Raw genomic sequence first — 57,671 nt, 5'->3', positions numbered from 1 at the left:
CCCGTCGAGATGGCATTTGCTTCTGTTGTTTATGGTTTTATTTACGGTTTGTGGCCGATTTCGTGGATTATTATCGGTGCCGTTTTTCTATATAAAATTTCAGTAAAAACAGGGCAATTTGATGTCATTCGCTCCAGTATTTTATCAATTACCGAAGATCAACGCTTACAAATGCTACTGGTGGGTTTCGCCTTTGGTACTTTTCTTGAAGGTGCGGCAGGTTTTGGTGCACCTGTAGCGATTACCGCTGCCTTATTAGTCGGACTAGGCTTTAAACCACTTTATGCCGCAGGTCTTTGTCTGATTGTGAATACTGCACCTGTGGCCTTTGGGGCGATGGGGATTCCGATTATTGTGGCAGGGCAGGTATCTGGTGTCGATACCATGGAAATTAGCCAAATGGTGGGTCGCCAGTTGCCGTTTTTAACCATCATCGTGCTGTTCTGGATCATGGCGATCATGGATGGCTGGCGTGGCGTGAAAGAGACGTGGCCTGCGGTACTGGTTGGTGGGAGCGCCTTCGCCATTGCACAATACCTGACCTCGAATTTTCTAGGGCCAGAACTGCCTGATATTACCGCTGCGATTGCGTCACTGGTCAGCCTGACCTTGTTATTCCGTGTCTGGAAACCAAAGCATATTTTCCGTTTTGAGGGCGTAGAACCGCAAAGTGCAGCGTCAGCAGAGTATACGCCACAACGCTATAGCATCGCGCAGATTGCCAAAGCATGGTCACCGTTTATGATTTTAACTGTGATGGTGACCATTTGGAGTGTGCAACCGTTTAAAGCGTTGTTTGCCAAAGAGGGTGCTTTAGCGGACTGGATTTTCAAAATTGAAGTGCCGTATCTGCATAAGCTGGTAGAAAAAATGGCGCCGATTGTGCCTGAAACCACAGCTTATGAAGCGATCTATAAATTTGACTGGTTCTCTGCTACAGGTACGGCTATTTTCATTGCGGCCATCATCACCATCATTTTCCTGAAAATGAAAACGCGTGAGGCGGTCACCACCTTTGGCGAAACATTGAATGAATTAAAAACGCCAATTTATTCGATTGGGATGGTGTTGGCCTTTGCTTTTATTGCCAATTATTCAGGTCTTTCTGCGACTTTGGCTCTAGCATTATCACACACAGGTCATGCTTTTACTTTCTTCTCGCCATTCTTGGGTTGGCTGGGTGTATTCCTGACCGGTTCAGATACGTCATCGAATGCCTTGTTCTCGGCTTTACAAGCGACCACAGCCCAGCAAATTGGGATTCCAGAAGTGTTGTTGGTGGCAGCCAATACCAGTGGTGGCGTGACCGGCAAGATGATTTCACCTCAGTCGATTGCGATTGCCTGTGCCGCGGTGGGATTGGTTGGAAAAGAATCTGACTTGTTCCGTTTCACGGTAAAACATAGCATCATATTTACTGTCTTTGTTGGCATCATCGTCACGGTTCAGGCTTATCTGGTGCCGTGGATGATTCCATAACGCTAATCAAGGAAATGTGATGAGAATCTCCGATCAAGTGGTCATGAAGTTACAGGCACTCATTGAGCAGCGCCAGATGAAAAAAGGTGATCGTTTGCCTGCTGAGCGTCAGCTTGCAACTAGCTTGGGAGTGTCTCGTCCGTCCTTGCGTGAAGCGATCCAGCAGTTGAACAGTCAGGGCGTGCTCAGTAGCCGCCGTGGTGATGGGACGTATATCCAGCAATTGCCTGAACAATGGTCACAACAGTTGATTGTGAATCCAATCAGTAACTTGATTGAAGAAGATCCGCTGTACCGTTTTGATGTACAAGAAGCCCGATTGTTACTGGAAGGTGGAACTGCGTGGTATGCAGCATTGCGTTCTACGCCTGAAGATCGTGCCAAAATCCATCATTATTTTGATGAGATTAGCCGTCATCAAAATGCGGGAGATTCGGCTCAGGCCGCCGTTGCAGATGCAGAATTTCATCTGGCGATTGCAGAAGCCTCACACAATCTTGTGCTGATTCAAATGATGCGCGGCTTGTTTGACTTGTTGCAATACAACGTCTTACTGGGACGCAAGAAAGTTTATAACGATCCTGTCAATGGTGACTTGCTCAGTGAGCAGCATTTTCAGGTGATGGATGCGATTGATCGTAAAGATCCAGAGGCTGCACGCCAAGCGGTGTGTGGTCATATTGAATTTGTGATTAATCATGTACGTGCGCTGGACGAAGACGAAGCTCGCCAGAAACGTGCAACACGTTTAACTAGAGTTGATTCAAAATGATTATTTCTTCTGGCAATGATTATCGTGCTGCGGCACAACGTCGTTTACCGCCATTTTTATTTCACTATATCGACGGTGGAGCGTATTCGGAACATACCTTAAAACGTAATGTGCAGGATCTTTCTGAAATTGCCTTACGTCAGCGGGTACTGAATGACATGTCGGCACTCAGTTTGGAAACCAAACTGTTTAATGAAACCTTGTCGATGCCTGTGGCATTGGCACCTGTAGGGCTAACGGGTATGTATGCGCGTCGCGGTGAAGTTCAGGCGGCAGTGGCAGCGGATCAAAAAGGCATTCCATTCACCTTGTCGACGGTTTCGGTCTGTCCAATCGAAGAAGTTGCACCTGCCATTCAGCGCCCAATGTGGTTCCAGTTGTACGTGTTGCGTGATCGTGGCTTTATGCGTAATGCCTTGGAACGTGCTAAAGCCGCAGGGTGTTCGACACTGGTGTTTACCGTCGATATGCCTGTACCAGGGGCGCGTTATCGAGATGCACATTCAGGTATGAGTGGTCCAAATGCGGCAATGCGCCGTTATCTACAATCGATGTTGCATCCACATTGGGCATGGAATGTTGGGATATGTGGCCGTCCGCATGATTTGGGCAATATCTCGAAATACTTAGGTAAACCGACTGGACTTGAGGATTATATCGGCTGGTTAGGCTCTAACTTTGATCCGTCAATTTCTTGGAAAGATTTGGAGTGGATTCGTGAATTCTGGGATGGCCCGATGGTGATTAAGGGCATTCTGGACCCTGAAGATGCTAAAGATGCTGTGCACTTTGGTGCAGATGGTATCGTGGTATCCAATCATGGTGGGCGTCAGTTGGATGGCGTGATGTCTTCTGCGCATGCTTTGCCTGCGATTGCTGATGCGGTGAAGGGTGATCTGGCGATTTTGGCGGACTCTGGCATTCGTAATGGTCTGGATGTGGTGCGGATGTTGGCACTTGGGGCGGATACGGTGTTATTGGGTCGTGCCTTTGTTTATGCGTTGGCGGCGGCAGGTGGGCAAGGGGTATCAAACTTGCTCGATCTGATTGATAAGGAAATGCGTGTGGCAATGACGTTGACGGGTGCGAAGTCGATTCAGGAGATTAATGCGGATTGTTTGGTACAAGCCATTAAACAAGGTTTTTAAGCATAATTTGCTAAGTGATGTAGTTGTCACTGCCTCATCATTGGGTGACTTGCGTGTTTCTAGTGTAGAGGCGTTTGTCACTTTTGAAGGATCAAAAGTAACCAAAAATCCTCTATTCCGATGACGGTACTTCCCTGCTACCGCATCGGAACAGGCGGCATCCTTGCCGCCGACGTGTAGCCACTTAGGTTAAGAAATTAGTTGCTGGTGCTAAACGTCACTTACAGCCTGCGTGGTGTTAGTAAGATATTGTTTTTGCAATGTAACTTGAAAAATGGATACAGTGAACAGGTTCTGTAAGTGACAATGCCTTTGGTTACTTTGGGCAAAACCAAAGTAACAGAATGACTTACTTTCATCATAACTTATATACCGTAAGACCCTGCCGTGCTGATCTAGTTTTAGCATGCATAAGATATAGCTAGATTTTATATGGATGATCCAAAGGAGCCATCATGCAAACATTTTCTCCCAAAGTGGTGATTGATCGTTTACAGCAGATTGTTGGACGTCAGCATGTACTGAGCGATGATCAAAGTACACGGCAGTATCGTCAAGGTCGTCGTTTTGGTGAAGGCAAAGTATTTGCAGTGGTGATCCCTGGTACCTTGCTGGAACAATGGCAGGTGCTGCAAGCAGCAATTGAAGCGGATTGTATCGTCATCATGCAAGCTGCCAATACGGGACTGACGGGTGGTTCAACGCCCTATGGCGATGATTATGACCGGCCTGTTTTGGTGATGAGTACGCGTCGTTTAAAAGGCATTCAGGTGATTCATGACGGTAAACAAGTGATTTGTTTGCCTGGGGCGACTTTGGATAATCTGGAACAGCTATTGAAAGGCTATGATCGGGAACCACATTCGGTGATTGGTTCTTCCTGCATTGGCGCTTCGGTATTGGGTGGGGTGTGTAATAACTCAGGCGGTGCCTTGGTGCGTCGTGGGCCTGCCTATACCGAACTGGCACTGTATGCGCAGGTCAATGCCCAAGGTCAGTTGGAATTAGTGAATCATCTGGGTGTGAATTTAGGTTCGAGTCCTGAAGAAATCCTGACTCGTTTAGAGCAGCAGCAATATCAAGCGATAGATATTTTAGATGATGTTGAAAAGCAGGCATCTGATCAACGTTATGCGCAAGATGTCATTCAGGTCGATGCCGATAGCCCTGCGCGTTTTAATGCCGATCCCTCTCGTCTGTTTGAAGCCTCGGGTTCGGCAGGGAAAGTCTGTGTGTTTGCGGTGCGTCTGGATACCTATGAAAAGGTGGAGAGCAGTGTATTCTATATTGGCACAAATGATGCCGACGACCTGACCGCGATCCGTCGTTATTTACTGACTTCATTGCAAAGCTTACCGATCGCAGGGGAATACATTCACCGCGATGCTTATCATATTGGTGAAAAATACGGTAAGGATACCTTTCTGTTTATTGAAAAATTTGGCACAGCCAATGTGCCGAAGGCCTTCGCACTGAAGGATAAGGTCGATGGCTTTTTAGAAAAATTTAAAATCAAAGGGCTGACCGATCATATTTTACAAATGATCACCTCCTTGTTACCGAGTCATTTACCGAAACGGATGACCGAATATCGCGATCGTTACGAACATCATCTGATGTTACGCGTTGAAAATAATTGCAAAGCCCAGACCGAGCAATTTTTACAAGATTATTTTGCGGTGCATGCTTCAGGCAATTTCTTTCTCTGTGATGCGGATGAAGGGCGTAAAGCCTTTTTGCATCGTTTTGCTGTGGCAGGTGCAGCGATTCGTTATCGAGATACCCATCGGGATGAGGTTGAAGATATTGTGGCATTGGACATCGCGTTACGTCGCAATGATCGTGAATGGGTAGAGCAATTGCCTGCGGAGATGGAACAGCAAATTATTCATAAGCTTTATTATGGGCACTTTTTCTGTCATGTGTTTCATCAGGATTACATCATTAAAAAAGGCAATGATCCTATAGCGATGGAACATCAAATGTGGCATTTGCTGGATGCCCGCCGTGCTGAATATCCAGCCGAGCATAATGTCGGTCATCTGTATATTGCCAAGCCTGCATTGGCGAATTTCTACCAGAAACTTGATCCAAATAATTGTTTTAATGTCGGGATTGGACAGACCTCTAAATTGAAGTATTGGGGCAAGGCCAAGTCCTGACTTTAAATAAAACAGGCGGCAATAAAACAGGAAATAAAAAAGGCGCTTCAAGCGCCTTTTTTATGCGTGATAACTTAAGCTGTTGCAGCAGATTTTGCTAAAACTTCAGCCACTGCTTTCGCAACTTTGTATACGTTGTTCATGTTGAGGCCTGCAACACAGATACGACCACTGCGTACCAAGTAGATTGCATATTCTTCACGCAATGTATCAACTTGCTCACCCGTTAAACCTGTGTAGCTAAACATGCCTTTTTGGTTCACAAGGTAACTAAAGTCACGCTCAGGAAGTGCTTTGGTCAACTCATCTTTCAAGATGCTACGCATTTTGATAATACGCTCACGCATCTCTTTCACTTCGCCTTGCCATTGTTGATTGAGATCAGCGTCATTTAACACTTGATCAACCAACCATGCACCTGTTGTTGGTGGGCTAGAGTAGATACGACGTACTGTTGCTTTCAACTGACCGAATGTGCATTTTGCTGCTTCAGCATCGTCACACACGAACGTCAAACCGCCAACACGCTCACCGTAAAGTGAGAAGATTTTAGAGAATGAGTTGCTGACAATAAAGTTCAGACCTGCTTGGTCTAAAGCACGAATTGCATAGGCATCCTGTTCCATGCCATCGCCGAAACCTTGATACGCGATGTCGAGGAATGGAATGAGGTTACGTTCTTTTAATACCACAATCACTTGATCCCATTGTGCTGGGTTCAAGTCCGCACCTGTTGGGTTATGGCAGCATGGGTGCAATAACACAATGCTTTGTTCTGGCAATGTTTTTAAAGTAGACAACATCCCGTCAAAATCAACGCCACGTGTTTCAGCATCGAAGTAAGGGTAGAAGTTGCTCTTGATGCCTGCACCATTGAAGATCGCAACGTGGTTATCCCAAGTTGGTTGGCTTACCCAAACTTCTGAATTCGGGAAGTAGGTTTTTAAGAAGTCTGCCCCCACTTTTAATGCACCAGAACCACCAAGCGTTTGAATTGTTGCAACACGACCTTGTTGAATTGCAGGGCTATTTGCACCAAACAATAACGCTTGAATCGCATCACGGTAAGGTTTGAAACCTTCCATTGGTAAATAAAGCTTGGTTTGCGTGTTTTTAGGAGCAATACGTTTTTGTGCTTCGATAATGGTATCAAGCTGAGGAACGATACTGTCTTCGTTATAGTACAAACCAATACTGAGGTTTACCTTTTCAGCGCGTGGATCAGCATTGAACTGTTCCATCAGTGAAAGGATTGGATCGCCTGCATAAGGTGGGATATGTTGAAACATTAACAATGTCCTTTTCTTCAACAAAGTGCATAAATGTCTGGGGAGGTTGGCGCTTCAGGAGCGGAACCTTTGATGCCCAATAATGTATCAATAAAGACTGCATGAAGCACGCTGTTATTTACATTTTGGTGCAGTATTTACTTACAAAATTTGTCGGGATGAATCCATTATAAGGATTGTCTACAATCAAGCTGTCATACCATGGTCGTAGCATTAAAAGTATAAGATGGCTAAATATATGAAAGCTCACTGCTGAATGATAAATAATTATGTATTTAAGCTATTGTTTTATCTGTTTTTATTTTAATTTTTAGGCGGTATTTCCACCGACAGTCGAAGCTTGTCAAGTGAATGGGATTGACAGTATCAGTCGGATTTATTGTCGACAATCCTATTGCATTTTTTCTTTTATCTCGTTATAAAATCATCAAAACCGTAGAGATTGTCGACAATATGCAAGATACACTTGTTCCTCAAGCCCTCAGCACAAGTCAGGGAATGACCCTGACGGAACACGTATTTAAGCAAATTCAATCGGCAATTGTGTTGGGACACATCCCTGCAGGCAGCAAGATTTCAGAACCTGAATTGGCACGGATGTATGGCATTAGTCGTGGTCCCTTACGTGAGGCGATTCATCGTCTAGAAGGGCAGAAACTGGTGGAGCGTACTGCCCATGTCGGCGCCCGTGTGGTGTCATTGTCACTGCAACAGTTTCAAGAACTCTATCAAATTCGCGCTTCTTTAGAAGGCTTGGCTTGCAAGTTGGCCGCTCAGCATATTGATAAAAAACAGATTCTGGCCTTGCGTGATGTATTGCGTATGCATGCCGAAGATGAAAATTTTAAAGCAGGTAAAGGCTACTATCTGCAAGAAGGCCAAGACGATTTCCATTACTGCATTATCAAAAGCAGTGGCAATAAAACCCTAGAAAAAATGTTATGCGATGAGCTCTATCACCTCATCCGTATGTATCGAATCCAGTTTTCAAATACCCCAGATCGCCCGAGCAAAGCTTGGGATGAACATATCCGCATTTTAGATGCGATTGCTGAAGGTGACGGTGAGCTTGCCGAAATGCTGATGCACCGTCACATCAATGCATCCTACAAAATTGTTGAGCAAACATTGCTGCACACTCAAGGAGAACAACAACATGGCTAAACAGTCTGCTGGTCAGCTATTCCGCGACGCGGTCGCAAATGAAAAACCATTACAAGTGGTCGGTGCGATCAATGCCAACCATGCGTTATTGGCAAAACGTGCAGGCTACAAAGCGATCTACTTGTCTGGTGGTGGTGTTGCGGCTGGTTCTTTGGGTTTACCAGATTTAGGCATCAGTAACCTGGATGATGTCTTGACCGATGTACGCCGTATTACGGATGTGTGTGACCTACCTTTATTGGTTGACGTTGATACAGGTTTTGGTGCTTCTGCGTTTAATATCGCGCGGACCACCAAGTCGATGATCAAGTTCGGTGCTGCTGCAATGCATATTGAAGATCAAGTCGGCGCTAAACGTTGTGGTCACCGTCCTAACAAGGCAATCGTGACCCAGCAAGAAATGGTAGACCGTATCAAGGCAGCAGTCGATGCGCGTACCGATGACAGCTTTGTGATCATGGCACGTACCGATGCGCTTGCGGTGGAAGGCTTACAAGCTGCGATTGACCGTGCGGGTGCTTATATCGAAGCAGGTGCAGACATGCTGTTCCCAGAAGCGATCACTGAATTGGCGATGTATAAGCAATTTGCTGATCTGACCAAAGTGCCTGTTTTAGCCAATATAACGGAATTTGGTTCCACCCCATTATTTACCACAGAAGAATTGGCTTCTGCTGATGTCAGCATTGCGCTCTATCCACTTTCTGCATTCCGTGCCATGAACAAGGCAGCAGAAAATGTCTATGAGACTTTGCGTAAAGAAGGCACACAAAAGAATGTGGTTGAGACCATGCAAACCCGTCAAGAATTGTATGAGCGCATTAACTACCATGCGTTTGAACAATATCTTGATGGAACTTTTGCGAAGAGTAAATAATTTTACCCCCTCCTAACCTCCCCCAGAGGGAGAGGGATTTCACGAATTGAAGACTTTCGAGTAGAGATAAAAAGAGTATTTTTATCAGTTTTATGAAAGTCTTAATGATCGTGAAGGCGGCATGGATGCCGCCACGTTGGGCTGCGGTAGCAAGGACGTACCGTCAGGCCAACAAAGGATTTTTGCTTACTTTTGATCCATCAAAAGTAAATCCAGCCGAAGGCTTATCCTCAAATAAGATGAGAGTTCGGTAAGACACCGCTACGAAATTCACCTAAGGATATAAAAAGGACAATCTTATGAGCAGTAATGAAACACCAACAGGCTTCAAACCAAAAAAATCAGTTGCACTCAGCGGACAAGTTGCAGGCAACACCGCACTCTGTACCGTAGGCCGCAGCGGCAATGATTTACACTACCGCGGCTATGACATTCTTGACCTTGCAGTGGGTAGCCAATTTGAAGAAGTGGCACACCTTCTGGTACATGGCAAATTGCCAAACAAAGCCGAACTTAAAGCCTATAAAGCAAAATTAAAAGCACTACGTGGTTTACCAGCAGCATTGAAAACAGCACTTGAGCAACTCCCACCATCTGCACACCCAATGGATGTGATGCGTACGGGTGTATCTGTGCTCGGTTGCTTAACCCCAGAACACGAAGACCACAACGAAGCAGGCGCAAAAGACATTGCTGATAAATTGATGGCAAGCCTAGGCTCAATGTTGTTGTACTGGTACCACTTCAGCAACAACGGTCGTCGTATTGAAGTTGAAACCAATGACGATTCGATTGCTGCGCATTTCTTACATTTACTGCATGGTGAAGCGCCATCGGAAGAATGGATTCAAGCCATGCACACTTCATTGATTCTGTATGCAGAGCATGAGTTTAACGCATCTACATTTACCTCTCGTGTGGTGGCAGGGACAGGTTCAGACATGTACTCAGCAATCACAGGCGGTATTGGTGCGCTGCGTGGGCCTAAACATGGTGGTGCGAACGAAGTGGCGTTCGTGATTCAACAACGTTATGACAATGCAGATGAAGCTGAAGCTGACATTCGTAGCCGTGTTGAGAAGAAAGAAGTGATTATTGGCTTCGGTCATCCTGTTTACACGATCTCTGATCCACGTAATGAAGTGATCAAGAAAGTGGCGCGTGAACTTGGTGAAGCACAAGAAAATACCAAGATGTATTTGATCGCTGAGCGTTTAGAAGCTGTGATGAAAGAAGTGAAGAACATGTTCCCGAATCTCGACTGGTTCAGTGCGGTGAGCTATCACTTGATGGGGGTGCCAACGGCAATGTTTACCCCATTATTTGTGATTGCACGTACTGCGGGCTGGTCTGCACACGTGATTGAACAACGTCAGGACGGCAAGATCATTCGTCCAAGCGCGAACTATACGGGTCCTGAAAATCTTGAATTTAAACCATTGGCGGAGCGTGGTTAATGAACACAAAATATCGTAAACCGCTGGCAGGTACCCAGCTCGAATATTATGACGTGCGTCAAGCCGTTGAAGATATTCAGCCAGGCGCATACGAAAAGCTGCCATACACCTCGAAAGTACTGGCTGAACAGCTGGTGCGTAAAGCTGATGCCGAGAATTTAACAGCCTATTTAACCCAGTTGATCGAACGCCGTCAGGATCTCGATTTTCCATGGTATCCAGCACGTGTAGTCTGTCACGACATCTTGGGTCAAACCGCATTGGTAGATCTTGCTGGTTTGCGTGATGCGATTGCAGACAAAGGCGGTGATCCTTCCAAAGTGAATCCTGTGGTGCCAACTCAGTTGATCGTGGATCACTCTTTGGCAGTTGAATTCGGTGGCTTTGACCCAGACGCGTTTGAGAAAAACCGTGCAATCGAAGACCGCCGCAACGAAGACCGTTTTCACTTTATTGAGTGGACTAAAACCGCTTTTAAAAATGTTGACGTGATCCCTGCGGGTAACGGCATCATGCATCAGATTAACTTGGAGAAAATGTCTCCAGTGATTCAAAACCGTGATGGCTTGGCATTCCCAGATACTTGTGTCGGTACAGACTCACATACGCCACATACTGATGCACTTGGCGTCATTTCAGTCGGTGTGGGTGGTTTAGAAGCTGAAAACGTGATGCTCGGTCGCGCGTCTTGGATGCGTCTTCCGGACATCATTGGTGTTGAATTTGTTGGTCAGCGTCAAGCAGGTATTACTGCAACGGATATCGTCTTGGCATTAACCGAGTTCTTACGTAAAGAGCGTGTCGTCGGTGCATATTTAGAGTTCTTCGGTGAAGGTGCTGACAGCATGTCTGTGGGCGACCGTGCCACCATCTCAAATATGACGCCTGAATATGGCGCAACTGCTGCGATGTTCTATATCGACCAGAACACGATTGATTATTTACGTCTGACAGGTCGTGAAGATGCACAAGTGGCTTTGGTTGAACAATATGCCAAAGAAATCGGTCTTTGGGCATCAGATATGACCCAAGCTGAGTATCCACGTGTACTTCGTTTTGATCTTTCAACGGTGACTCGTAACATCGCAGGCCCATCAAACCCGCATGCACGTGTTTCTACAGCTGATTTGAAAGCAAAAGGTATTGCAGGGAATTTAGAGCTTGCCAAGGCACAAGAAGCAGAAGGTTTAATTCCTGATGGTGCTGTGATTATTGCTGCAATTACCTCATGTACCAATACTTCTAACCCACGTAACACGGTTGCCGCAGGTCTATTGGCACGTAAAGCCAATGAACTCGGCTTGGTACGTAAACCTTGGGTGAAATCATCATTTGCACCAGGTTCTAAGGCGGCTGCGCTGTATCTTGAAGAAGCAGGCGTGTTGGGTGATCTTGAGAAACTTGGTTTTGGTATCGTCGCTTATGCATGTACCACCTGTAACGGGATGTCAGGCGCACTTGATCCTGTGATTCAACAAGAAATCATTGAGCGTGACTTGTATGCGACTGCGGTGCTTTCGGGCAACCGTAACTTCGATGGTCGTATCCATCCCTATGCAAAACAAGCGTTCTTGGCATCTCCACCACTCGTTGTGGCGTATGCGATTGCAGGAACCATCCGTTTTGACATCGAAACAGATTCGCTTGGAAATGACAAAGATGGTAATCCAATTTACCTGAAAGATATCTGGCCTTCGGATGCTGAAATTGATGCACTTGTGAAAGAAGCAGTGAAGCCTGAACAGTTCCGTAAAATCTACATTCCGATGTTTGATTTGGGTGTCAATGAAGAAGCGGCAAGCCCATTGTATGATTGGCGTCCAATGAGTACCTATATTCGCCGTCCACCGTATTGGGAAGGGGCGTTGGCTGCACCGCGTACTTTAGCCAATATGCGTCCGCTTGCGATCTTGGGTGACAACATCACCACTGATCACTTGTCTCCATCGAATGCGATTGTGTTAGACAGTGCTTCTGGCGAATATTTGGCGAAAATGGGTGTGCCTGAGGAAGACTTTAACTCCTATGCAACGCACCGCGGCGATCACTTAACCACGCAACGTGCCACATTTGCGAATCCGAAATTGTTTAATGAAATGGTGGTTCGTTCAGACGGTACCATTAAGCAAGGTTCAAAAGCACGTGTCGAGCCAGAAGGCGAAGTGATGCGGATGTGGGAAGCGATTGAAACCTACATGAACCGTAAGCAACCGTTGATCATTGTGGCGGGTGCGGATTATGGTCAGGGTTCAAGCCGTGACTGGGCTGCTAAAGGTGTACGTCTTGCAGGTGTGGAAGCGATTGTTGCCGAAGGTTTTGAGCGTATTCACCGTACTAACTTAGTGGGTATGGGGGTTTTACCGCTTGAGTTTAAGCCAGGCGTTAACCGTAAGACTTTAAAGCTGGATGGTACTGAGCTGTATAGCGTGATTGGTAATATTGCACCGCGTTCGACTTTAACTTTAGTGATTGAGCGTGCCACAGCGGATGGTAAGGAAGAAATTCTGGAAGTGCCTGTAACCTGTCGTTTAGATACAGAAGAAGAAGTGTCTGTATATGAAGCGGGTGGGGTATTACAGCGTTTTGCACAAGACTTTTTAGAAGGTCAAGTGGCGTAATACTTTGATCTGAAAGTAATTGATTTTGCTTAATAAAAACCCTACATTTATGTGGGGTTTTTTAATTTTTATAAAGATATGGCAAAAAAAAAGATTTTAACAATAGGTTTTTCTCTTTGTGGAGAAGATTCCGAAACTTGTGGTTTTGATTCTGAAACTTCTTTGCTGGATTGGGATGTAATCCTTATACAGCCAGATATTAGTCATTATATTTATAGAACTAGAGAGTATTTCCAAGATAAACCTAGTCTCTCAGATCATGATTCATTTAAACTTAAATCACAAACTGAGCATTGGAAAAGAGAAATAAAATTAGCAATTGATCACGGAAAAATAGTTATTTTTTTCTTGGATAAACTGCAAGAATTATTTATTGAAACAGGTGAAAAGCAATATTCTGGGACTGGAAAAAATAGACAAACAACTAGAATAGTTGCTTCTTATAGTAATTATAATGTTTTACCTGTAAATCTTAAGTTAATAAATTCTAAAGGAAAAGAGATAAAATTAGCTCCTAAGAATTCTGAAGTTATTTCAACATATTGGACAAATTTTTCAGAAAAATCTTCTTATCAGGTAATCATTGAAGGAAGCGTTACGCCATGTTTACAGACAAGACATGGTGAAAAAACAGTAGGTTTTATTGTCAAATCTAACAATTCTAATGGTGCATTAATTGGTTTACCAAACATTGATTTTTCAGATGAGTCATTTTTTGACGATGAAACAGATGATTGGAGTATCGAAGCTCAGCAGTTTTCACATAATTTTATTAAACAAATAATTGGATTAGAAAAAGCTTTAAAGCAAGATGGTAATTTAACTGTAGAGCCTGATTGGGCAAAAAATGATGAATATAAACTCAGCTCAGAAATATCTGCTACTAGTAAATTATTATTATTGGAAGAAAAAATTAACGAATTAAATCAAAATAAAGAATTAATACTAGATGAGGTTAGAACATTAAATAAATTAAGAAATTTATTATTTGAAAAAGGAAAACCATTAGAATATTCAATTTTAGACGCTCTAAAAATTTTAGGGTTCTCCGTAACTCAATATGAAGATGCAGACTCTGAATTTGATGCTGTGTTTGAATCAATTGAAGGGCGTTTAATAGGGGAGGTAGAAGGCAAAGATAATAAAGCTATTAATATTGATAAGTTGAGACAATTATCTTTGAATATACATGAAGACCTACAAAGAGAAGAGGTTTTAGTACCTGCTAAATCTGTACTTTTTGGAAATGCTTACCGTTTACTTCCTTTAGATGAAAGACCTGATCCATTCACTGATAAATGTAGCTCTGCTGCTTTAGTGAGTTCGACTGCATTAGTATTTACCCCTGATCTCTTTTTGGTGGCTAAGTATTTAAAAGATAATAAGAATGCCAGATTTGCAACACAATGTAGAAAATCTATTTTAGAAGCAGTTGGTCGAGTTAAATTTCCTTCTATCCCCGCAAAAAATGGAAATACCCCTTTAAGTAATAAAAGATTAGATAACAATTGATATAAATTTTTACTTAAAACTGTCATTTTAAATAATCATAAAAAAGCCCAGCATCTTGTCGGGCTTTTTTGTATTTGGTTGCTAGATATGACTCCTATCGTATCTCACTATCCAAGTGCATCAACATCTATATAGTTGTTTTGTATTTTGAAATATCCTGTATCTGTATGGCTTCACCTTTCCGCCATCACCACTCGTCGGAAAGGTCAATAAATAATCAAAACTATCACGCTATAGTATATGTACCATTTCTAAAATCTATGGAGAACAAAGATGGTAACTGCTGGCGAAAAACCTGGAACAGGCTTCTATTTTTGTGTTCAATGCGGACACCGCACCTATTTAGAAATTGGTACTGATCGTTTACCTCCGTGTACCAAATGCCTTGGCAATCAATTCAACAGTAAGAATGCCTAAGCCGCAAAATACCAAACAGTTACCCACTGTTTGAATAAAAGCCCTATCCCTTGATAGGGCTTTTTGTTACCTTAAAAATAAGATTTAAATAACAAGACCTGTCATAGGCATAGAAAGGTAATCCGTAATGGAAACAATTTTAGGACTCTGTATTGGCGTTGGACTCAGCGCAGCCTGTGGTTTTCGTGTCTTTGTGCCGCTATTGGCGATGAGTATTGCTACCCTCATGGGATGGTATCAACCTGCCCAAGGCTTTGAATGGCTGGCACTTCCATCGGTGTGTATGGCGCTGGGCTTTGCTACGATCTGTGAAATTGCAGCTTATTATGTGCCATGGGTAGATAACCTATTAGATACCATTGCCACACCTGCGGCTGTGGTGGCAGGCACACTGACCACGATGGCGGTGAGCAGTGGTGAAATGTCCCAGTTTGCGACTTGGGCAGCGGCACTGATTGTCGGTGGTGGAACAGCAGGCGTGGTGCAAATGAGTACCGTAGCAGCACGTGGCGTTTCGACCGCAACCACAGGTGGATTGGGTAATTTTGTGATCTCGACAGGTGAGTTAATTGGCTCGGTCGTGTTATCGATTTTGGCCTTTATCATGCCTGTGGTGATTACAGTCGTAGTGATTATTTTAGTGATTGTTGCAGGGCGTTGGATTCATGCAAAACGCCAAGAGCAAGTCAGCCATTCTTTATAAAACAAATAGCACCCATAACAACCTGAATGATGAAATAAAAAGATGATAAAGACTCGACTTATTGCCGCATTATTATTAGCATTTTCAAGCCTATCTGCACTGCCACAAGTCAGTTTTGCTCAAGAACAACCCACAGCAGAAGAACTGAAACTACGTAAAGATAAAGTCACCTATAAAGCCTATATACCTGCGAAATATCAACTCTTTCAAGCCATTGAAGGCGACCTTAATAAAGATGGTTTAAAGGATGTGGTGCTGATCGTCAAAGCCACTGATCCCAAAGCCTTTGTACATGATGAGTATCGTGGACATTTAGACCGCAACCGCCGTGGTGTAATTGTATTGCTCAATGAAAAAGGCAAATACAAAGCTATTATCAGCAACCTCAATTGTTTTAGCTCAGAAAATGAAGATGGTGGCGTCTATTTCCCACCTGAGTTATGGATGGAAATTAAAAATAATCTATTGAGTGTCTATTATTCGCATGGACGTTATGGTTATTGGAGTTATCTGTTTCGCTTAGACGGTAATGATCTGCGTCTGATTGGCTATGATGATTCAAGCAATCATGGCCCCCTCATTCAAAGCCAAACCAGTATTAACTTTTTAACAAGCAAAAAAGTGATACGGAAAAATATGAGTGAAAATGAAGAAGAGGATCCAAGATTTAAAGAAACATGGAGCAAAATCAATCAGGCACCGATCCATCTATCCAAAGTGAAAGACTTTGATGATTTAAGTTTTTAAGCACTGGCGACTATCGAAAAACCAGTCAGAACAGCGTAAATTAGCTTCACTTTTGATATTGCGTTCAAGCTTATGATGATCACTTGGATTCTGTTCACTCTCATGGCTGCATTTATGCAGGCTTGGCGCAACGCATTTCAAAAACAACTCAGTACGAGCGTGGATGTCTATGGCACCACACTGGCGAGATTTATCTTTTCACCGATCTTTGCTTTTAGCTATTTGGCCTTTCTCTATTGGCATCAGCCTGTCACAACATCGGTGCATTTTTCCGATAAGTTTTGGTTCTATATCGTGATTGCGGGCATTAGTCAGATCTATGCCACTGCTCTAATGGTGAAACTGTTCCAGCAAAAGAACTATGCTATCGGGGTTGGACTGGCTAAAAGTGAAGCGATCTTGGCAGCCTTGGTCGGTGTTCTGTTCTTGCAAGAACATCTCAGCACATGGGGCTGGGTCGGGGTAGTGATTGGGGGACTTGCAGTATTTTTACTGAGTAAAGGCAAGCAGCAGTCCGATCTTTCCCTAAAAACCTTAATGATTGGATTGGGCAGTGGGCTGTGCTTTGCCATCACCTCTTTATTGGTGCGTGAAGCCAGTTTAGAGCTGAGCATGTTGCCATTCCTGCATCGGGCGGCTTGGGTATTATGTAGTCTGATCAGTTTTCAATGTATCGTACTGTTGATCTATCTCGTATTTTTTAGCCGATCGACCCTGTATAAGATGTGGCAACGTGTTGGCTTAACCTTAAGAGTGAGTATCTGTAGCTTTTTGGCCTCAGTCGGTTGGTTTAGTGCCATGAGTATGCAAACCGTTGCGATTGTCAAAACACTGGGTCAGGTGGAAATTCTATTTAGCCTATTGATCTCAGCTTTCTTTTTTAAAGAGAAGCTCGCCAAAACCGATCATTTAGGCCTGTGGCTGGTGATTGTCGCCGCGATTATGGTGATTTGGGCTTAGTTAGAAGAGGATAAAAATGCAAACAAATAGAATTTATTTTAAAGAGAATCCTTGGCCTGAGGGACATCCCATCATTGCATTTAGCTGGTTAGCTAAACAGATTGATGGAAAAGTTTGGTTCGATTTTCATCTAAAATCAGCGGATTATGACAGTGAACGCGAAATCGATACAGAAGAGATCGATTATGATTCTGATTGGGAAGCGCCTAGCGTTTGGCAAAACTACCATGCATGTACGATATCGAGTACCTATTGGGAAAATCCAGGATTTCCTGTGTGTGCTTTAGCTGACTATACACCTTCTTATTTAAATGGTCGGTGTTTTGGTGTTGATTTACAACCAGAGCTGCTAGAGAACTGGGATGAGTTCGCTTTTCATATTTATTTATTAGGGCATGATGCCGTTGCACAACACCAGATTTATTTTGAACAAGTCATCGGTACTACCCTATTTAATATTCAATGGACTGGAAAGATTGCTTTGGCCTATGCTGGACAAGATGAGTTTATGCATGATTTCAGTGTCTATTTTGAAAATGTGCCATTTCCCGTGTTATAGGATGATTGATTTTTCTATTAAATTTACATTAGTGAGAATTTAAGTTGCATTAAAGTTATACAAATGAAAAATATTTCATATTTTTTAATTTATTTTGCAAAATTATTTCATTGATGGCTAGAAATAGCTGTTTTTAGGAAAACAATCCCAGCGCGATCTGCCTAAACTATGTCTCAAGGGTGTGAAAGGGATCGAAAAGAGCAGCATGCACCGATGCTTACAAAGCAAGTGTGTACCAACCCAAAAGGTCTCGATTCGGCTTAGGACGCTATAGATCAAAAGTTTATAGGCAAAGGTTATGACTTACAAAGTCATAGGTGTTGAAGTAAACAACCTCTGTTTTCCCTTGATACCCTAAAAAATTTAACCAAATAGAAAAGAATAATCAGATCGAAAAAATAAAAACTAGATCAAGAAAGTTAAAATTGAATGTGAAATAAATCCTGTAATCTCAATATTTTGAATAGAAATCGATATTTTTATATTAAAAAACAAAATGATATAATTATTTCCATATTTAAAAAATCAAAAAAATTACAGCAATAGGTCAGTACCCGTATGAATGAGTTCGAGCTTAAAATCCGCTATCCGCATCAGATGAATCGAAATGAAATCGATCATATTGGTACATTTGATTTGGCAACGATTTTAAGTAAATTTGACGAGATGGCTTGGCGTCAGCAGCTCATTCGTCAATTACAACTCAATGGTGCGGACACCAGTTTTATTGTCAGTGATCATGGTACAGAGCAGACCATTTCAATTACCCTCGATGCCTATGCCAAATCACAACAACTGGAGTTTAAACTGGACAGTGATATTGCCGTGATCATTCCCAAAAAAGATTTATTTGGTTTGGTGACACGCAAAAGCAAAGACAGCATTTCATTTAAACAGCTCAGCCTTGCTCGGGTAAAAGATTACCTGATTACCTTTCTCAATCGGGATATTGAAAGCTTGGAACTACGCTACAAAGAAACGTTAAGTAAAGCGCTCAAAACCTTATCTTAACTCGTTTAAGGGAATAGGATAAATCAATGTTTGCGAAACTATTTGGGACGCCTATAATCGCTGCTGTTTTTGTCTTTGCTTGATTTGTTTAGCTCTCTATGCCTTTAAATGACAACTTTATTTATGCGCCGCCGCAAGATCCTTTAGACATCGTGTATGAAGATGAGGATTTGCTGGTGATCAATAAGCCTGCAGGTTTATTGTCCGTGATGGGGCGTCTACCTGAGCATCAAGACAGTGCCTATTTAAGGGTACTGGAGCGATATGCTGCGGCCAAAGTCACGCATCGTCTGGATATGGCAACCTCAGGGCTATTGATGTTTGCCAAGCATCGGGAAGCAGAAGTGGCGGTCAGTAAAATGTTTCAGGCACGAACCGTCAAAAAATACTATGAAGCACTGGTACAAGGTGAAATTCAGGCCGAGGGGAGTGTTGACGTTCCACTAATTACCGATTGGGAAAACCGCCCACGTCAGATCGTCCATTTTGAGTTGGGGAAGCAAGCCAAAACCTTGTTTCAATGCATGGCATATGATGCAGTAAGTGATCAAAGCCGCGTGCGTTTGGAACCAGTGACAGGTCGTTCGCATCAACTGCGGGTGCATATGATGCATATTGGCCATCCGATCATGGGCGATAAGCTCTATCATCCTGAACCTGCCAAGTTTCATTTAAAACGTATGGCCTTGCATGCTGCTTATCTGGCATTTCAGCATCCACTCAAGCGGCATGACGTTGAAATTCATTCTGAGGTAAGATTCTAAAAGACTACAATAAACAGGCAAGATCATGTATTCAATTCAACCCGTTCTCTGGAGCACATTGTCACACTTACAACACGCGCAATTAAAGCCACTGTTGTTGGTGGCTGATCCAAGTTGGGTGGAGATCGAAACATATTTATTTAACGCAAAGCTTTTTGTGATGCTGAATGCCCAAGCACAGATCATTGCTCAGCTTTGTTTACTCGAAACGGATGATCAAGCTGAAATTAAGAATTTGACAGTGGCCGAAAGCTATCAAGGACAGGGCTTGGCTAAGGCACTGATTCAGCATGCGATTGAATATGCTAAACAGTTAAATCTGCATCGTTTATGGGTGAAGACGGGTAACTCGAGTCTGGATCAATTGGCGCTCTATCAAAAATGTGGATTTCGTCTGTCGCATATTGAGCGTGATGTCTTTAAAGACTATCCAGAACCCATCTATGAAAATGGAATAGCTTGCCTTGATCAAGTGGTGCTTGGCATTATCTTAAGCTGAAACACAGTGGTCGCAGGACGTTTACTTTGATCATTTTTTGACTACAATATTGCTATTAATTCGTCTAAAAGATGACATAAAAATCGGCTAATCTATAGCCAAATATCAAGTCCAAAACACAACAAAGGATATTTATATGACTCGCGATTATGACCAATTCCCAGACAATGATAATGGCAACGTGCTATGGCAGATGGTTGAAGATGGCAATGAACTCAACGAGCCACATGAAGTCGAATTTTCGATTGTTTTTGAAAAACAAGAACAGGTTGAAAAATGTGCCTTGCATCTTTTACATCAAGAACAAAAAATTTCACTTTTTCAGGAAGAAGTACATTCCGATGGATCAGACCTTTGGGTGTTGAATATTCATGTCAACATGATTTTGGAATATGAAGATATTGCAGATTTAGAAGAATGGATGACCAAGATCGCCAAAGAATTCAATGGTGAATATGATGGCTGGGGGTGTATGAGCTATATTTACGACGAAGATGAATAACTTAATTATGTGAATTGTTATCAAAATAACAATTCACTACATTAATTTAGTGTCTTTTTACGTTTCGGTGGTTGATTTTTGTTTTGTAACTATTTGAATTTTATTTACTTTAATTGTTTGTGTGATTAATTCCGATGTTTTAATTTAATTTGTGTTCTATTTTGTCGTTTTTAAATAGAAGAACTTTCTCGTAATCTGAAATTTTTGAACATTTTGAAACTTTAATTTTCCAACAAAATAATTTAAGCTTCGCTGGAAAATAACAGCAGTGCAAAGATTAGGCACTCACAGGGGGTCGGATGGATGAGCAAACATCCAGTTTAAAAGGATTACCACGGTTACAACCCCGTGGCGGACTGCAAGTCATGTATGCGGCAGTTCGTGCGCTTTTTTTACGCGAGTTGCAAACCCGTTTTGGTCAGTTTCGCCTTGGGTACTTATGGATTCTACTTGAACCTGCATTACATATTGGTGTTTTACTCCTTCTATTTGGTCGAATTAGCCATACCATACCTGGTATGGATTTTGAGGTTTTTCTAGTCAATGGGATTATCCCATTTTTTCTGTTTAGAACCACCGTTATACAATCATTAAGTGCTGTACAAGCCAATAAAGGGCTATTTAGTTATAAGCCCGTAAAGCCGATTGACACACTGATTGCACGATGTTTTCTTGAGTTATTCTTATATTTTGTAGCGTACTTATTTTTTAGCGCTATTTTATTGTGGTTTGGTTTTACTATAAGTTTTGAGGCGATCCCAACACTATTGGGTTATTGGGTATTGTTAAGTCTATTAAGTTTTGGCTTAGGGCTAGTTTTTATGGTGATTGGTGATATTTCCCAAGAACTAAATAAATTCATTCCAATGCTGTTTTTCATTTTGTATTTCTTATCAGCAGTAATCTACACCATTCATTTAGTTCCTGCTGAGTATCAACAATATCTACTATGGAATCCAATTATTCATCTCTTAGAGTTGATGCGCCATACAGTTGCACCGAATTATCCACTAGTTCAAGGTATTTCTTTAACCTATGTGTTGGAATGGATTATCGGTTCTTTATTTCTAGGTTTACTGCTCTATAAGCGTTTTGAACAGCGTATGGTAAAAACAAAATGATTGAGCTACGCAATCTAACAAAATCCTATGTGACACCGAAGGGGCGTCATTATGTATTTAAAGATTTAAATGTCACTTTACCTGAAAACAAAAGTGTAGCGATCTTAGGCAAAAATGGCGCGGGTAAAAGTACCCTGCTTAGAATTATTGGCGGTATCGATTTCGCTGATAGTGGTAAAGTCGTGACCAATAAGACGATTTCTTGGCCGGTAGCATTGTCAGGTGGTTTTCAGGGTAGTTTAACAGCACGGCAAAATGTTCGTTTTGTCGCTCGTCTTTATCTGAGCAATGAAGATGAAGTGAACCAGATTATTGATTTTGTTGAATCCTTTGCCGAAATTGGTAAATACTTTGATATGCCGATTAAAAGCTACTCATCGGGCATGCGTTCAAGAATTGGTTTTGGGATGAGTATGGCCTTTAATTTTGATTATTATCTACTTGATGAAGCCGGAGCGGTAGGTGATGCCAATTTTAGAAAGAAGAGCCAAGCTCTGTTGGATGAATTAAAACAGCAATCCAATATTATTATGGTCTCGCACGATCTCAATGATTTAACCCGCAATTGCGATGTGGCTTTTTTAATGCGGAACGGGCAAGCAGAATTTTTTGAAAATATTGCAGAGGCAATAGAGGTTTATAAAGCGTATGCGGTCAATAACAAATAAAGGTTTGGTGATTAGCTATATTGCAATTGTGATGTTGCCACTATTGCTCATCATTATATATCTCTGTTTTTTTGCTCAAGAGCGCTTCGTATCTCAATCGACGCTGTTAGTTAAACAGGTGGGTGAGGTATCTAACGCATCAGCCACAAATGGGTTGAGTACTTTGCTTGGTGTCAGTAATACCAGTAATGAGGATGCACATATCTTAACCGCCTATATTTCTTCGAGAAATATGGTTGAAAGCTTAGATAAAAAACTTAATTTACGTAAAGCCTTTGTTGTACCTAATGATCCTGTTTTTGGCCTAGACTCTGATGCTTCAGTTGAAGATTTAGTAAAATACTTTAACCAACGAGTACAAGTCAATTTAGATGAAAAAACCATGATGATGACCATCGCATCACAAGGTTTTAGTTCAGAATTTGCTTTACGTCTTAACCAAGAAATTCTAAAAAATAGTGAAGCTTTTATTAATGATCTTTCGCAACAAATTGCTGAAGAGCAACTAAAATTTGCTGAAAAGCAGCTAAATGAAGCAAAAGAACAATTAGATGCTTCACGAGACACTTTGCTGGATTATCAAAATAAAAACCAGATGTTTGACCCACAGGCGCAAGCCCAAGCGGTTGCAACAGTGGTTGCTAGCCTAGAGTCGAACTTGGCACAGTTGCGTACGGAAGAAAGAACATCATTAAGTTATTTAAATGAAACCGCACCGCAGGTGGTAGCAATCCGTAGCCAGATTGAGTCAGTGCAAAAGCAAATAACAGATGAAAAAGCCAAACTCACCTCACCTAGTACGAGTAAGCTGAATAAAAGTGTAGCGGATTTTGAGGCCTTAAAAGCCAATGTCGACTTTGCAACTGATCTCTATAAGCTTTCTTTGGCCTCACTTGAAAAAGCCCGTTTGGAAGCGTCTCGCAAACTTAAAAAATTAGTTGTTATATCTACCCCTGAATTGGCACAAGACGCACTTTACCCACGTACGCTTTATTTGATAGCAACCTATTTTTTAGTTTTAAATATTTTATTTGGTATCACGATGTTGATTTACTCGATTATCCGTGAGCATAAGGAATAAGCACAATGAAAAAAATATTATTGACCAGTATGCTTGCATTGTCTTCTTTTTATAGTTTTGCGGCAGATACACAGTCTCTTTTACCACAAGATTTAGCAAGTAATGTTTTACAAACTAATAATGATGTGGTCGATAATACGATTTTACCAAGTCAATCTGTGGTTGGGCTGTCTCCAAGTAGCGCACAAAAATATCCAACCGCAACCAAAATGTTTGGTGAACAGCTGTTTAAAGGCGCGTTTGCCAGTACCGCAGGTTCAACTTTTAATGACAGCTATGTGCTGAATCCTGGCGATAATATCAATTTACGCCTTTGGGGTGCTTATCAGTTTGCGGGTACTTTAACCGTGGACCCACAAGGTAATATTTTTATTCCCAATGTAGGCCCTGTCAAAGTTGCGGGCACCACCAATGGTCGTTTACAGTCTTTGATTGAAGGCTATGTCCGTAAGACTTATGTCGCCAATGTTGGCGTCTATGCAGCTCTGGTACAGTCACAACCCGTGAAAGTCATGGTGACGGGCTTTGTGAATCAACCTGGTGCTTATGGTGGTGTCGCCAATGATAGCGTACTCGCATATCTTGACCGTGCTGGTGGGGTCGATGCACAACGGGGTAGCTATGTCGATATCCGTATCATGCGTAATGGGCAGCTCAAGCAATATGTCAATCTGTATGACTTTTTAATTGCCGGCAAACTACAGCCTTATAGCTTCCGTGATGGCGATGTGATTGTGGTAGCACCACGTAGCCATACTTTCTCGGTGTCGGGTGAAGTGTTTAATGCCTATGACTTTGAATTTAACGTTCCTGAAGTCACCGTTGCTCAGGCGTTATCGGTAGCAAAACTGAAACCAGGGGCAACCAATGTAAGTATTATGCGTCGTCAGGGTACTGAATACCGCAGTGAATATTATCCACTCTCTGCTGCAAACAATGTGGTGATTGAAGATGGTGATATTTTAACCGTGACGGCTGATCGTTATGCCGGAACGATTCAGGTACGGATTGAGGGTGCGCATAATGGTGCGCATGCTGTGGTGTTACCATATGGTTCTAAACTATCCGAAGTGATGAAGCAGATTCAGCCGAACACCTTGTCAGAAGTGAATGCCTTACAGCTTTTCCGACCATCGGTTGCTAAGCGGCAAAAGGAAATGTTAAACGTTTCTTTAGATAAACTTGAAGAAGCAACACTTTCTGTACGCTCAACCACGCAGGAAGAGGCTAATCTACGCGTAAAAGATGCCGAGTTGGTCAAACAGTTTATTGCCAAAGCACGTACGATTCAACCTAAAGGCCAAGTGGTCTTGAATCCTAAAGATTTTGATGACGTGATTTTGGAAAATGGCGATATTTTAAATATCCCAGAAAAAACCTCAGTGGTTATGATCCACGGTGAAGTGACTTTCCCGAATGGTGTGGTATGGCAACCGAATATGACGGCACAGTCTTATATTGATCAGGTCGGTGGCTTTACTCAGAAGTCGAATAAATCAAAACTGGTGGTAATTCATCAAAATGGTGAGTCTGAACTGGTCAGTAAACGCTATAAGATTCAACAGGGGGATGAAATTTTAGTCCTTCCTAAAGTACAAACCAAAGTTGTGGAATTAACACGAGGGATTACTCAAGTATTGTTCCAAATTGCGGTTGCAGCCAAGGTGGCATTGGATTTATAGGGATAATTTGATTGTTGAATGTATAGGGCATAATTCTCTGACGCATAAATAGCTCAGGGTTAAAACAAACATGTTGATAGAATATGGTGTTGAAACAATAATTTTTTAAATAAATTATTGAATAATTTGGTGAAAGTATGAAAGTGTTAGTTGTGTTTGGAACAAGACCTGAGGCGATTAAAATGGCGCCTTTGGTAAAACTATTAAGTGCAGATCCATTTTTTGAAACAAAAGTCTGTATCACAGCTCAGCATCGACAAATGCTGGATTCCGTTTTATCTGTATTTGATATCCAACCTGACTATGACCTCAATATCATGAAAGCAGGTCAAAGCTTGACTGAACTGAATGCCAGAATGATGTTGGCGTTGGAAGAAGTTTTAGTGGATTGCAAACCAGACTTAGTACTGGTACATGGTGATACCTCTACTACACTGAGCACAGCAATGGCAGCCTTCTATCAAAAGATTGATGTGGGCCATGTTGAAGCAGGCTTACGTACTTATGATATTTACTCGCCATGGCCAGAAGAAGCAAATCGTCAATTGACCAGTGTGATTGCCAAATGGCATTTCTGCCCGACCGAGACCTCAGCTAACCATTTACTCCAAGAACATGTCGACAAAAGTAAAATCTGTATTACCGGTAATACGGTAATTGATGCGCTATTTTATGTGAAAGATCAGCTCAATAATAATGAAGCGCTACAGCAAGAAATGCGTGCGCATTTTCATATGCTGGATCTCAACAAAAAGCGTGTTTTGATTACAGGCCACCGTCGTGAAAACTTTGGTGAGGGTTTTGAGAATATCTGTAAAGCGATTAAAGCACTTGCAGAAAACTTTCCAGAGGTTGAATTTGTATATCCTGTACATATGAACCCGAATGTGATGCAACCTGTTTATCAATATCTTGATGGTGTTGAAAATATTAAATTGATTGAACCGCAAGAATACGTCCAGTTTATTTGGTTAATGCAACATAGCCATATCATTTTAACTGACTCTGGTGGTATTCAAGAAGAAGCACCATCTTTGGGTATTCCTGTTCTGGTGATGCGTGATACCACAGAACGTCAAGAAGCGGTTGAAGCAGGCACGGTAAAACTGGTGGGCACTTCAAAAGAATTAATTATTCAGCAGACCTCTGCTTTGTTAGATGACCAAGCACTGCATCAGCAAATGAGCCTTGCGCATAATCCTTATGGTGATGGACTGTCATGTAAAAGAATTATTGAGCATTTAAAACAATTTGCTTAATCGCAAAGTGTGAATGAATAGTAGAAGCATATTTTAAATATTGTAGAGAATCTCCATGTCAGAGTTAAAAATTTCAGTCAGTGGTTTGGGTTATATTGGTTTGCCAACAGCAACCATGTTTGCAAATGCTGGGGCACAAGTGATCGGACTTGATGTCAATCAATATGCGATTGATACCATTAATGAAGGTAAGATTCATATCGTAGAGCCTGGTTTAGAAGAAATTGTAAAAAAAGTAGTGTCTTCTGGACATTTAAAAGCATCGTTACAAGCAGAAAAAGCCGATGCTTTTCTGATTGCAGTACCGACACCATTTAAAGGTGAAGATTACACACCAGACCTTTCGTATATCGAAGCTGCAGTAAATACCATTGCACCTGTATTAGAGAAAGGCAATATCATCATTTTAGAGTCAACTTCGCCAGTCGGGGCGACAGAACAGATGGTCGAGTGGTTATCTGTCCTACGTCCTGATTTGAAATTTGCGAAGCATGAAACAGACACCGAAGTGGATGTACATATTGCTTATTGCCCTGAACGTGTTTTACCTGGTCATGTGATTCGTGAATTGGTTGAAAATAACCGTACCATTGGTGGTATGACAGCAGCATGTACCCAAAAAGCAAAAGATGTTTATCGTATCTTTGTTAAAGGTGAGTTGTTAGAGACCAATGCACGTACTGCAGAAATGACCAAGCTGACAGAAAATGCTTTCCGTGATGTCAACATTGCTTTTGCCAATGAGCTTTCTTTAATCTGTGACAGTCTCGATATTGATGTATGGGAGTTAATTAAACTGGCTAATCATCATCCGCGTGTCAATATCTTGAGACCGGGTGCGGGTGTCGGTGGACACTGTATCGCTGTAGATCCATGGTTTATTGTCAACAAAACTCCTGAGTTGGCAAAAATGGTGCGTTCAGCGCGTGAAGTGAATGATTACAAACCAAAATGGGTTATTCAGCAAATTGAAAATGAGATTGAAAAACTCGGTGCTTTAGGACGTAAACCAAAAGTGGCTTTATTGGGACTAGCTTTTAAACCTGATATTGATGATTTACGTGAAAGCCCAGCGGTTGAAATTGCGAAAGAATTTGGCTTGAAGCATGATGTGGAGCTATTTTTGGTTGAACCGAATATTCATAAATTACCAGCCGAAATCACAAATGGTCGTTTAGTTGACTTAAATGAAGCTTTAGAGCAAGCAGATGTACGTGCAGTTTTAGTGAAGCATACCGAGTTTATTCAGTTGCCAGCTGATTCTGTAATGAGCTTCGTGGGATAATTAGGTAAAATAATGAAAGAACTAAAATCGGTCAATGAAATTGAAAACTATATTCATGATTTAGAGAAAAAGGTTTTTCAATTACAGAATACTCATGCTTTCCGTGTTGGAATGGCGATTATGAAATTCTATGATAGACCTAATTCTATAAAAATTTTAGAGTTAAATAAGTTTATAAAAGAACTTCTAGCTGCGACAAAAAAAGCTAATGTGAAAAATACATTGCTTAATGAGAGTAGGGTAATACTCAAACAGGAAGTAGCAATTAATTATTCCCAAGTTAGAGTTAATAATGAAGAACCAAGTCCTCAGTTTTATTTTTTACCAATTTTAAAAGATAGAAAGCAGGTCTTAACGTTTAGTAATGAGCTAGCAAAACAAAATGGTTGGACATTGCTTACTCCTAATAATTTTAGAGAGTTATTACTCCATGGTAATTTTGATGAGATAGAGTTGAATCTATCTCATATAATTGATAATCCATTGTGGAGCTACTTTGGAACTTATGATGATATTCCTAAAACAAATCAATTTTTAGACTTATTGTTAAAAAATAATAGAATTAATAAGGTGCTAGTTCATAAAGATGATTTGGCTCTGTTTCCTATTATTTTAGATAGATTGTCTTTGTTTAATAATGTGTTGTTTGATGAGAGTGTTTAAGAATGATTGTAAATAAAAAAAATGTTGCTATATTTGGTGATATATCAACAAATGGTATAGATGGCTCATCTATCTGGTTACAATCAATATCATCAATTTTTCCTAAAGATAAATTCAATGTCTATTTGATTTTAAGAGATAAAATCAATTCTCGTATCCTGTTGGATGAGATTCCTCATGTAAATATTGTTGATCTTTTTAATAATCCTTATATAAATAAGGGCAATGAGAATCCATGTTCTAGTTATGAACTGTTTACTATTTTAAATGGATTAGACAAAAAAATTCATTTAGATCATATAATATTGAGAGCACCACGATATTTAAAGGAATTGGTAAATAAGGCTGAAAATCCATCTTATAAGAAAATTTTATCTAAAGTTGATACATATTTTGCTAAGTTAAATATTTATGAAGATGATTACGAGCAAGATATCATAAAAAAAGCACTGCCTTATATTTCTCGAGTGATATTGCAAACTGAAGAAATGCGGTCATACTTCGATTACAAATATCCAGATTTTATAGGAAAAGTTATTGTTTTAAATCCAATTGTCCCAGATTTTAAAAAGTCTATGGTGAAAACAATACAGAAGAAAATTAAAAACCCTATATTAATATATGCGGGAAAATTAGATAAACAGTATTATGTAGAAGATTTTTTAGATTTACTGTTGATTGATGGATTTAATAAATATCAACTTATGTATGTTGGTTCGAAGATCAACTCATCAAAACTTGATAAAAGTTTTGTAGGAAGAATTAAGGATAAGTTATTAAATTCAGAAACTTGCTCAAATTTTACTTGGATCAAACAATTAGATCGTAAAGGTACTATTCAAAAAGTATCTCAAGCTTCATTTATGCTTTCTTTAAGACAAGATGTTTATGATACAAGTAATGAGATTTCAACAAAGCTTTTAGAAGCAATGTCCGTTGGTACATTGCCTTTATTAAAGAAAACTGCTGCAAATATTAGACTAGTTGGAAATGATTATCCAGGGTTTGTTAATACAATAGAAGAAATTCCTGCAGTAGTTGATAGTTTTGTAAACTACCCTAAACTTTATGTTTATTGGTCGAAAAAATTGCAGGAAGTTGCTAAAGAGTATAGTTTTTCTAATACTTATAAAGTGCGATTGGCTCCTTTTTACGAGCAGGAAAAAATAGTCGTTAGGCCTATTTTGAAAGAAAAAAAGAAAGTATTGATTGCATCTCATGATAATAAGTTCTTTACCAGAATCATCGATGAAATACTAAAAGATAATAATCTAGACGTTAGATTTGATAATTGGAGTACTACACTCCGTCATGATGCAAAGAAATCAAGAGAGTTATTAGAGTGGGCCGATATTATTTTATGTGAATGGGCTGTTGGAGCAGCTGTTTACTATAGTCAAAATAAATTATCTCATCAGAAGTTATTAGTTCGCTTACATCGTTTTGAAATTACGACTAGTCAACCAGATTTAATAAAATTTGATAATGTGGAAAAAATGATAGTTGTAAGTGATTACATAAAAGATCACTGCATTAAAAATTATGGATGGTTAGAAGAAAAAATATCTACTATTCCTCAATATGCAGATATAGATTTATTTGACAGACCGAAAGCAAAATCATATCAATATACTTTAGGTTTATTGGGTATGGTTCCAACTTTAAAAAGATTGGATCGTGCTTTAGATACTTTAGAATATTTACGTAATTTAGATTCTCGATATACACTACGTATAAAGTCTAAACAACCATGGGATATTCCTTTTGTATGGGTGAAAGAAGATGAGAAAAAATATTTCTTAGAACAATATCAACGAATTGAGAATAGCCCTATTTTAAAAGGTGGAGTGATTTTTGATGATTATGGAGCTGATGTTGCAGCTTGGTTCCGAAAAATTGGTTGGATGCTTTCGACTAGTGATATTGAAGGGTGTCATACTGCTGTTGCAGAAGGAATGGCATCAGGTGCCAAACCAGTAATTTTTGATTGGCCCGGTGCAGAGAGTGTTTATAGAGAAGCACCTATTTTTAATGATGTAAAATTGGCAGCTGAATATATATTTAATAATGATGTTTTTTCTGAAGCTGAAATCAATAAAGTAAAAAAATATGCAAAAGATAATTTTGATTTAAATATTACAATCAAAGCATATTTAGACTTTATATATGCGAGCGTGAGGTAAAATATGGAAAAAATCTATTTAGTTACTGGTGCTGCTGGCTTTATTGGCTCTCATATCTGTGAAGAGTTGTTAAAAGAACCTTCAAATATTGTAATTGGTGTTGATAATTTTTATTCAGGAAAGCAATCTAATATTGATTTATTGAAAGATATATCAAGTAAATTTATTTTCTATAAAACTGATATTTGTAATCATGAAGAGATATGTCAAATCTTTAAGAAGCATAATGTCCAATATGTTTTTCATGAAGCAGCTATAGCATCTGTCCAAACATCAATAGAAAACCCATTACTCACGAATGAGGTTAATATTAAAGGTTCTCTAAATATTCTTGAAGCTTCAAGAAAAAATGCTGTAAAGCGTTTCTTTTTTGCAAGTAGTGCGGCTATTTACGGAGATGAGCCAACATTACCTAAAGATGAAAAATCTATTACTAGACCAATCTCACCTTATGGTTTAGAGAAGTTTGTCACAGAACAATATATGAAACTTTACGCTTCACAATATGGATTAGAATGTATTGCATTAAGATATTTTAATGTTTATGGACCTCGACAAGATCCGCATAGTGAGTATAGTGGAGTAATTTCTATATTTGATAATCGTATTAGGCAAAAACTTCCAATAACGATTTATGGTGATGGTGAACAATACCGTGATTTCATCTATGTTAAAGATGTAGCGAAAGCTAATATAAAGTTGATGGATTATAATCTAAATGACAATAACTTCTTAGTGGTTTGTACTGGGTCTGGTAAGAGTACTACTATTAATCGATTAGTAGAGGTTATAAAAAATAGATATGATTCAAATGATATTCAACCTAGTTACAAAGAATCGCGCATGGGAGATATAAAGAAATCTGTTTCAAATAATAATCTCTTAAGTTCTATTATTGGGGAAGATTTTCAAGAAATTGAAAATTGTATTAACTTTCTTTAAGGGTAGGAAAATGAGTTTTGAGTTTGAGAAAGTTACATTTACAGAGCCAAAATTTACAGTACATGTAAAGAAAAATTTTGGCTCAGATTTTGCGTTTTATATCTTATCTGGAAACAAAAGGATTGCTGCAAAATCCTATATTAAGAAAACTTATTCAGAATTAGAGGTCAAACTTGAAAAGAATAAAGTTTATTGTTTAAAATTATTCAATAGACCTGAATGTGAAAATACTGTTTTAGAAAGTGATAAATTAATCATTAAAAGATTTTTTTATTTAGACAAGTATGGGCGTGTATTTGTTGTTAATGAAGAAGTTTTATATGAAGAGGAAAGATTAAAGATCACAGAATTTAATCAAGAGTCAAATATAACATTTGTAACATTTAATTCTGCGCAAACAGATAAAACGACTTCTCCTTTTGGAGCAGAATTTATTTTGTCTAATGGTTGGAATCTAATTGCATTACACAAGCATGATAAGAACCAGTATCAGGATTTAAGTTTAGAGCTATTTGAGAAAGTAATTAAAGATAAAACTATTGGGAAAAAAGTTTTTGTATATGGGACTAGTTTAGGAGGATATTGTGCCTGCTATTTCGGTGGTATTTTAGATGCAACTATTATTGCTGGCGCTCCTATGTTACCAGTTCATCCAATTATGAGCCATCCAGATTATCAGGATGTCGAATATAAACATGTTCCGATCAGTAATGTACCTAAAACATCAAAACCAGTTTTTATTATTTATGATCCATTAGAATCTGGAGATATAAGGTTTATGAAAGAAACGATATTAACAGCCTATCCATTACCATATTTCATACCAGTTAAAGGTGGTTCACACCTTGTTATGCAGACTTTGTTAATTAATGGTTTATTAAAAGCTACAGTTTTGGATTTAATGAATTATAACTATATAGATGTCATAAATCGAATAATGAATCATAAAGAGTGGGTTAAAATTTAATCTTTCTTTAAGATATGATATATATTTTTATAGAGCAATCCAAAGAATTTGTTAAATATATCCTATGGCACTAGGAAGTAAAGTATATGATTTTTAAAAGATTTGTTCTAATTCTAATTGCATGTCAATTTTCACAAGCATATGCTTTAGAGATATTAAATGCAGATGGTTGCTCGGAAAAAATTGGTAATGGAGGAAATTATATCTCTGAAAGTAATGGGCGGCTTTCAGGAAAGTGTCAAGGTAATGCTATTGCTCCAAAATTAGAAAGAGATGCTGTTGTTTTTGCAGTACCAGCTGAAAAACCCCTAGTTGGAAAATTCAGTAATACAAGAAAAGCTATGATGAACTCTGCGTCGGTTGCTGATAATAAACAAGTCAATGATAGGGTTGAGTTAACATTTGCAAATCCTAAGATTAAGTTTGGGAAATCTTATGAGATTAATTTTAAGCTAAAAGTTTTTCCAGATTCAGATATAACGAATGAGTCCTTTTATCTATTACAAATATGGCAAGCTCCTCAATATTCACCAATTTTTGGATTGAGAATGAAAAGAGGTAGTAGTGACCAAGCTGCATTTATGATCAGGAATCCTCAAAATAGTATTGCTGGAAAGAATTTGGTGAATGTTAAACTTAGTCCGCAATGGAAAAAATTTAAAGTAAATTTTCAAATTACTTCGGATATGCAAGGGAAAATTATAATTTTTGAAAATAATAAGGAAATTTTGAATTGGACAGGAGCTATGGGTTATCCAGAAAATAGTAACGCTGAGCCTAATTTTAGGTTAAAGTTTGGTGTATATAAATATCAGGAACCATCAAAAAATTTTCGTATTGCTTATAAGGATATAAACTTTAAGGAAATAACTAGTTCATTTGATTGATTTATTACCATTAACGAAAATATTTAATAACTTAATTTCATCAATGGTAATTGCTATGGTAATTATTTAAGTACTGATAAAAAAGCATTATGAATATAAATTCCTCTTCCATCCCACTTCCTAATTCCAACTTTAATTTCTTTACAATCTGATGGGATTTCAATATTAAAAACTTTTTCTACCCTTTTATTAGGTTGTCCAGAGAAATATTTGTAATATCCAATATCTGGATTTTCTGATTTAATCAATGAAACTTTTGTTTTGATGTCAAAGTAATCAATTGCATATAATGCAGGTGTTTTTGTATTTTCTAAATGCTCAAAGTCTATAACTAGTTTGATTTTTGTTTGGCTATTTATATTGGAAATAGTTTCACTCCATATAGTATTTTTCTCCAACATGCCAGAACAATTGAATTTAAGAATCTCTAAATTTTTTTTACTATTCGGAATAAGTTGGTCTTTCAAAAAATAAAAAAGCTTTTGTGCAAAAAAGACAGACCCTTCGGGTAAGAAATGTAATTTATCATAAAAGAAATGTGAATTGATTTGAAATTCTTCTTCTAGATCTAAGAATGGTATTTTATTGATATTGCAGTATTCTCGTGCAATATTATTCATAGTTTTCAGATGAGGGGCATCAGTTGTATAACAAATTGAAGTAAAAAGTAACTTTAAATTCAGTTGATTACAGATTGCTGTTATAAGACCTAAATTTCTTTTATAAATCTCTATATTTATTTCATTATTTCTTTTAACTTTTTTTTCTGTGGCTGGTAAAATTGTAGCATGATAAATATGTGGTGAAAAATAATCTTCTTCGTAAAGTAAAGGACCTTCATCATTTGATGGGAGAGCTATTATTACAGTAGAATTTGTTTTATTAATTAATTTATTTGTTAATAAATTAATAATATTTAGAGTTTGAGAGCCTGAAGTTCCTAAGTTTTTTATTTCATAGTCATATCCATTTTTTAGCAAAATTTCTTCTAATACTGTATGTGCTTTTTTACTATTTCGGATATACATACATTCTATAGAAGAATCTCCAATCATAAAGATTTTATTATTTGATTCATTTCCAAAAACAGTTGGTTGATTGCCTTCATTATCTGTTGTTATTTCATATACTTCATTTTTATTAAGTCGGGGGCAGTTTTCTAAATATTCTAGAGTCGGTGCATATATTTTGTTGATATTAGTACCAAGTTCTTTAAGTCGAATATTACGTTTTTGCATTAGTTCCAGTTTAATATGCTTGCTTATTTTTTTAATTTTATCATAATTTTCATATTTCAAAATAGTGTTGTAGAACTTTAAACAAACTTTATCAATTCATATAATTATTTTCTCAACTTATACCCTTGAATCTCAGCCCAAAGTGCAGAATATTCAGGGCGCTTAATTTTCTGCTGAGCTAACAACTGAAAGAAAGTTTTTAACAGATAAGGTGGGGTGGTATCAGTTACTGTCGCTTCTGCATTTATCTGTTGTTTGAGTTTCATTTCAAAGCGTTGCTGGTTGACTTGCCGCTGTTGGTGATAGAGACTCTTTTTATCTTTCTCATGATGGATATGTAAAAAATATTGTTTTTGAAAGAGTTGCTCCAGTTGGTTCTCTGCCAAAATGGCTCGGAAACCTGTTGCCATCATTGGTGCCATATAAGTTTCATCAAGCAATAATGCAGGTTGATACTCAATTAAGCCTTTATACTGAAACAAGCGCAGCATGAAGTCAAAATCTTCATAACCATGTCCAATAAATTGCTCATCAAAACCTTCGATTGTTTGTACAGACTTTAGGTCAGTAATGATGATGGACGATGGAAAAGCCAGATGTAAAATCAGATCTCGCCTAAAATCGTAATAGGCCTGTTTAAATGCTGTTAAAGTCAGTTGGTTGACTTGTTTGCTACCCTTTTTACTCAAATACAAACATGGGTACATACACAATTGCGCAGGATGCTGTTGTACCTCGTTAAATGCGTTGTGGATTTGCTGAAGATTGATATGAATATCGATATCAAGAAGCATGACATAGCGTGTTTGTACTTGGGCCAATGCAATATTTCTTAAACGAGAAAGATGCCCGCTAGCACTCTGGTCAATCACCAGCGTGATTTGTTGGCAGTCTGCAATGATCTTTTTCAGTTGTTGTACTTGGCGTTCTGGTTGTGCATTACAGCCTAAAATAAAACGAATGGATTGGTCTTGTGCGATCGTGACCAGACGCTTGATCCGTCCTAAAATATCACTGCTACGATAGCTTAAGTCGATCGGAATGACGATTGATACATCAACCGCACCATAATCAGGTCTTTTCTTTTTCGAGAAAAAAAATTTAAGCATATAAGTAGGGGTGATCGATTTGGCAACTGTTGAGGATATCTTTTAACCATTGTTTCACCGTATAGTGGATGAATACATGATCACAAGCATAACGTATTTTTTCGTTTTGTTGATGACTCAGTCCATAACTGAGTTGGGCAAATAATTCATTAGCCTGTTCTTGTGTTTCAACCACTTCGCACAGCTCAGGAAATAAATTCTGTAGGGCAAGACTTGGATTACTAATTACCAAACGACCACAGGCCATTCCTTCCACCACTCTTCTGGAGAGCATAGTTGGGGAAGTGGTAACAGAGTTGACGTTAATGATTTGTTGAAATTTACGCATAATATGTCCCGTCTCACGATAAGGGACCGAGTGTAAATATTCAGCCTTTAGTGTTGCGGGGAACTTATAATTTTTATCTTTTTTGTCATCGTGCCGGTTGATGATGCATAGGCCATGCGGTGCCGCAGCTTCAAATAAGATATCTTGCCATTTACGACGTTCTGGGAACATATGATGCATGTAGCTGCCCATAAATAAGCTAGAACGAGAAACTGTTTGGTTGATTGGGGCCGGATAGTGAATTTTGGGCTGGAATGGGAAATTCAAATAATTTATTTTCGAGTCTGGACACAAGCTTTGATAATTGGGGATGGATGCTCGGTCTGTGGTAAAAATAAAGTCAAATAATCTTGCAGAATCAATGAATTGGTCAAAATGATACGGATCTTCCTTATTCCAGAAAATCGTTGGAATTTGATGTTTTTTCGCCCATTGAATCAATGCTTTGACTTTGTCATTGTTACGTTTTGGATGTTCTGGGTAGTCTGCAATATGGTATTGCCACTTTTGTTTCTGGCCTAACCATGCAGATTCAACTAAAACAAAGTCAATTTTTCCAGGGAAAAAATGATAGAACCAATGCTGGTATGAAATTAAATTTACATTTGCTTCTAAATCAAGCGCGGTAAAGGTAAAGTCATCCAAGACAGCTAAGATATTAATTGATTTTTCCATTAAAAAAACTTAATTTGAATTAGTGGTTTAGTTTCAAATTTCCCCTGCTATAGGTTAGAAAAAATTTTGAAAAGAATATGTGATATAATAGTAAATGAACTGCACCAACATTGTAAATGTTCATATGTTAGATTACATTCCTTTTGGGATTAAGAAAATATATTTTTTTAAAAACAATGATTTATATGATTCATTGACTCAAGAGATCAAAAAACGCACAAACACGAAAAATAATAAAATATTTTGGGGTTGGGGGCGTAAAAACAGTTTTAAAAAAGCACAAACATTGGCTTTTGAGCAGCATGGTATCGCCATGTGTGCAGAAGATGGCTTTATTCGTTCTATGGGGCTAGGCAAAGCGGGCTTTCAGCCACTTTCCATCGTTTTAGATCAGTCTGGTATCTATTTTGATGCGACACAATCCTCAGATTTAGAAAAAATAATCTTAGCGTTATCACTTTCAAAAGATGAAGTATTACATGCACAAGCACTCATTCAAAAGATTTTGAATGCAGGTGTTACCAAATACAATTTACGTTACCAATCACTTGAATCAAGTAAATTTCATAATCAAAAAAATATCCTTGTGGTTGATCAAACCTTAGGTGATCAATCTATTCAGTATGCAATGGCATCGGCAGAAAGTTTTGATACGATGTTGCAACAAGCTGTACTTGATCATCCTGATGCACAGATCTGGGTAAAAATACATCCCGATGTATTGGCAGGCAAAGCCAAGAGCCATTTTTCGCTTGAACACTACAAAGCGCCAAATATAAATTTACTGGCAGAAAATTATAATCCGATCGATTTATGCAAACAGATGTCGGAAGTCTATGTGGTGAGTTCACAATTGGGTTTTGAAGCGTTAATGTTAGGCAAACCTGTACATTGTTTTGGCATTCCCTGGTATGCAGGTTGGGGGCTGACCAAGGATCATCAAAAAATACCTAAAGCGATTCAAGACCGAAGAAATGTTTCACGTACGATAGAACAATTGTTCGTTGCGGCATATTTGCGGTACGCAAAGTATATTTCACCTGTTTCACAGCAACAGTGTGAGTTACAGGAAATCGTAGATCTATTTATTCCGAATATTCAGTTCCAAAAACAATTATCTGCTTCGTCTATTGTGGCTTACGGTTTTAGCCGCTGGAAAAAGAGTTTTATCAAAGACTTCTTGGATTTTCCTCAAGTTGAACTCAGTTTTAAGCATTGGCTTAAACCTCGTAAAGATCAGACCATCGTGGCTTGGGGCAAAAAAGCTGCTGTATTAAAGCAACAAGGCTTTCAAAAAGTATGGACAGTGGAGGATGGTTTTCTGCGCTCTTTAGGACTAGGTGCTAAACTGATTAGGCCTTTTTCTTTGGTGTTTGATGATGTCGGAATCTACTACGATGCAACTCGTCCATCGCGCTTGGAACAGCTCCTCAATCAGGTCAAACTTAACCCAGAGCAACAGCAGCGTATTCAACTGTTGGTACAACAGATCATTCAAAATAAACTGACTAAATATAATGTTGGTCATCAACCTGTCGATAGTATTCAAGAAATTGATAAGCAAAAGAAAATAATATTGGTTGTAGGGCAGGTGGAAGATGATTTGTCGATCCAGTTGGGAGGAATCGATATCAAAACCAATCTTGCCTTAATTGAAGAAGTTCGTCGAAATAATCCTCATGCATATATCATTTATAAGCCCCATCCAGATGTCGAAGAAGGGCTCAGAAAAGGCAAAATTGTATGGGATGAGATGAAGCATCTTGTCGATCGTCTTGAAAAAAACGTATCAATTATCACACTATTCGAATATATTGATGAGCTGCACACAATCACTTCTTTATCAGGGTTTGAAGCCCTGTTAAGAAATATTAAAGTCTACTGCTATGGCATGCCTTTTTATGCAGGTTGGGGTGTTACAGTTGATCGACATCAATGTGTGAGAAGACAGCGTAAGCTCACGGTCGATGAATTGGCGTTTAGCGTATTGGTGGAATATCCAGTTTATAATTTACCGGATACCCGTGAGTTACAGGTTCCTTTAGTCACACCAGAACATGTGATGCAACAGATATGTAAGTTACAGCAAACAGCAGAGAAATCTCCATCAAGTGTTTGGTCATGGATGTTTACACGCTTGCGTGAATTGAAAATAAAGTTTTAGGATTAGAGATTGTCTATATATTTAGATGAGCTATTGGCTGCCAAGAAAGTTGTTTTATTACAAGGACCGATAGGATCATTCTTTACAGATTTGTCCGACTGGCTTACAAGCAAGCAAATTGAATGTTTTAAAGTTAACTTTAATGCAGGTGATTGGCGTTACTACCATGCTCGTCCGAATATTTGGCATTATCGAAAAAAGTCGGCAGATTTTGGGCTTTGGTTATCTAGTAAAATCCAGGAAAATCAGATTGATGCAATTGTTTGTTTTGGTGACTGTCGTTTTTACCATCAACAGGCACATGAAATTGCACAACAACTCAATGTTAAATTCTTTGTGTTTGAAGAAGGCTATATTCGACCTGACTATCTGACTTTTGAGGCAGATGGAGTCAACGATTTTTCGAATTTTAAGCAACGTTTTTTAGCAGAAAAACAGCCTCAAACCGTAGAGCTTCACCGTGAATCGAGTGACAACCACTATCATCTGATGATTTGGAGCGGTTTTCAATACTATCTGTGTTGGGCCTTATTGTTATGGCTTTATCCATTTTATCGACATCATCGTGGTTATAATCCAATACAAGAATTCGGCTATTGGTTTATGGCATTAATACGCCGATTCAAAAATTATCTGCTTGAACCTAAACGTTTTGACACCTTTATTCGCCTGTACAATAAGAATTATTTTATTGTTACTTTGCAGGTACATAATGACTCTCAAGTTCGTGTACATAGTCATTATGCAGATGTACAAGAGTGTATCGTCGAGATCATGACTTCTTTTGCTCAGCATGCCGAGCAGAAACATCATTTGGTACTCAAGCATCATCCGATGGATCGTGGTTATCGGCACTATGGTCAATTGATTCAGGATCTAGCAAAAAAACTAGGGATTGAGGGGCGTGTTCATTATTTCTGTGACATCCATTTACCTACGTTATTGAAACATGGTTTAGGCTTAGTCACGATTAACAGTACGACGGGAATCCAAGCCCTGTATCACCATATCCCAGTGAAAACATTGGGCCGCTCTCTCTATGATCTGCCAGGATTAACGGTACAAAGTGACTTGGATCATTTTTGGTGTAATGCTACTCCACCAGATGAAGCCTACTTTCATCTATTCAGAGAAAAGTTGATTGAACTAACTCAGTTAAATGGTGCTTATTACGGTAAAAACTTTTGGATGAAATAATAAAAAGCCCTTCAATCTGGGCTTTTTTGTTATGAAGTATCTGATTGTTATACGCCCATATCTAAATATAAAGACTCTTTGACTTCTTCCATCACGATATAGCTATGTGAAGAGGCAGAGGCAGGCAGTTTTTTTAATAAATCGCCTAATAAGCGTCGATAGGCACTCATTTCTTTTAAACGCGCTTTCACCAGATAATCAAATTCACCTGAAATCAGATGGCATTCCAACACTTCAGGAATATCCACCAAATCGCGCGCCACTTGATCAAATACATCGCCAGATTTTGCGGAAAGTTTGATTTCGAGGAACACCAACAGGCTACGGTCGACATAAGCGGGGTTGAGTCGGGCATAGTAGCCCACTATGATGCCTTCACGTTCCAAGCGCTTCACTCGTTCTGAGCAAGGAGTGGTAGATAAGTTCACACGCGATGCCAGTTCACTGATCGCAATTCGACCTTCACGTTGCAAAATATCTAAAATCAGGCGATCAATCCGGTCTAATTTACGCATAGAAGATTCCCTTTTATTTTAATTTTTTCGCGATAAAAATATTAAATTACCTAGATTATAGTCATAAAATCAGTGAAAAAAACTATTGATCCAAAAATATACTAGTTAAATAACCTAGTGTGTGCGTGAGGGATCTATTATGCGCGTAATCGTTTTAGGAAGTGGCGTCATTGGTGTGGCAAGTGCCTATTATCTTGCACAACAAGGTGCGCAAGTGACGGTGCTTGACCGTCAGTCAGGACCTGCAAAAGAAACCAGTTTTGGTAACGCAGGCCAAATCTCCCCAGGATATTCAACACCGTGGGCAGCACCCGGTATTCCTTTTAAAGCCGTAAAATGGATGTTCCAGCATCATGCACCCTTAGCCATTAACGTTGATGGCAGTATGTGGCAGTTGCAGTGGATGGCGCAGATGTTGAAAAACTGTAATCCACAAAGCTATGCGGTAAATAAAGAACGCATGATGCGTGTTGCAGAATACAGCCGTGACTGCCTACGTGATTTAAGAGCGCAAACAGGGATCAACTACGAAAATCGTGCCAAGGGAACGCTACAAGTGTTCCGTAGTGAAGCACAACTTGAAGCCGTGCAGCGTGATATTCAAGTACTCAAAGAATGTGGTGTTGCTTTTGATTTGTTGAATGCTCAGGAGCTAGGTGCTGTAGAACCTGCATTAGCACACACTGATAAATTAGTGGGTGGTTTACACCTGCCGAATGATGAAACAGGCGATTGTTATTTGTTTACCAATGCTTTGGCAAAACTTGCTCAAGACTTGGGTGTGGAGTTCAAGTTTGATCAAAATGTTGAAAAGTTGATTGTTGAAGGCGATGAAATCAAAGGTGTTATGGTCAATGGTGCGATTTTAACAGCTGACCGTTTTGTACTGGCATTTGGTAGTTATTCACGTGATTTCCTTAAACCACTGGAATTGAATTTGCCTGTTTACCCAGTGAAAGGCTATTCACTCACGATTCCAATTGTGGAACCAAAATTTGCACCGCAATCAACGGTATTGGATGAAACTTACAAAGTTGCGATTACCCGTTTTGATCAGCGTATTCGTGTTGGCGGTATGGCAGAGCTCAGTGGATTTAATCTTGGATTGAATCAGGACCGTCGTGCGACTTTGGAAATGGTGACTCAAGATTTATTCCCGGGTGGCGATCTTGCACAAGCATCGTTCTGGACAGGTTTACGTCCGATGACCCCAGACAGCACACCGATTATTGGTGCAACGCAATACAAGAACCTGTTCCTGAATACAGGACATGGCACTTTAGGTTGGACCATGGCCTGTGGTTCTGGCAAGTTGATCAGTGATTTGGTCATGAATCACCGTCCGGACATCAGCACCGATGGTTTATCCATTCAGCGTTATTCACACGCCGCATAATCACGGTTTACAAGGAAGTTTAGTATGCCTCGTCCGATTACTGCGGTGATCCATGCCCAAGCCTTACGTCAAAATCTAGCGGTCGTCAGGCAGTCGGTGCCCAACAGTAAAGTGTTTGCTGTGGTCAAAGCCAATGCTTACGGGCATGGGATTGAACGTGTCTATGAATCTTTTAAAAGTGCAGATGGTTTTGCCTTACTCGATATCGATGAGGCAAAACGTTTACGTGCTTTAGGTTGGACTGGGCCTATTCTGCTGCTTGAAGGGATTTTTTCAGCGCAGGACCTGTTTGACTGTGCGCAATATCAATTCAGTTTTACTGTGCACAATCAGCAACAACTGCAATGGATACAACAATATGGCTATCCAGCGCAGTTTGATGTTTTTCTGAAAATGAACAGTGGTATGAACCGCTTAGGTTTTAAACCACAGCAATACCGTGACATTTGGCAGCAATTGAACCAATTGGAACAGATCTCCAGTATTACCCATATGATGCATTTCTCTGATGCCGATGGTGATCGTTTTGGCCAGACTGGAATTGACTATCAACTCAAAGCGTTTGAAGCCACCATTCAGGGCTTGCCAGGGGAACGATCGGTCAGTAACAGTGCTGCAATTTTAAGATATCAAACACAGTTGCAATCGGATTATGTGCGTGGCGGCATCATGCTGTACGGCAGTTCTCCCGATTATCCTAAACATCGTATTCAGGACTGGGGCCTTGCGCCAAGTATGAGCTTGCGCAGTGAAATCATTGCTGTGCAAGAACTCAATGCCCATGAAAGTGTTGGCTACGGTTCCAGCTATGTGGCTGAGCAGCCAATCAGAATCGGTATCGTAGCGTGTGGCTATGCCGATGGTTATCAACGAATTTCAGCCACGGGCACACCTGTTCTGGTGAATGGAATTCGAACCCAAACCATTGGGCGGGTCAGCATGGACATGTTGGCTGTAGACCTCAGCCCGATCCATGATGCTGAAGTCGGCAGTGAAGTGGTGCTATGGGGCAAATCAAGTACAGGAACAATTTTACCTATTGACGATGTCGCAGCAACCTCAGGCACCATTGGTTATGAACTGATGTGTGGCGTGACTGCGCGCGTTTCATTTATGACTCAGGAATAAGGATTCATTATGTCAAATTCGGATATTCAAAAGATTAATACTAACGAAGTGATGAGCGCTGTAACGGTATTCAATAAGGTGGTGTATTTATCAGGTCAGGTGCCTAAAAATGCGGATCTTGATATTGAAGGGCAAACCCGTGAAATACTTGCAACCATCGAACAACTGCTTGCTTCAGCAGGGACGGATAAATCTCGCCTACTTTCAGCACAATTATTTTTAAAAGATCTTTCAGACTTCCCTGTGGTCAACACCATTTGGATTGATTGGTTGAAAGGTCATGTTGCACCTTCACGTGCCACCATTCAGGCCGATTTAGTCAATCCGAAATGGTTGATCGAAATTGCAGTTGTTGCAGCACAAAAATAAAGCGATCCGCTTTATTTTTGTTTAAAAAATATAAAAAAAGAAGAAAAGTAACGTATTTGCAGTAGATAAAACGTAGTCAGATACGTATTTTCTTGCAATCGAAGATGAGTCAGCAGTCTTAAAAGGACAGCTAGGGTATGGCAGATAAATCAAGGCTGACTCATTGAGGAAAGAGTAAAAGGAACTTAAGATGACGGTTACACAGCATCAGTCAGAAGGCGAACAATCGCCCCAAGACTTACAAAGAAAACTTTCAAATCGCCACTTGCAATTGATTGCAATTGGTGGCGCTATTGGTACTGGCCTCTTTATGGGCTCAGGCAAAACCATCTCCTTGGCAGGCCCATCGATTCTGTTTATTTACATGATTATTGGTGGGATGTTTTTCTTCTTAATGCGAGCACTCGGTGAGCTGTTGCTGGCAAATTTACACTACAAATCTTTTGTTGATATGGCGCATGACCTGATTGGGCCATGGGCTGGCTACTACATGGGCTGGACCTATTGGTTAGGCTGGGTGCTGGTCGGTATTGCCGATCTGGCTGCTGTCATTAACTACCTCACTTTTTGGCTGCCTGAAGGCACCATGTTTACCCCAATTGGTCAGGCAGCGATTAGTGCGGGTTGTGTACTATTCGTGCTGTTCTTAAACCTGCTTACGGTACGTCTGTTTGGTGAAATTGAGTTCTGGTTTGCCCTGATCAAGATTTTAGCGATTATTGGTCTGATTGGCGTTGGCGGTTATATGATCTTTAGCCATTTTCAAGCACCTCATGGTGTTGTGGCATCGCTCAGTAATGTCTGGTCACATGGAGGTATGTTTCCAAAAGGTCTGGATGGTTTCTTGGCAGGTTTCCAAATCGCCGTGTTCGCCTTCGTTGGCGTGGAACTGATTGGAACCACTGCTGCTGAGACCAAAGATCCACACAAGAATCTGCCAAAAGCCATCAATGCGATTCCGATTCGTATCATCTTATTCTATGTGTTGGCCTTATTGGTGGTAATGTCGGTCACGCCATGGAATATTATTCGTGCGGACAAGAGTCCATTTGTGGAATTGTTCATGAATGCAGGGATTGTAACATCGGCCATCATTATGAATTTGGTGGTACTGTCTTCAGTGATGTCTTCCATGAACAGTGGGGTCTTCTCAACCAGCCGTATGTTGTTTGGTTTATCTAAAGATGGTCAGGCACCAAATGCTTTTGGTCGTTTATCGAAAAGTGCAGTACCTGCCAATGGTCTGATTTTCTCGTGTGTGTTCATCATGGGTGGGGCAGTGCTGCAATACTTTGTACCGAATACTCTTGAAGCTTTCACTTTGGCGAGTGCGCTTTGTGTGATTCTATTCATTAGTGTCTGGAGTCTGATCATGGTGTGCTATATCCGCTACCGTAAATTACGTCCAGAACTGCATGCTCAATCCAAGTTCAAAATGCCAGGTGGCGTGTTTATGTCGTATATCGTTATTGCTTTCTTGTTGTTTGCTTTGGTGATCTTGGCACTAGAGCCAGATACCTTAAAAGCACTTTATGTCAGCCCATTGTGGTTAATCATTTTGGCCGTGACCTATCAGCTGATGTATAAACCCCGCATGAAAAAATTGGGGCGTGAATTGGCGTAATAGCCTATGTCGATATGAGTAAAAAACCGATCTAGATTGATCGGTTTTTTATGGGATAGTCATTCTGTTTAATCCACCAATAAATGCTGATATTGATCGGCCTGTTTGCGTAAATAGTCCCAGACCAACTTGATACGAGGTTCATGCTGCAAATCGACAAAGGTCAGCATCCAGAAGGTATGGGTGTAGCGCACCTGTTGTTCTAATACCGTTTCAAGTTCAGGTTTATCATCGGCGAGAAACTTGGGCAAAATGGCCAATCCTGCACCTGAACTGACCGCAATTTGCTGCGCCAAAATACTGCTGCTACGAAAATTAGCATTGAGTTTTAAAGGCAAGCGCTCCAGACAGTACAGCTCAGGGCTATATACCAGATCATCAATATAATTGACGAATCGATGCGGGGTGAGATCCTGTAAATCACGGATGGGTGGGTTGAGTGCCAGATATTTTTTGCTGCCATAAATTTTTAAACAATAATCTGACAGCCGCGTAATGATATAAGGACCTGAGGTGGGGCGTTCAATGGAGACCACAATATCGGCTTCGCGATGCGACAGCTTGATCATTTTCGGTACTGGAATCAGGTCAATGGTGAGCGAGGGGTATTGTATGGAAAACTCCGCTAACAAGCGTGCCAAAAATGCAGTACCAAAGCCTTCAGGTGTGCCAATTCGCACACGACCTTGCAAAGGTTGATGAGGTTTTTCAATTTGCAGGAAAGCATATTCCATTTGCTCAACCCGAGGAACCAGTGCCAAACCTTCCATCGTCAGCTCATAGCCAGAGGCTTCGCGTTTAAACAGGGTAATTCCTAAAGTTTGTTCTAAAGCCTGAATCCGTCGCGCCACGGTACTATGTTCCACGCCAATAATACGGGCGGCATTGGTTAAAGTTTTGGTCCGCGCCAACACTAAAAAAAACTGTAGATGATCCCAATCCACTTTCATTATTATGATCTTCCTTGTGCATATTTGCACAATGATCGTGCATTAATTTGCGTTGGTGGTCAAAGCTTTCTTTGTTAGTCTCGAATAAAACCTGAATAAAGAAAATACGACGATCGATATTTTCTGAACACTGAACACAATAAAAATACGGCCTATGGAGAGGTTATGAACACAATCCAAAATATTCAATTGGAAACAGCCAAGTTACTCATTAATGGCAGTTTTATCGAATCAGAAACCCAACAATGGCAAGACATTATTAATCCTGCAACGCAGGAGGTGATTGGTCGTGTGCCATTTGCTACAGCTCAGGAAGTGGATGCGGCAATTGAGGCAGCGCAAGCGGCATTTGCTGCTTGGCGTCAAACTCCGATTCAGGCACGTATGCGCATCATGCTGAAGCTGCAAGATCTGATTCGCGCCAATATGAAGGAGATTGCACAGGTACTGACTGCGGAACAAGGTAAAACGCTTGCCGATGCGGAAGGTGACATTCAACGTGGTTTAGAGGTGGTTGAACATGCCTGTTCAGTTGGCACCTTGCAAATGGGTGAGTATGTTGAAGGTGTGGCACGTGGTGTCGATACTTATACCTTGCAGCAACCGTTGGGTGTGTGTGCAGGCATTACGCCATTTAATTTCCCTGCCATGATCCCGTTGTGGATGTTTCCAATGGCGATTGTATGTGGCAATACCTTTGTTTTAAAGCCATCTGAACAAGATCCGCTGTCAACCATGATGCTGGTGGAACTGGCGATTCAGGCTGGTATTCCTGCTGGTGTACTCAATGTTGTGCACGGTGGCAAAGAGGTGGTGGATCGCCTATGTACCCATACTGATATTAAAGCCATTTCATTTGTTGGTTCTACTGCGGTTGGCACACATGTCTATAACCTTGCAGGGCAACATGGCAAACGTGTGCAGTCGATGATGGGTGCCAAAAATCACGTCGCCGTGATGCCAGATGCCAATAAGGAACAAACGCTGAATGCCTTGGTCGGTGCGGCTTTTGGTGCAGCAGGGCAACGCTGTATGGCGTTATCGGTGGCGGTCATGGTTGGTGACAGTAAGCACTGGATTGCAGAATTGGTTGAAAAAGCCAAGACTTTAAAAGTGAATGCAGGGCATGAGCCATATACTGATATCGGCCCAGTCATTTCAAAACGCGCTAAAGCACGGGTGTTGGACTTAATTGATAGCGGTATTGAGCAAGGTGCAGAACTGTTGCTCGATGGACGCAATGTTCAGGTGCAAGGCTATGAAGCAGGCAACTTTGTCGGCGCGACGATTTTTAGTGGCGTAAATACCGACATGCGCATTTATAAGGAAGAAATCTTTGGTCCCGTGCTGTCGATTATTTGTGTCGATACACTCGAAGAAGCAATTGCGCTGATCAATGCCAATCCATTTGGTAACGGTGTGGGATTATTCACGCAAAGTGGTGCGATTGCGCGTACTTTCCAAAACCTGATTGATATTGGTCAGGTCGGGATCAACATTCCAATTCCAGTGCCTGTACCATTCTTTAGCTTTACAGGTTCCCGTGGTTCAAAACTTGGTGATTTAGGACCTTATGGCAAACAGGCGGTACAGTTCTATACCCAAACCAAAACCATTACCAGTCGCTGGTTTGAAGACAGCCACGAAGTAGGCGGTGTAAATACCACCATCAGTTTACGTTAAGAAGGGGATCACGGATGAATATCGCCTTTATCGGTCTAGGTAACATGGGCGGCAGAATGGCCCAAAATCTGCTCAAAGCCGGACTCACCGTATATGGTTATGACCTTAGCGAAGTGGCGATTCAGCACTTTGCCGAGGCAGGTGGTGTGGTTTGCGACAGTCCGCAGGCAGCGGCGAAACAAGCTGACGTGGTGATTAGCATGTTACCTGCGGCAAAACATGTCAAAGAGGTGTATCTGGGCGAAGATGGTGTGTTGGAAGTGCTGAAAGCAGGCAGCTTATGCATTGATAGCAGTACCATTGACCCACAAACCATTAAAGACATTGCAGCGGTTGCCCAAAGTAAAAATATTCATATTTGCGATGCGCCTGTTTCAGGCGGCACCATTGGCGCACAAGCGGGTACGTTGACCTTTATGGTCGGTGCCAATGCTGAGACCTTTGATGAAGTGAAGCCTATACTCAGTCATATGGGCAAGAACGTGGTGCATTGTGGTGATGTGGGCGCAGGTCAAATTGCCAAAATCTGCAATAACCTGATCCTTGGGATTTCCATGGCTGCGGTGGCCGAAGGGATGGCACTGGGTGCGAAACTTGGCATTGATCCGCAGGCATTAGCAGGCGTGATCAACACTTCAAGCGGTCGTTGTTGGAGTTCTGAAGTCTGTAACCCATGGCCGCATATTAATGAAAATGCACCTGCCTCTCGTGGCTATCAGGATGGCTTTGCCACGCAGTTGATGCTGAAAGATTTAGGTCTTGCAGTTGAAGCCGCAGGGCAGGTCAAGCAGCCAGTGGTCTTGGGGGGTATGGTGCAGCAGCTGTATCAGCAAATGTGCATGCGTGGTAATGCACACCTTGATTTTTCTAGCATTATTCAGCAATACCTGCCGCCAGAACTATAAAAGCTAAAGCCAAAGGATGGCTTTGATTAAGAAATTAAACCCTGTCATGAATAACAATCAATCCAGACTGAGGGAACACAGATGTTGAATTATAAAGAGACGGTTCAGGCTTTCGATCTGGAAAGCACTGCAAAACAAATGCTATCCGGTTCAATGGATGCACTGAATGCCTGTTATGAATGTTGTGATCGCCATGCGCAAGGCGACAAAATTGCCTTGTATTGGCAAGGCAAAGATGGTCGTAAGGCGCAATATACTTTTCGCCAGTTGCAGCAATGGTCGAGTCAATTTGCCAACTTTTTAAAGTCGCAAGGTGTGAAAGCAGGCGACCGTATTTCAGGTCTATTGCCGAGAACGCCTGAGCTGCTGGTGACAATTTTCGCGGCTTGGCGTATTGGCGCTGTCTATCAGCCTTTATTTACCGCATTTGGTCCCAAGGCAATTGAGCATCGTCTGCAATTGGCACAAAGTAAGCTGGTGGTGACCGATGTGGCGAACCGCAGCAAACTCGATGAGATTGAACACTGCCCCGCAATTGTCACGGTTGCTGATCCACAAGGCATCTCGCTTAAGTCAGGTGACTTTAATTTTTGGGATGAGGTGAAACAGCAGTCTGACCAATGTGAATTGGTGATGCGAAACATCCAAGATCCTTTTTTACTGATGTTTACTTCTGGCACTACAGGACCTGCCAAACCCTTGGAAGTGCCGCTAAAAGCCTTGCTGGCTTTTGGTCGTTATATGCAAGATGCCATTGGTTTGAGAGAAGAAGATTCATTCTGGAATATTGCCGATCCCGGTTGGGCGTATGGCTTGTACTATGCCATTACTGGGCCATTATTCTTAGGTCATGCCACCTTATTCTATGAAGGGGGCTTTAGTACCGATAGCCTGTGTCAGATCGTAAAGGATTATCAGATTACCAATCTGGCGGGGGCACCAACGGCATATCGAATGATGATGGCCGCTGATCCTACGCAAATGACGCCGTTAAAAGGCCAGTTCCGTGTGGTCAGCAGTGCGGGCGAACCACTGAATCCAGAAGTGATTCGCTGGTTTAAGCAAGTTTTGGATGCCCCGATTTATGATCATTATGGACAGACTGAAGTTGGCATGGTGGTGTGTAATCATCATGGTTTAAGTCATGACATCCGTGTAGGTTCAGCCGGTTTTGCGAGTGCAGGTTATCGTGTTGCGGTGGTCAATGAACAAGGCGAGGAGCTTCCAGCAGATACCCCCGGAATTTTAGCCGTGGATATTCATCAATCACCGATGATGTGGTTTGGTGGCTATAAAGAAAGCCGTAAATCCCCTTTTGTCGGGCACTATTATTTGACAGGTGATACTGCCGAGTTACATGCCGATGGCAGCATGAGTTTTGTCGGGCGCAGTGATGACGTGATCACCACATCGGGTTATCGGATTGGACCTTTCGATGTGGAAAGTGCGTTGCTTGAACATGATGCTGTGGTAGAGGCAGCCGTGGTGGGTGTGCCTGATCCAGACCGTACTGAAGTGGTGAAGGCTTTCGTGATTTTGGCTGCGGGTATTCAACCTTTGGAACAGTTGGCGGAAGAGTTGAGCCAATTTGTGAAAAAACGCTTATCTGCCCATGCTTACCCACGGCTAGTCGAGTTCGTGACTGAACTCCCAAAAACACCAAGTGGCAAGATTCAGCGCTTTTTATTACGTAATCAGGAAATTGCGAAACAGCAAGCAAAGGCAGGGTAAGGAACACAAGATGCAATTGACCGAAGAACAAGTCTTAATTCGTGATATGGCGAAAAGTTTCGCCCAAGAACAGATTAAACCCAATGCCAGTGATTGGGATCGACATGGCACATTTCCAAAAGCAGCATTGGCACAAATGGGGCAGCTCGGTTTTATGGGCATGCTGATCCCAGAGCAATGGGGCGGTTCCGACACGGGTAATTTGGCCTATGTATTGGCGCTTGAAGAAGTCGCTGCGGCAGATGGTGCGACCTCAACCATTATGAGTGTACATAACTCGGTGGGCTGTGTACCGATTTTAAAATTTGGTACCGATGAACAGAAAGAGCATTTTTTAAAACCGTTGGCACAGGGTGAAATGATCGGTGCTTTTGCCTTGACTGAACCACATACAGGTTCAGATGCGGCAGCCATTAAAACCCGCGCGGTGAAAGATGGCGATGACTACATTCTCAATGGTGCCAAGCAATTTATTACCTCAGGTGATAATGCGGGCGTGATTATCGTATTTGCCGTGACTGATCCAAGTGCGGGTAAAAAGGGCATTAGTGCCTTCCTCGTGCCACGTGAGACACCGGGTTATGACGTGATTCGGGTCGAAGAAAAACTCGGTTTGCATGCTTCGGATACCTGCCAGATTGCCCTGACGGATGTTCGTCTGCATAAAAGTTTGATGCTGGGTAAAGAGGGTGAAGGTTTAAAAATTGCGCTTGCCAATTTGGAAGGAGGGCGTATCGGTATTGCGGCACAGGCAGTGGGTCTGGCGCGTGCTGCACTGGAAGAAGCTACGCGCTATGCCAAAGAGCGGCTGACCTTTGGTAAACCAATCTTTGAGCATCAGGCGCTGGCTTTTCGTCTTGCCAGTATGGCAACCGAGATCGAAGCGGCTCGACAACTGGTTCACTATGCTGCACGTCTTAAAGAAGCAGGCCAACCCTGTCTCAATGAAGCTTCAATGGCCAAGCTATTTGCCTCGGAAATGACAGAACGTGTCTGTTCAAGCGCCTTACAGGTATTTGGGGGCTATGGCTATCTGAAAGATTTCCCGATTGAACGGATCTATCGCGATGCGCGTATTTGTCAGATTTATGAAGGTACTAGCGATATTCAGCGTTTAGTGATCGCACGTAGTCTATAAAAGCAAAGCAAGGAATTTGATGATGCAGTGGAACAGTATTTTATTAGAAAAGCGTAATGGCGTTGGATTGATTACCCTCAATCGTCCGCAAGCCTTGAATGCGCTGAATAGTGAATTGATTAGTGAAGTGAATCAGGCGTTGGATGCGTTAGAGAAAGATCGCGAGATTGGCTGTATGGTGTTGGCAGGCTCGGAAAAAGCCTTTGCTGCAGGTGCAGACATCAAGGAAATGGTTGATCTCCATTTTCCTGATATTTACTTTGATGATTTTTTTCATCTTGCTGACCAGATTGCGCAACGTCGGAAACCGTTGATTGCTGCCGTCAGTGGCTATGCGCTTGGTGGTGGCTGTGAATTGGCCTTGATGTGTGACTTTATCTACTGTGCAGACAATGCCAAGTTTGGTTTACCTGAAGTGACTTTAGGTGTGATTCCAGGCATTGGTGGCACGCAGCGTTTAACTCACGCAATTGGCAAAGCCAAAGCCATGGAAATGTGTCTCACTGCACGGCACATGGGTGCAGTAGAGGCAGAACAAAGTGGTTTGGTAGCGCGTGTGTTTGGCAAAGAAGAATTACTGGAACAGACCCTACAAGCTGCAGAAAAAATTGCAGCGCGATCTTTAACTGCCAATATGATGCTAAAAGAAACCATCAATCGTGCCTTTGAAGTCAATCTTACAGAGGGGTTGCGTTTTGAGCGCCGTATGTTCCATTCGATTTTTGCGACATCGGATCAAAAAGAAGGTATGCAGGCCTTTGTTGAAAAACGTCAGGCCAAATTTAATCATCGATAAGAGACCAATAAAATGAATATCGAAAATCAGTTAATGATTGAGCAGAGAGGTGCATTGGGGCTGATCAGCTTGGATCGAGTGAAGCATTTAAATGCACTGTCTCTCGATATGATTGAGGGCATTTGTAGTCAATTGGAACTGTGGCGTTATGATGCTGCCATTCAAGCGGTCTTAATCAAATCGAACAGTCCCAAAGCCTTTTGTGCAGGTGGAGATATTCGCTATCTCTATGACAGTTATAAAAATGATACTGCTGATTATAAAGGTTATTTTAGTGCCGAATATAAAATGCTAAACCTACTGCGCGAATATGAAAAGCCTGTCGTTGTGATGCTGGATGGCTATGTGCTGGGTGGTGGTTTTGGCTTGGCACAGGCCTGTCACATTGTGGTGAGTAGCGAAAAGTCCAGATTTGCCATGCCTGAAACTGCGATTGGCTTTTTCCCAGATGTCGGTGCGACTCATTTCCTGTCTCGACTCGATGATATCGGGGTTTATCTGGCAATCACTGGCGAGCAGATCAGCAGTAGTGATGCACTGTATTTAGATTTAATCGACTATCACGTACCAAGTGACAAGCTGCAAGCCCTGCAAGACGTTTTGACTAATGAACCTCACCTGAATAAACAGAATATTGAACATATTGTCAGCTGTTTTATTACCCGTCCTGCTGAAAGTGAACTTCAGCAATTGGCCGAAGGCATTCGTAAACATTTTGGTTTTCAGCATTTGGATGAAATTGAGCAGAGTCTTGAACATGAACAAGATGATCAGTTCAAAGCATGGGCGGACAAGATGCTTGGCATTTTGCAGCAACGTTCGTTTATTGCCAAACAAACCAGCTTGAAACTCCAGCATTTAGGTCGTGGTCTTTCCTTGCCGCAATGTATGCAACTGGAGCGTGACTTGCAAGATATCTGGTTTGAACATGGTGACTTTATTGAAGGTGTACGCGCCTTAATTGTTGATAAAGACAAACAACCCCAATGGCAGCAACGGAATGTTGAACTCGAGCAAATTCTAGAAAAACTCAGTTAAATCAAAACATCTATCACCATGAATTAAAGGAGTATCAGATAGTCAGAAATGCTGATGGTCAGGATTGATGATCAGCCAAAAATATAAAACAAGAAAATCCAAGAAAGGAACAGAATGATGCAAACAATACATGGAAACGGTTCATCTCCTAAAAAGTCATCCCATCGATTGGCAGGTATCTCCAGTATGGTGGGGACCACCATTGAGTGGTATGACTTTTTTATCTACGGTGCAGCAGCAGCTTTAATTTTCAATAAATTATTTTTTCCTAATTTAGATCCACTGACCGGTGTGCTTGCTGCATTTGCCACCTATGCGGTGGGATTTATTGGGCGACCACTTGGTGGACTGGTATTCGGACATTTTGGTGACAAGATTGGCCGAAAATCGATGTTATTGCTGACCCTGATGTTGATGGGGATTCCAACAGTCCTGATCGGCCTGTTGCCTACCTATGAATCGATTGGTTACTGGGCAGCAATTGGTTTGGTGATCCTACGATTTATTCAAGGGATGGCAATGGGTGGTGAGTGGGGTGGTGCAGTGCTGATGGCGGTAGAACATGCGCCAGAAGGTAAAAAAGGATTTTGGGGCAGTCTGCCTCAAGCCAGTACGGGCGGCGGTTTGATGCTGGCCTCAATCGCACTCGGACTGGTCTCTTTATTGCCAGAACAGGCTTTATTTAGTTGGGGTTGGCGGATTCCCTTTTTAGCGAGCATCATTTTACTGGCAGTCGGTTGGTACATTCGGGTGAAAGTCCCAGAGTCGCCAGACTTTGAAAAAGTGAAACAACAAGCTGAAGAAGTTAAAGTTCCAGCCTTACAAGTATTCAAGCAGCATCCTAAGCAGCTCATCTCCATTATTGTCGCGCGTGCGGCAGAGAATGCATGGTTTTATATTGCCTCGACTTTTACCTTGGCCTATACCACTACACAATTGGGCATTGCCAGACAAGAGATTCTATTTGCCACGATTTGCGGGGCAGCTGTGATTTTATTTATGACCCCGTTATGTGGACATTTGTCCGATAAAGTCGGGCAGCGCAATATGTTTATGTTTGGCTTATGTGTGCTGGCACTGTATAGCTATCCTTTCTTTAGCATGCTGAATACTAAAGATCCAGTTTTGGTCTGGACTGCAATTGTGTTGGCGATTGGCGTGGTTTTCCCGATTATGTATGCACCACAGGCTCAATTGTTTGCACGCCAGTTCCCAGCAGAAATTCGCTATAGCGGTATTTCTATTTCGGTGCAGTTGGCTGGGGTATTGGGTGGAGGTATCGCACCGTTGATCGCGACAAAATTACTCAGTGTCGGGGGAGGCAATCCGTATTTGATTATGCTGTACATTGGTTCAATGGCTATAGTTGCGATTATTGCAACCACATTTATGCCACGAGATCAAAGACAACGATCGGATGAAGCTTATGCCAAGAAGCAGAGGATAAATTTGAAAACAAAGCTGACAGATTAGTTTTCAGTTCAAGCCATGTAATGCACGGTGAGAAAAGATGTTTCTGAGCGATTGGAAACATCTTTTTTATTTTTAAAGATATGATGATGAATGTTAAGAAAACGAAGTATAGGGGATGCTTCCATAAATATTGAGTTGTTATGTTCCACGTGGAGCATAATGATTTGCAAAGAAAAAAGCCCTAATCTTTCGACTAGGGCTTTTTTGAATCTGGAGCGGGAAAGGAGACTCGAACTCCCGACCCCAACCTTGGCAAGGTTATGCTCTACCAACTGAGCTATTCCCGCTAATTGAGCAGTTTTTACTAAAACTTACACTAAAAAATTTGAGCGGGAAAGGAGACTCGAACTCCCGACCCCAACCTTGGCAAGGTTATGCTCTACCAACTGAGCTATTCCCGCATGCCGTGTATAATACATTATGCAAAAATAGGGTCAATAATTTTATGCAAAGAAATTGATTATTTGCATAAAATTAAAGCACTTCAGGCTAAAAAAGCATGGGGAAGCAAATTTTTGTACAAAAGTTTCCCTCAGATTCCGCTCATGTATACTAATGAGCTATCTCAATCTGACCTTACAGAGTGACTGATGAACTTAGAACAACAGTTGATTGAACGTTTAAACACGCTAGCACCTACCCATCTTGAAGTGATCAATGAGTCGGCAGGGCATGGTGGATATTTTCCAGGTAAAGAGTCACATTTTAAAGTCATCGTGGTAAGTGATGAATTTCAAGGACTGCGTTTAGTACAACGTCATCAAAAAATTTATGCTGTTGCAGCAGAGCTGATGAGCCCTGGTCGCATCCATGCGCTTGCGATTCATGCCTATGTACCGAGTGAATGGCAAGGTGAAGCACCTGCGAGCCCTGAATGTGCACATGCGCCAAAAAGCTAAGGATCAATGATGGACTTACATTTACTCACTAAAATTGTGCATATGTCAGCAGTGAGCTTACTGATTATTGCTTTTGTATTACGTGGTTCAACGCTATTCGTGGGTGTACACGATCAGCAACCGAATCCAAAAGCACGTAAAGGCCTTGTTGGTTTACAACATCTATCTTTGACCTTAATTATTGTGACAGGTGCTGTTTTACTCAGTATGAACAACTTTGATGTGCAGCCTTGGTTTTATGCCAAAGTGATTCTGTTCTTTGTGTTGTGGTCTTCTTTGATCAAAACCTATAAAAAGGACAGCAGCATTTTATTGGAACAACGCCGTGCAGGGTTACTCATCGGTACAGTGGCTATGGTGGGGATTCTCGGCTTAGTGATGATTAAGCCAGTTTTTGCCTGATTGTTTGACACATTGTTTGAGTATTTGTTTTGGCACTAGGTTAAACTGCGTGCAGTTTACAAAAATATTATAGAGGGAAATCATGTTAACGCGTGTGGTGTTTAACCAAAAAGGTGGTGTGGGGAAATCAAGTATTACTGTCAATCTCGCTGCGATTAGCGCGAAACAGGGATTCAGAACCTTGGTGATTGATCTTGATCCACAAGCGAATTCAAGCCAATACCTTTTGGGTGAAGATGCAACCTATTCTGCTGACAAGGCAGCATTAGAGCCAAACATTGAAAATTTCTTTGATGATATTTTAGGGACTACGCAGCAAAAGGGTCTGATCGGAAATGCCATTGGTTCAATCCTGAAAGCACCACGTGGCAAAGGGTTGGACAGTTATGTGCACCGTTCTTCTTTTGACAATCTTGATGTGATTCCTGCAAGTCCAAGCCTTGGTGCATTGGAGCATGCACTGGAAAGTAAACACAAAATTTATAAATTGCGTGATTCGATTCAATCTCTCACTGCACGTTATGACCGTATTTTTATTGATACGCCACCAGCGTTTAACTTCTTTACTTTATCTGCATTAATTTCAGCAGATCGGGTACTGATTCCATTCGATTGTGATGTTTTTTCAAAACGTGCGTTACAAACTTTGATTGAAAATGTGCTCGAAACCCAAGATGATCATAATGATCGCTTGGAGATTGAGGGAATTGTGGTCAATCAGTTCCAATCTCAAGCAAAATTACCTCGTGAAGTGGTTCAACAGTTAAAAGATGAAGGCCTGCCTGTGCTCGATAGCATGTTGCCCCCATCGATCTTGATGAAAGAATCACATCAAAAGAATTTACCCTTGATTCATTTGGCATCTGACCACAAATTGACCGTCGCTTATGTGACCCTGTTCAATGAGATTGAATCAAAGAAATAAGAGAATCTTATGAAACGCTTATATTGGATGCCTGTTTTGGCAGCGAGCATGTTATTGGGTGCATGTGCATCAACGGTTAAGCCTACCTATGTGTCGCCTACACAATATCAAGCACTCGGCTGCCAGCAGTTGCAAGCAGAGTACAACCGTATTCAGCAATACGTCGAAAATGGTGTACAAACGCCAAAACGTACTGGTGTCGGGGTTGGTCTTGGCCTTGGTGGTGGCTGGGGTAGAGGCGGTTGGGGCTTTGGTCCATCGATCTCGGTCAATATGGGACAGTCGATGAATACCAAAAATACTGAACTAGCCAATGTACTCGGGCAACAAGACGCCATTGTACAAGCCGCAAAATTCAAAGGTTGCCCAATCATCGTGAAGCAACGTCCAAAATCATAAATCTTGAAAACTGATCGTCATGCTTCGCGATTACGGTCAGCAACTAAATTATAGCAAAATGTTTCAAAATATAATGATAAAAATTAAATACTTGAAATATAAACACCCCATAACTCATTGATTTTTCTCGCTCACCCACACTGTTAAAATTTGTGTTTTTGCCCTAAATTCGTTTAAGGTGGCGCCCATGTATAGTCGTTCGGTATGTGTA

53 protein-coding genes and 2 tRNA genes (2 of these 55 cut by a window edge) are annotated in these 57,671 nt (G+C 41.0%); 47 read left to right on the top strand and 8 right to left on the bottom strand.

Annotated features, from left to right (window positions below; genetic code table 11):
* From lldP to dld, 4 genes are all read left to right on the top strand, one after another.
* Window positions 1-1,479, top strand: the 3' portion of a protein-coding gene (gene lldP, locus MMO42_RS15300) for an L-lactate permease (protein WP_241321171.1). Its footprint begins 189 nt before the window's first position; the window shows 1,479 of its 1,668 coding nt (coding positions 190-1,668); the start codon falls outside the window, past its left edge; the stop codon is at window positions 1,477-1,479.
* Window positions 1,480-1,498: 19 nt separating this feature from the next.
* Window positions 1,499-2,251: a transcriptional regulator LldR gene (lldR, locus tag MMO42_RS15295; protein WP_277603356.1), complete on the top strand. Its 753-nt coding sequence runs from the start codon at window positions 1,499-1,501 to the stop codon at window positions 2,249-2,251.
* Entirely contained in the window at window positions 2,248-3,399 is a 1,152-nt protein-coding gene (gene lldD, locus MMO42_RS15290) for an FMN-dependent L-lactate dehydrogenase LldD (RefSeq protein WP_241321170.1), read from the top strand. The genes lldR and lldD overlap by 4 nt, the downstream gene beginning before the upstream one ends.
* Before the next feature lie 455 nt (window positions 3,400-3,854).
* Window positions 3,855-5,561 carry a D-lactate dehydrogenase gene (gene dld, locus MMO42_RS15285; protein ID WP_241321169.1) on the top strand — a complete coding sequence of 569 codons (1,707 nt, stop codon included), beginning with the start codon at window positions 3,855-3,857 and terminating at the stop codon, window positions 5,559-5,561.
* 74 nt (window positions 5,562-5,635) lie between these two features.
* Here dld and MMO42_RS15280 read toward each other — a convergent pair whose 3' ends face one another.
* Window positions 5,636-6,850, bottom strand: a complete 1,215-nt coding sequence (locus MMO42_RS15280; protein WP_005290875.1) for an amino acid aminotransferase — start codon at window positions 6,848-6,850, stop codon at window positions 5,636-5,638.
* A 453-nt stretch (window positions 6,851-7,303) separates the two neighbouring features.
* Here MMO42_RS15280 and MMO42_RS15275 point away from each other — a divergent pair, with 453 nt between their 5' ends.
* The 25 genes from MMO42_RS15275 (at window position 7,304) to MMO42_RS15155 (ending at window position 33,378) form a co-directional block, all read left to right on the top strand.
* A complete protein-coding gene (locus MMO42_RS15275) occupies window positions 7,304-8,014 on the top strand; it encodes a GntR family transcriptional regulator (protein WP_005154320.1) in 711 nt (236 codons plus the stop codon).
* Window positions 8,007-8,891, top strand: coding sequence for a methylisocitrate lyase (gene prpB / locus MMO42_RS15270; RefSeq protein WP_241321168.1), 885 nt, complete (start codon window positions 8,007-8,009; stop codon window positions 8,889-8,891). The genes MMO42_RS15275 and prpB overlap by 8 nt, the downstream gene beginning before the upstream one ends.
* A gap of 299 nt (window positions 8,892-9,190) precedes the next feature.
* Entirely contained in the window at window positions 9,191-10,348 is a 1,158-nt protein-coding gene (gene prpC / locus MMO42_RS15265) for a 2-methylcitrate synthase (RefSeq protein WP_005154324.1), read from the top strand.
* Window positions 10,348-12,966, top strand: a complete 2,619-nt coding sequence (gene acnD / locus MMO42_RS15260; protein ID WP_241321167.1) for a Fe/S-dependent 2-methylisocitrate dehydratase AcnD — start codon at window positions 10,348-10,350, stop codon at window positions 12,964-12,966. Before prpC ends, acnD begins: the two co-directional genes overlap by 1 nt.
* Before the next feature lie 78 nt (window positions 12,967-13,044).
* Window positions 13,045-14,478: a hypothetical protein gene (locus tag MMO42_RS15255; protein WP_241321166.1), complete on the top strand. Its 1,434-nt coding sequence runs from the start codon at window positions 13,045-13,047 to the stop codon at window positions 14,476-14,478.
* A gap of 273 nt (window positions 14,479-14,751) precedes the next feature.
* Window positions 14,752-14,895: a zinc ribbon-containing protein gene (locus MMO42_RS15250; RefSeq protein ID WP_004637424.1), complete on the top strand. Its 144-nt coding sequence runs from the start codon at window positions 14,752-14,754 to the stop codon at window positions 14,893-14,895.
* 127 nt (window positions 14,896-15,022) lie between these two features.
* Complete coding sequence (locus MMO42_RS15245; RefSeq protein WP_241321165.1) at window positions 15,023-15,598, top strand: DUF4126 domain-containing protein; 576 nt, start codon at window positions 15,023-15,025, stop codon at window positions 15,596-15,598.
* Between the two features lie 42 nt (window positions 15,599-15,640).
* On the top strand, window positions 15,641-16,345 hold the full coding sequence (locus MMO42_RS15240) for a hypothetical protein (RefSeq protein ID WP_241321164.1): 705 nt from the start codon (window positions 15,641-15,643) through the stop codon (window positions 16,343-16,345).
* 72 nt (window positions 16,346-16,417) lie between these two features.
* On the top strand, window positions 16,418-17,305 hold the full coding sequence (locus MMO42_RS15235) for a DMT family transporter (protein WP_241321163.1): 888 nt from the start codon (window positions 16,418-16,420) through the stop codon (window positions 17,303-17,305).
* Window positions 17,306-17,321: 16 nt separating this feature from the next.
* A complete protein-coding gene (locus MMO42_RS15230; protein ID WP_241321162.1) occupies window positions 17,322-17,864 on the top strand; it encodes a hypothetical protein in 543 nt (180 codons plus the stop codon).
* A gap of 558 nt (window positions 17,865-18,422) precedes the next feature.
* Window positions 18,423-18,875 (top strand): alkaline phosphatase family protein, encoded by a 453-nt coding sequence (locus MMO42_RS15225; protein WP_241321161.1) that lies wholly within the window; start codon window positions 18,423-18,425, stop codon window positions 18,873-18,875.
* A gap of 98 nt (window positions 18,876-18,973) precedes the next feature.
* A complete protein-coding gene (locus MMO42_RS15220) occupies window positions 18,974-19,639 on the top strand; it encodes a pseudouridine synthase (protein ID WP_241321160.1) in 666 nt (221 codons plus the stop codon).
* Between the two features lie 25 nt (window positions 19,640-19,664).
* The gene (locus tag MMO42_RS15215) at window positions 19,665-20,138 is read left to right on the top strand and encodes a GNAT family N-acetyltransferase (protein ID WP_241321159.1); all 474 of its coding nucleotides are present in this window, start codon (window positions 19,665-19,667) and stop codon (window positions 20,136-20,138) included.
* A gap of 136 nt (window positions 20,139-20,274) precedes the next feature.
* Window positions 20,275-20,640, top strand: a complete 366-nt coding sequence (locus MMO42_RS15210) for a ribonuclease E inhibitor RraB (RefSeq protein ID WP_005290906.1) — start codon at window positions 20,275-20,277, stop codon at window positions 20,638-20,640.
* Window positions 20,641-20,939: 299 nt separating this feature from the next.
* Complete coding sequence (locus tag MMO42_RS15205) at window positions 20,940-21,761, top strand: ABC transporter permease (RefSeq protein ID WP_241321158.1); 822 nt, start codon at window positions 20,940-20,942, stop codon at window positions 21,759-21,761.
* Window positions 21,758-22,429 (top strand): ABC transporter ATP-binding protein, encoded by a 672-nt coding sequence (locus MMO42_RS15200; RefSeq protein ID WP_241321157.1) that lies wholly within the window; start codon window positions 21,758-21,760, stop codon window positions 22,427-22,429. Before MMO42_RS15205 ends, MMO42_RS15200 begins: the two co-directional genes overlap by 4 nt.
* The gene (locus MMO42_RS15195) at window positions 22,410-23,510 is read left to right on the top strand and encodes a capsule biosynthesis protein (protein WP_241321156.1); all 1,101 of its coding nucleotides are present in this window, start codon (window positions 22,410-22,412) and stop codon (window positions 23,508-23,510) included. The genes MMO42_RS15200 and MMO42_RS15195 overlap by 20 nt, the downstream gene beginning before the upstream one ends.
* A gap of 5 nt (window positions 23,511-23,515) precedes the next feature.
* Window positions 23,516-25,192, top strand: a complete 1,677-nt coding sequence (locus MMO42_RS15190; RefSeq protein WP_241321155.1) for a polysaccharide biosynthesis/export family protein — start codon at window positions 23,516-23,518, stop codon at window positions 25,190-25,192.
* A 137-nt stretch (window positions 25,193-25,329) separates the two neighbouring features.
* Window positions 25,330-26,451: a UDP-N-acetylglucosamine 2-epimerase (non-hydrolyzing) gene (wecB, locus tag MMO42_RS15185; RefSeq protein ID WP_241321154.1), complete on the top strand. Its 1,122-nt coding sequence runs from the start codon at window positions 25,330-25,332 to the stop codon at window positions 26,449-26,451.
* A 55-nt stretch (window positions 26,452-26,506) separates the two neighbouring features.
* The gene (wecC, locus tag MMO42_RS15180) at window positions 26,507-27,736 is read left to right on the top strand and encodes a UDP-N-acetyl-D-mannosamine dehydrogenase (protein WP_241321153.1); all 1,230 of its coding nucleotides are present in this window, start codon (window positions 26,507-26,509) and stop codon (window positions 27,734-27,736) included.
* A gap of 12 nt (window positions 27,737-27,748) precedes the next feature.
* The gene (locus MMO42_RS15175) at window positions 27,749-28,399 is read left to right on the top strand and encodes a hypothetical protein (protein ID WP_241321152.1); all 651 of its coding nucleotides are present in this window, start codon (window positions 27,749-27,751) and stop codon (window positions 28,397-28,399) included.
* A 2-nt stretch (window positions 28,400-28,401) separates the two neighbouring features.
* The gene (locus tag MMO42_RS15170) at window positions 28,402-30,582 is read left to right on the top strand and encodes a hypothetical protein (RefSeq protein ID WP_241321151.1); all 2,181 of its coding nucleotides are present in this window, start codon (window positions 28,402-28,404) and stop codon (window positions 30,580-30,582) included.
* 3 nt (window positions 30,583-30,585) lie between these two features.
* The gene (locus MMO42_RS15165) at window positions 30,586-31,524 is read left to right on the top strand and encodes an SDR family NAD(P)-dependent oxidoreductase (protein WP_241321150.1); all 939 of its coding nucleotides are present in this window, start codon (window positions 30,586-30,588) and stop codon (window positions 31,522-31,524) included.
* A 10-nt stretch (window positions 31,525-31,534) separates the two neighbouring features.
* On the top strand, window positions 31,535-32,491 hold the full coding sequence (locus MMO42_RS15160; protein WP_241321149.1) for a hypothetical protein: 957 nt from the start codon (window positions 31,535-31,537) through the stop codon (window positions 32,489-32,491).
* An 86-nt stretch (window positions 32,492-32,577) separates the two neighbouring features.
* Window positions 32,578-33,378, top strand: a complete 801-nt coding sequence (locus tag MMO42_RS15155; protein WP_241321148.1) for a heparin lyase I family protein — start codon at window positions 32,578-32,580, stop codon at window positions 33,376-33,378.
* Between the two features lie 62 nt (window positions 33,379-33,440).
* Here MMO42_RS15155 and MMO42_RS15150 read toward each other — a convergent pair whose 3' ends face one another.
* The 3 genes from MMO42_RS15150 to MMO42_RS15140 all read right to left on the bottom strand — a co-directional run bounded on the left by MMO42_RS15150 (window position 33,441) and on the right by MMO42_RS15140 (window position 36,728).
* Window positions 33,441-34,616, bottom strand: a complete 1,176-nt coding sequence (locus MMO42_RS15150; protein WP_241321147.1) for an SGNH/GDSL hydrolase family protein — start codon at window positions 34,614-34,616, stop codon at window positions 33,441-33,443.
* 104 nt (window positions 34,617-34,720) lie between these two features.
* Window positions 34,721-35,725 (bottom strand): galactosyltransferase-related protein, encoded by a 1,005-nt coding sequence (locus MMO42_RS15145; protein WP_241321146.1) that lies wholly within the window; start codon window positions 35,723-35,725, stop codon window positions 34,721-34,723.
* Window positions 35,718-36,728, bottom strand: coding sequence for a glycosyltransferase (locus MMO42_RS15140; protein WP_241321145.1), 1,011 nt, complete (start codon window positions 36,726-36,728; stop codon window positions 35,718-35,720). Before MMO42_RS15140 ends, MMO42_RS15145 begins: the two co-directional genes overlap by 8 nt.
* A 94-nt stretch (window positions 36,729-36,822) precedes the next feature.
* On the opposite strand from MMO42_RS15140, the gene MMO42_RS15135 reads away from it, so the two are divergent.
* The gene (locus MMO42_RS15135) at window positions 36,823-38,892 is read left to right on the top strand and encodes a capsular polysaccharide biosynthesis protein (protein ID WP_277603355.1); all 2,070 of its coding nucleotides are present in this window, start codon (window positions 36,823-36,825) and stop codon (window positions 38,890-38,892) included.
* Between the two features lie 9 nt (window positions 38,893-38,901).
* Window positions 38,902-40,089: a capsular biosynthesis protein gene (locus MMO42_RS15130; protein ID WP_241321143.1), complete on the top strand. Its 1,188-nt coding sequence runs from the start codon at window positions 38,902-38,904 to the stop codon at window positions 40,087-40,089.
* Between the two features lie 47 nt (window positions 40,090-40,136).
* On the opposite strand, the gene MMO42_RS15125 is transcribed toward MMO42_RS15130, so the two are convergent.
* Complete coding sequence (locus MMO42_RS15125) at window positions 40,137-40,604, bottom strand: Lrp/AsnC ligand binding domain-containing protein (RefSeq protein ID WP_005154359.1); 468 nt, start codon at window positions 40,602-40,604, stop codon at window positions 40,137-40,139.
* A 139-nt stretch (window positions 40,605-40,743) separates the two neighbouring features.
* On the opposite strand from MMO42_RS15125, the gene MMO42_RS15120 reads away from it, so the two are divergent.
* The 4 genes from MMO42_RS15120 (at window position 40,744) to MMO42_RS15105 (ending at window position 45,121) form a co-directional block, all read left to right on the top strand.
* Entirely contained in the window at window positions 40,744-42,000 is a 1,257-nt protein-coding gene (locus tag MMO42_RS15120) for a D-amino acid dehydrogenase (RefSeq protein ID WP_241321142.1), read from the top strand.
* Window positions 42,001-42,024: 24 nt separating this feature from the next.
* Window positions 42,025-43,128, top strand: a complete 1,104-nt coding sequence (gene alr, locus MMO42_RS15115) for an alanine racemase (RefSeq protein ID WP_241321141.1) — start codon at window positions 42,025-42,027, stop codon at window positions 43,126-43,128.
* 9 nt (window positions 43,129-43,137) lie between these two features.
* Window positions 43,138-43,497 carry a RidA family protein gene (locus tag MMO42_RS15110; protein WP_005290913.1) on the top strand — a complete coding sequence of 120 codons (360 nt, stop codon included), beginning with the start codon at window positions 43,138-43,140 and terminating at the stop codon, window positions 43,495-43,497.
* 190 nt (window positions 43,498-43,687) lie between these two features.
* Window positions 43,688-45,121, top strand: a complete 1,434-nt coding sequence (locus MMO42_RS15105) for an amino acid permease (protein ID WP_005290916.1) — start codon at window positions 43,688-43,690, stop codon at window positions 45,119-45,121.
* A gap of 68 nt (window positions 45,122-45,189) precedes the next feature.
* On the opposite strand, the gene MMO42_RS15100 is transcribed toward MMO42_RS15105, so the two are convergent.
* Window positions 45,190-46,071, bottom strand: a complete 882-nt coding sequence (locus MMO42_RS15100; RefSeq protein WP_241321140.1) for a LysR family transcriptional regulator — start codon at window positions 46,069-46,071, stop codon at window positions 45,190-45,192.
* Window positions 46,072-46,236: 165 nt separating this feature from the next.
* Between MMO42_RS15100 and MMO42_RS15095 the strand changes: the two genes are divergently transcribed.
* The 7 genes from MMO42_RS15095 (at window position 46,237) to MMO42_RS15065 (ending at window position 54,835) form a co-directional block, all read left to right on the top strand.
* A complete protein-coding gene (locus MMO42_RS15095; RefSeq protein WP_241321139.1) occupies window positions 46,237-47,754 on the top strand; it encodes a CoA-acylating methylmalonate-semialdehyde dehydrogenase in 1,518 nt (505 codons plus the stop codon).
* A 14-nt stretch (window positions 47,755-47,768) separates the two neighbouring features.
* Entirely contained in the window at window positions 47,769-48,659 is an 891-nt protein-coding gene (mmsB, locus tag MMO42_RS15090; protein ID WP_241321138.1) for a 3-hydroxyisobutyrate dehydrogenase, read from the top strand.
* An 81-nt stretch (window positions 48,660-48,740) separates the two neighbouring features.
* Window positions 48,741-50,390, top strand: a complete 1,650-nt coding sequence (locus MMO42_RS15085) for an AMP-binding protein (protein ID WP_241321137.1) — start codon at window positions 48,741-48,743, stop codon at window positions 50,388-50,390.
* Window positions 50,391-50,400: 10 nt separating this feature from the next.
* On the top strand, window positions 50,401-51,528 hold the full coding sequence (locus MMO42_RS15080; protein WP_241321136.1) for an acyl-CoA dehydrogenase family protein: 1,128 nt from the start codon (window positions 50,401-50,403) through the stop codon (window positions 51,526-51,528).
* 22 nt (window positions 51,529-51,550) lie between these two features.
* Window positions 51,551-52,324, top strand: coding sequence for an enoyl-CoA hydratase (locus tag MMO42_RS15075; RefSeq protein WP_241321212.1), 774 nt, complete (start codon window positions 51,551-51,553; stop codon window positions 52,322-52,324).
* Window positions 52,325-52,336: 12 nt separating this feature from the next.
* Entirely contained in the window at window positions 52,337-53,362 is a 1,026-nt protein-coding gene (locus tag MMO42_RS15070; protein ID WP_241321135.1) for an enoyl-CoA hydratase/isomerase family protein, read from the top strand.
* Between the two features lie 117 nt (window positions 53,363-53,479).
* Complete coding sequence (locus tag MMO42_RS15065) at window positions 53,480-54,835, top strand: MFS transporter (RefSeq protein ID WP_241321211.1); 1,356 nt, start codon at window positions 53,480-53,482, stop codon at window positions 54,833-54,835.
* A 211-nt stretch (window positions 54,836-55,046) separates the two neighbouring features.
* Here the strand turns inward: MMO42_RS15065 and MMO42_RS15060 are convergent.
* Together MMO42_RS15060 and MMO42_RS15055 are read right to left on the bottom strand one after the other, a co-directional pair.
* Window positions 55,047-55,122: transfer RNA gene (locus tag MMO42_RS15060), tRNA-Gly, on the bottom strand.
* A gap of 41 nt (window positions 55,123-55,163) precedes the next feature.
* Window positions 55,164-55,236 (bottom strand) — tRNA-Gly (locus MMO42_RS15055).
* A gap of 189 nt (window positions 55,237-55,425) precedes the next feature.
* On the opposite strand from MMO42_RS15055, the gene MMO42_RS15050 reads away from it, so the two are divergent.
* The 5 genes from MMO42_RS15050 to MMO42_RS15030 form a co-directional block, all read left to right on the top strand.
* Window positions 55,426-55,734 (top strand): BolA family protein, encoded by a 309-nt coding sequence (locus MMO42_RS15050; protein ID WP_005154402.1) that lies wholly within the window; start codon window positions 55,426-55,428, stop codon window positions 55,732-55,734.
* Window positions 55,735-55,743: 9 nt separating this feature from the next.
* Window positions 55,744-56,136, top strand: a complete 393-nt coding sequence (locus tag MMO42_RS15045; protein ID WP_241321210.1) for a SirB2 family protein — start codon at window positions 55,744-55,746, stop codon at window positions 56,134-56,136.
* A gap of 82 nt (window positions 56,137-56,218) precedes the next feature.
* Window positions 56,219-57,061, top strand: a complete 843-nt coding sequence (locus tag MMO42_RS15040) for a ParA family protein (RefSeq protein WP_241321134.1) — start codon at window positions 56,219-56,221, stop codon at window positions 57,059-57,061.
* A gap of 9 nt (window positions 57,062-57,070) precedes the next feature.
* Window positions 57,071-57,460: a hypothetical protein gene (locus MMO42_RS15035; protein WP_005154404.1), complete on the top strand. Its 390-nt coding sequence runs from the start codon at window positions 57,071-57,073 to the stop codon at window positions 57,458-57,460.
* A 210-nt stretch (window positions 57,461-57,670) separates the two neighbouring features.
* Window position 57,671, top strand: partial view of a LysE family transporter gene (locus tag MMO42_RS15030; protein WP_241321133.1) — a 1-nt sliver only. It continues 590 nt past the right edge of the window; only 1 of the gene's 591 nt is visible here; its start codon straddles the right edge of the window (only 1 of its three bases is visible, at window position 57,671); its stop codon lies off the right edge, out of view.

It is taken from the genome of Acinetobacter sp. ANC 3882, assembly GCF_022549545.1.
GTDB lineage: Bacteria > Pseudomonadota > Gammaproteobacteria > Pseudomonadales > Moraxellaceae > Acinetobacter.
This window is presented reverse-complemented; position numbering and strand designations above follow the sequence as displayed.

Excerpts from the sequence above, each read along its gene's own strand:
- lldR (WP_277603356.1), top strand. The coding sequence starts at position 1,499 with ATGAGAATCTCCGATCAAGTGGTCATGAAGTTACAGGCACTCATTGAG.
- lldD (WP_241321170.1), top strand. The coding sequence starts at position 2,248 with ATGATTATTTCTTCTGGCAATGATTATCGTGCTGCGGCACAACGTCGT.
- dld (WP_241321169.1), top strand. The coding sequence starts at position 3,855 with ATGCAAACATTTTCTCCCAAAGTGGTGATTGATCGTTTACAGCAGATT.
- MMO42_RS15280 (WP_005290875.1), bottom strand. The coding sequence starts at position 6,850 with ATGTTTCAACATATCCCACCTTATGCAGGCGATCCAATCCTTTCACTG.
- MMO42_RS15275 (WP_005154320.1), top strand. The coding sequence starts at position 7,304 with ATGCAAGATACACTTGTTCCTCAAGCCCTCAGCACAAGTCAGGGAATG.
- prpB (WP_241321168.1), top strand. The coding sequence starts at position 8,007 with ATGGCTAAACAGTCTGCTGGTCAGCTATTCCGCGACGCGGTCGCAAAT.
- prpC (WP_005154324.1), top strand. The coding sequence starts at position 9,191 with ATGAGCAGTAATGAAACACCAACAGGCTTCAAACCAAAAAAATCAGTT.
- acnD (WP_241321167.1), top strand. The coding sequence starts at position 10,348 with ATGAACACAAAATATCGTAAACCGCTGGCAGGTACCCAGCTCGAATAT.
- MMO42_RS15255 (WP_241321166.1), top strand. The coding sequence starts at position 13,045 with ATGGCAAAAAAAAAGATTTTAACAATAGGTTTTTCTCTTTGTGGAGAA.
- MMO42_RS15250 (WP_004637424.1), top strand. The coding sequence starts at position 14,752 with ATGGTAACTGCTGGCGAAAAACCTGGAACAGGCTTCTATTTTTGTGTT.
- MMO42_RS15245 (WP_241321165.1), top strand. The coding sequence starts at position 15,023 with ATGGAAACAATTTTAGGACTCTGTATTGGCGTTGGACTCAGCGCAGCC.
- MMO42_RS15240 (WP_241321164.1), top strand. The coding sequence starts at position 15,641 with ATGATAAAGACTCGACTTATTGCCGCATTATTATTAGCATTTTCAAGC.
- MMO42_RS15235 (WP_241321163.1), top strand. The coding sequence starts at position 16,418 with ATGATGATCACTTGGATTCTGTTCACTCTCATGGCTGCATTTATGCAG.
- MMO42_RS15230 (WP_241321162.1), top strand. The coding sequence starts at position 17,322 with ATGCAAACAAATAGAATTTATTTTAAAGAGAATCCTTGGCCTGAGGGA.
- MMO42_RS15225 (WP_241321161.1), top strand. The coding sequence starts at position 18,423 with ATGAATGAGTTCGAGCTTAAAATCCGCTATCCGCATCAGATGAATCGA.
- MMO42_RS15220 (WP_241321160.1), top strand. The coding sequence starts at position 18,974 with ATGCCTTTAAATGACAACTTTATTTATGCGCCGCCGCAAGATCCTTTA.
- MMO42_RS15215 (WP_241321159.1), top strand. The coding sequence starts at position 19,665 with ATGTATTCAATTCAACCCGTTCTCTGGAGCACATTGTCACACTTACAA.
- MMO42_RS15210 (WP_005290906.1), top strand. The coding sequence starts at position 20,275 with ATGACTCGCGATTATGACCAATTCCCAGACAATGATAATGGCAACGTG.
- MMO42_RS15205 (WP_241321158.1), top strand. The coding sequence starts at position 20,940 with ATGGATGAGCAAACATCCAGTTTAAAAGGATTACCACGGTTACAACCC.
- MMO42_RS15200 (WP_241321157.1), top strand. The coding sequence starts at position 21,758 with ATGATTGAGCTACGCAATCTAACAAAATCCTATGTGACACCGAAGGGG.
- MMO42_RS15195 (WP_241321156.1), top strand. The coding sequence starts at position 22,410 with ATGCGGTCAATAACAAATAAAGGTTTGGTGATTAGCTATATTGCAATT.
- MMO42_RS15190 (WP_241321155.1), top strand. The coding sequence starts at position 23,516 with ATGAAAAAAATATTATTGACCAGTATGCTTGCATTGTCTTCTTTTTAT.
- wecB (WP_241321154.1), top strand. The coding sequence starts at position 25,330 with ATGAAAGTGTTAGTTGTGTTTGGAACAAGACCTGAGGCGATTAAAATG.
- wecC (WP_241321153.1), top strand. The coding sequence starts at position 26,507 with ATGTCAGAGTTAAAAATTTCAGTCAGTGGTTTGGGTTATATTGGTTTG.
- MMO42_RS15175 (WP_241321152.1), top strand. The coding sequence starts at position 27,749 with ATGAAAGAACTAAAATCGGTCAATGAAATTGAAAACTATATTCATGAT.
- MMO42_RS15170 (WP_241321151.1), top strand. The coding sequence starts at position 28,402 with ATGATTGTAAATAAAAAAAATGTTGCTATATTTGGTGATATATCAACA.
- MMO42_RS15165 (WP_241321150.1), top strand. The coding sequence starts at position 30,586 with ATGGAAAAAATCTATTTAGTTACTGGTGCTGCTGGCTTTATTGGCTCT.
- MMO42_RS15160 (WP_241321149.1), top strand. The coding sequence starts at position 31,535 with ATGAGTTTTGAGTTTGAGAAAGTTACATTTACAGAGCCAAAATTTACA.
- MMO42_RS15155 (WP_241321148.1), top strand. The coding sequence starts at position 32,578 with ATGATTTTTAAAAGATTTGTTCTAATTCTAATTGCATGTCAATTTTCA.
- MMO42_RS15150 (WP_241321147.1), bottom strand. The coding sequence starts at position 34,616 with ATGCAAAAACGTAATATTCGACTTAAAGAACTTGGTACTAATATCAAC.
- MMO42_RS15145 (WP_241321146.1), bottom strand. The coding sequence starts at position 35,725 with ATGCTTAAATTTTTTTTCTCGAAAAAGAAAAGACCTGATTATGGTGCG.
- MMO42_RS15140 (WP_241321145.1), bottom strand. The coding sequence starts at position 36,728 with ATGGAAAAATCAATTAATATCTTAGCTGTCTTGGATGACTTTACCTTT.
- MMO42_RS15135 (WP_277603355.1), top strand. The coding sequence starts at position 36,823 with ATGAACTGCACCAACATTGTAAATGTTCATATGTTAGATTACATTCCT.
- MMO42_RS15125 (WP_005154359.1), bottom strand. The coding sequence starts at position 40,604 with ATGCGTAAATTAGACCGGATTGATCGCCTGATTTTAGATATTTTGCAA.
- MMO42_RS15120 (WP_241321142.1), top strand. The coding sequence starts at position 40,744 with ATGCGCGTAATCGTTTTAGGAAGTGGCGTCATTGGTGTGGCAAGTGCC.
- alr (WP_241321141.1), top strand. The coding sequence starts at position 42,025 with ATGCCTCGTCCGATTACTGCGGTGATCCATGCCCAAGCCTTACGTCAA.
- MMO42_RS15110 (WP_005290913.1), top strand. The coding sequence starts at position 43,138 with ATGTCAAATTCGGATATTCAAAAGATTAATACTAACGAAGTGATGAGC.
- MMO42_RS15105 (WP_005290916.1), top strand. The coding sequence starts at position 43,688 with ATGACGGTTACACAGCATCAGTCAGAAGGCGAACAATCGCCCCAAGAC.
- MMO42_RS15100 (WP_241321140.1), bottom strand. The coding sequence starts at position 46,071 with ATGAAAGTGGATTGGGATCATCTACAGTTTTTTTTAGTGTTGGCGCGG.
- MMO42_RS15095 (WP_241321139.1), top strand. The coding sequence starts at position 46,237 with ATGAACACAATCCAAAATATTCAATTGGAAACAGCCAAGTTACTCATT.
- mmsB (WP_241321138.1), top strand. The coding sequence starts at position 47,769 with ATGAATATCGCCTTTATCGGTCTAGGTAACATGGGCGGCAGAATGGCC.
- MMO42_RS15085 (WP_241321137.1), top strand. The coding sequence starts at position 48,741 with ATGTTGAATTATAAAGAGACGGTTCAGGCTTTCGATCTGGAAAGCACT.
- MMO42_RS15080 (WP_241321136.1), top strand. The coding sequence starts at position 50,401 with ATGCAATTGACCGAAGAACAAGTCTTAATTCGTGATATGGCGAAAAGT.
- MMO42_RS15075 (WP_241321212.1), top strand. The coding sequence starts at position 51,551 with ATGCAGTGGAACAGTATTTTATTAGAAAAGCGTAATGGCGTTGGATTG.
- MMO42_RS15070 (WP_241321135.1), top strand. The coding sequence starts at position 52,337 with ATGAATATCGAAAATCAGTTAATGATTGAGCAGAGAGGTGCATTGGGG.
- MMO42_RS15065 (WP_241321211.1), top strand. The coding sequence starts at position 53,480 with ATGCAAACAATACATGGAAACGGTTCATCTCCTAAAAAGTCATCCCAT.
- MMO42_RS15050 (WP_005154402.1), top strand. The coding sequence starts at position 55,426 with ATGAACTTAGAACAACAGTTGATTGAACGTTTAAACACGCTAGCACCT.
- MMO42_RS15045 (WP_241321210.1), top strand. The coding sequence starts at position 55,744 with ATGGACTTACATTTACTCACTAAAATTGTGCATATGTCAGCAGTGAGC.
- MMO42_RS15040 (WP_241321134.1), top strand. The coding sequence starts at position 56,219 with ATGTTAACGCGTGTGGTGTTTAACCAAAAAGGTGGTGTGGGGAAATCA.
- MMO42_RS15035 (WP_005154404.1), top strand. The coding sequence starts at position 57,071 with ATGAAACGCTTATATTGGATGCCTGTTTTGGCAGCGAGCATGTTATTG.